Raw genomic sequence first — 52,166 nt, forward strand, 5'->3', positions numbered from 1 at the left:
CACGCAATGCACGCCCGCTTCTCGCCCCGCATCGCCGTCGTCAGGCGCTCCGGCTGCGGGCGGTGAAGCGCGCTCAGGTAACACCGGCTGTACGACGCCCGGTTCCATCCCGGCCGCAGCCAACCGAAGGGTTCCCGCCGCTTCGGCTCCGCCAACACCGTCAGGCCCGCACATTCCACGTCCAGCCCCTTCTGCGTGTGGTCGAGCGCTTCGCCCGTCAGGGCGCCGCCGGTGAGCACGCGCGGCAGGCCCTCGACGATCGCGCCCAGGAGGATCTTCTCGAGCGGGTATCCGACCGGAAGCGAGAGATGCACCGGCTGGCCGACCGCCGGGCCGCCCAGCGAAATGACTCGTTCCGTCACGGGGCACGATTCCGAAAGCGCGCGGTCCGCCGCCAGCACGCCTTCCGTCCGCACCGCCCAGACTGGGCCGTCCCCACCTGCCTTCAGGCCGAGCCCGCGGGCGACCAGGGCGAAGTGGTCCATCGGGTAGCGCCGCGGAATCGTCACGATCTGAAGCCACGCCAGGCCTCGAAGGTTCTCGTGAAGCGTCTCCGCCAATTCGGTTTCGACGTCCGGCACCACGAGGTACATGGGCTGGTACTCGAGGAGCGACTGGAGGTGTTCCAGACCCCGCGCGAAAGCGTCCAGTCGGCCGGCCAGTTGCGCGTCGCCGCGCGCGAGGAACGGCTCGAGCCGCACCGTCGAAACGATGACTGCGCGCGGCGCGACGAAGGGGTCCGGCAACCGGCCTGTGTGCGCGTCTTCGAAAAACGGCCAGGCGCCGAGACGCACCAGCGCGCGGCGCTTCGCGTCCCCGTCGCCGTGGACCGGATGCGTTTCCGCCGGTCCCCGCCGCGCGTTCTCAAGGACCAGGTGGCCCTTGACCGCCCCCAGCCGCACCGTCCCGGCGCGGGGCGCGAGCAGAGGCACGTCGAAGTTCGCAGGGTCCGTGGCGAGGACATGGCCCGTCTTGACCGCCTCCCCGTTTCCGACAGCCAACTGCGTGAAGGAGAACCGCCGGCTCCCGAGCGGCAGCCAGAGCGTGTCGGCCTCCGCCGGCGCGCGGATCTCGCCCGCGGGTCGCCCCGCCAGCGGGACGTTGTAGCCGCCTTTCCGCTTCAGCCGCATCCGGGTTCCCCGGAGGTCTGTTGCGTGTCCTAATCCGTCCGGGCAGAAATGGTTCCGGGGATTCTGTGCGAACGGACCCGGGAAATCAAGCGAAGATTCACCGACCAGGCATCTAGACGCGAGGGTCAGCCCGCAGTCAGGCGTTTGGCACAAGGAGGCCCTTGATGTACCCGTCGGTCCCCGTGACGGCCATCTCCATCCCCTTGGCCGCCTCCTCGAGCGTGAACCGGTGCGTCAGGATACGGTCCATCGCAAACAGGCCATGCCGGAGCATCTGGAGACCCCGCCGCATGTCCTCGTCGAAGTCCAGCGACCAGGCCGGATGGGCGAAGATTACCTGCGTCCCATTGAGGGCGAGCGGCCAGAGGTCGTAGGTGGCGGGCTTCATGTGGCTCGCGGGGACGAGCAATTTGGCGCGCGTGTAGCGGACCACGTTGGCCGCCAGGTCGAACCCCGCCGGGCTGCCGGAGAACTCGATGACGACCTCGGCCCCCTTGCCGCGCGTCTGGTTCATGATGGTCCGCCACGCGTCCGTCTCTTTGGCGTTGATCGTTCGCGTCGCGCCGAGTTCGCGCGCCAGGGCGAGCCGGTCCGCCCGGATGTCCACCGCCGTGATGCTCGCCGCCGCGCTCCGGGCCAGACACGTCAGCGTCATCAGGCCCATCGCGCCGCACCCGATGAGGACGACGTCGTCGCCCGGCTCCGGGTTGGCCGCCCGCGCGACGTTGACGACGCAGGCGATCGGCTCGCCGAGCGCGTGCTCCATCGGCACGTCGTCCGGCACGGGAATCAGCCGGTCGGTCGGCGCGGCCGCGTGGGTGGCGAAACAGTATTCGAATCCGCCCGTCACGCGCATCCCCGGCCGGATCCGCTCGTCCGGCGGGTTCGTCTCGACGACGATGCCCGATGCCTCGTGCCCCAGGACCACCGGCAACGTCCGGTCGGGGTCGTGACCCAGGTACACGTGGACGTCGGTCATGCAGTATCCGCAGGCGGCGATTTCGACGATCGCGTAGCCCGGCCCAATCTCCAGATTGCGCTCGGCGATTTTCATCCGCCTCGGCCCCGTCAGCCGCACTTCACGAATCCTCATGGCCGGTCCTCCGGCTCAAAATAGCGCATGGGCGACTTCTTGAACTCGGTCGTGGAGAAGAGGAGGGCATGATTGGCGGCGCCGATTTCCTGCGCCAGCCGGTCCGCGAGAGCGCGGACGGCTTCCTCGCTTTGGCCATGGATCATCGCGTAGAGCGTGTACGGGAAATCGGGAATCGGCGGGCGGCGGTAGCAGTGGGTGATCTCGGGCCGCTCCGCCAAGGCGCGGCCGGCCTCATCCACGCGGTCCGCCGGCAGGTTGAAAACCGCCATGCCGTTCGCTCGGTATCCGACGCGGCGATGGGCGACGACCGCTCCAAACCGGCGAATAACCCCTTCTTCCATCCACGCGCGGATTTGTGAAAGGACCTCTTCGACCGTTCGGCCGACGCGCTTCGCTACGGAGGCGAAAGGCTCCGCCTCAATCGCGATGCCATCCCCGAGCGTCCGCACAAGTTGCCTCTGCTTGTCGTCAAGTTCTGGGGAGGGTGATTCCTTTCGCGGCAGAACTCCGGACGTCGCCTCGTCTGCACCGAACACGGCGCGGATCTTGTACGCAGCCAGCGCGGGCAGGCTGTAAAACACGATGCCCGTCTCCCGGCGCAGGGCGTCCAGCGTCTCCGCGATTTCCCTTTCCGATTGCGCCGTCAGGGTGAACCAGAGGTTGTAGTCGCCCCGGCGCTCGTAGTTGTGCGTCACGCCGGGAAGCCGGCTGACGCGCTCCGCGACTTCCGCCAATCGTTCGGCCGGCACGCGCGATGCCGCCAGCGTCGAGGTGTAGCCCAGTCGCCGCGAGTCGAAGACCGGGCCGACGCGCCGGATGACGCCGGCCTCCGCCAGACGCCGGATGCGCGCAAGAAAGTCCTCCGGCTCCATACCGAGTCTCTCGGCCAGCACGTCGAACGGCCGTGCCGCGACCGGAAACTCCGTCTGAAGGAGCGAAAGAATCCGCTGGTCTTCGCTGTCCATCGCGGTCCTCGGGCGTCACTCCTTCGCGGAGGTGCGTTTCGGCCGGTAAAGGCAGAACGGTTCTTCCGACAGGTAATCGCCGGTCATAGCGTAAGCGCGGGCCCGGCATCCGCCGCATACGGGGCCGTACTCGCACTCGCCGCAACTTTCCCGATAGGATCCCACGTCGCGCACCTTCCGGAAGACCTCGGACGTCTCCCATATCTTGTGAAAGTCGAAGCCTTCACGCCTCAGGTCCCCGCACTCGACGTCCAGGAATCCGCAGATCTGGACCTTGCCGTTGTGTGCGACGAAGGCGAACGACTTGCCGCCCATGCACCCTTGTCCCTGCGGCTCGGGCTCGCCCGCCCGGCGCCGCTCGCGAAGGATCCGCTGGTACTGCGGGGCGCACGTCACGCGGATCTGCGTTGCCGACTTGCCGCGCTGCTCCGCGAGCCACCGAAGCGTTGCCTCGTACTCTTCGGCCGAGAGTTCCTCGTCGGCGATCTCGCGGCCCCGGCCGGTCGGCACCAGGAAGAACGGGTTGAACACGATCGCGCCCAGGCAAATGGCCAGGTCGCGGATGGCCGGCAGTTCCGCGACGTTGTACCGCGCGACGGTCGTGTTGACCTGGAACGACAGGCCTGCCCGCTTGGCCGCCTCGATGCCCCGCAGCGCGGCGTCGAACGCGCCCGGAACGCCGCGGATGGCGTCGTGCGATTTGGCCGTCGCGCCGTCCAGCGAGATGGAGATGTGGCGGATGCCGGCGTCCATGAGACGCTGCGCCGTTTCGTCGTCCAGGCCCATGCCGCATGTCGCCAGGACGACCGGCAGGCCGAGCGCCCGGCCGCGCTTCGCCAAGTCGAACACGTCGCCGCGAAGGAGCGGTTCCCCGCCCGTCAGGATCAGGATCGGCTGGCAGAACGACGCGATGTTCTCGAGCAGCCGGTAACCTTCGTCCGTCGTGAGGTCGTCGGCGTCGGCTACCGGGCGGGCGGCGGCGCGGCAATGGCGACAGGCCATCCGGCACGCGCGCGTCAGTTCCCACGCGATCAGACGAGGTGTGAACCTCGGGCGGCCGCTTGAAGGTCCGGTGCCATCCACGTGTTACTCCTCGCCGACCTCGCCTGTAAGGCCGATCTCGTCGTCCGTCAGATAACATGCCGGGTCAGGCGCCCAGGGGTCGCCGGTGACGGCCTCGGCCCGGGCCCGGAAGTTCCCGCCGCAGAGGTCGAGGAACCGGCACCGCGCGCATCGGCCCTTCAGATGCGCCCGGCGGTGGCGCAGGGCGGCCAGAAGCGGGTCCGTGCCGTCCGACCAGATTTCGCCGAACGTCCGTTCCGCAATGTTTCCCAGCGACTTGTGACGCCAGAACTGGTCGGGATAAACCTCGCCGTCCCATCCGATGGAGGCGATGCGCGATCCGCTCGCGTTGCCGCCGTTCTGCCGCAGCAGCCGGAGCGTCTCCTCGGCCCCGGGGTGCTTCTCGCGGGCCATCCTCAGGTATAGGTACGGTCCGTCGGCGTGGTTGTCCACCGTGAGAACCTCCGCGCGGTGGCCGACCGCGTAAAGACCGGCCGTCCGGTCGATGATGAGGTCCACGGCCCGGCGCGTCGCCTCGTGGTCGAGGTCCTCGCGCCTCAGGAGATTTCCCCGGCCGGCGTAGACGAGATGGTAGAAGCAGACGCGCGGCAGGCCCTCGTCGCGGACGAGGTCGAAGACGTCGCCGATCTCGGCGGCGTTGCGGCGCGTCATCGAGAACCGCAGGCCCACTTTGATCCCCGCTTCGCGGCAGTGACAGATGCCCGCCAGCGCCTGGTCGAACGCCCCCTCGACGGTGCGGAACGCGTCGTTCGTCTCGCGCAGGCCGTCGAGCGACACGCCGACGTACCGCGTGCCCGCCTCCCGCAACCGCTCGGCCACGCGGCGGTCGATGCGCGTGCCGTTCGTCGAGAGGACCGGCCGGATGCCGAGTTCCGCTGCGCGGCGAATGAGCGTAAAGAGGTCCTGTCGCATGAGCTGCTCGCCGCCCGAGAAGAGCACCACCGGGACGCCGAAGCGGGCCAGGTCCTCGAGCATTGCCAGCCCGGCGTCGGTCGAAAGTTCCTTCTTGCCCGCGGGGCCGGTGGAGGCCGTGTAGCAGTGCACGCACCGCAGGTTGCACGCGCGCGTGCAGTTCCAGACGACAATGGGCCGGGGCATGCGGCTGGTCGAGCGCGCGGCGCCCTCACCGTAGCGCAGGGCGTCCGAGCGTTCGCGGGCACCGCAATAGAGTCTTGAGATTCCGATCATCGGCGTTCCGCTTCTTCGGCGGCGACGATGGCAGCCACCAGGCCGTCGATCGTGTGCGGGTCGGCCTCGGCTGCCGGTTCGATGCCCACGGCGCGGAGGGCCGCGCTGGTGCTCGGCCCGATGCTGGCCGACCGGGCGCGCGACGCGCGGACCGCACCGACCCGGATCGCCGAGAAGAAGTTCTTCACGGTGGACGAACTGGTGAACGAGAGCCAGTCGACCTCGTCGCGGGCGAGCATTGCGGCGATCGTCTCCGCGCCCTCATTATTCGCCACCGTGCGGTAGGCCGTCAACTCTGTCACGTTCGCGCCGCAGGCCGCAAGGCGCTCCACGAGTTCCTTCGGGGCGATGTCCGCACGCGGGCAGAGGATGCGGGCGCCCTTGAGATTGGCCTGTGCCGCGAGCGATTCGACCAGCCCTTCGGTCGTGAACGTGGCCGGCACGAGGTTCGCGCGGACGCCGAACGCGGCGAGGCGCTCGGCCGTCGCCGAGCCCATGGCGGCGATGCGCTGGCGCGCGAGCGCGCGGGCGTCGAGCCCCGCGTCGGCCAGGGCGCCGAAGAACGCCTCGACGCCGTTCGCGCTCGTGAAGAGGATCCAGTCGAACGCATCGCGGTTTTCAATCGCGCGGCGCAAAGGGGCCGGGTCGGCGGGCGGCTCGATCCGGATGGCGGGCGATTCGACGACCATCGCGCCGAGCGCCTCCAAGCGCCCCGCGAGGGCCGATGCCTGGCTCCGGGCGCGCGTGACGACGATCCGCCGGCCGAAGAGCGGACGCTGCTCGAACCACGCGAGGCGGTCCCGCAAGAGAACGACTTCGCCGATGACGATGACGGCGGGCGGCGCGAGGTCGGCCTCGCGCGCCCGCTCCGCGAGCGTCTGGACCGTGCCGGCGACGACGCGCTGCCGGGGCGTCGTGCCCCAGCGGACGACGGCGGCGTGCGTGTTCGCCGCCAGGCCGTGCGCCATCAGGTTCTCGCAAATGGAAGCGAGATTCGCGACGCCCATGTAGAAGACGAGCGTCCCTTTCCAGAGGGCGAGCGAATTCCAGTCGAGGCCCGATTCGCCCTTGTCGTCCGTTTCGTGGCCCGTGACGAACGCGACGGCGCTCGCCAGGCCCCGGTGCGTGACGGGGATGCCGGCGTAGGCGGCTGCGGCGACGCCGGCCGTCACGCCCGGGACGACCTCGAATGGGATGCCGGCGTCGGCGAGGGCGAGGGCCTCTTCGCCGCCGCGCCCGAACACGAACGGGTCCCCCCCTTTGAGGCGGACGACGGAGCGTCCCGCGCGGGCCCGCTCGACGAGGAGGGTGTTGATCTCGTCCTGCGAAAGCGTGCGTTGGCCGGCCTGCTTGCCGACGTAGATGCGCTCCGCGCCGTCGGGCGCCTCGTCCAGGAGCCGCTCGGAGACGAGGTGGTCGTACACGACGGCGTCGGCTGCGCGGAGGCATTCGAGGCCGCGCAGGGTCACGAGGCCCGGGTCCCCGGGCCCGGCCCCCACCAGATAGACGCGTCCGGGGTTCACTCGTCTTGCTCCAGGGCGTCGAGGTCGAACATTCGGCGAATGATCTCGACGGTGGCCAGGGTTTCGCTCAAGGGCGCTTCTTCCGACAGGCCGCGCAGGAAGGTGAGCGGGTCGTGCAGGAGGCGCCCGCAGAGCGATTGCGTGAATTGTTCGAGTTGCGGCTGCTCGGCATCGCTGAACCGGCTGCCGTATTGCCGGACCAAGTCCTGCTGAATCTGCTCGAGGCGTTTCTGGAGGAGGCGGATGGTCGGAGCGACCTGAAGCGATCCGACCCATTTGTCGAAGGCGCGGACCTCTTCGGCGACGATCGTCTCGGCCCGCGGGATTTCGGCGCGCCGGCGATCCAGGTTTTCCTCGACCAGGCGCTCCAGGTCGTCCAGGTTGAAGAGCCGGACGTTCGGCAGGTGGCCGAGGCGCGGATCCGCGTCGCGCGGCAGGGCGATGTCGAGGATGACGAGCGGCCGGCCGGACGCCGCGATCGGTTCCGCCAACGTCTCGTAGTCCAGAACAATCCCGGGCGACGCGGTGGATGCCAGCACGAGATCCATGCTGCCGATGAGGCGCGGGATCTCTTCCAGTCCGACGGCCTCGGGTCGCAAGGGTTCCCCGGCGCCGCCGACGTCTTCTGAGGCGGCGGCTTCCGGAGTTGCTTGGCGCAGGAGCGCAGGGCAGGCGGCGTTGTCGGCTGTCTCGTCCGCGGGTATTTCCTTGCCCTTGGGCAGGCGCATCAGGCCCTCGGCCAACCGGCGGGCGCGCTCGACCGTGCGGTTGGCGACGACGAGCCGGCCGGCGCCCGCGCGGAGGAGAATGCGTGCGGCGAGTTCGGCGTTTCGGCCGGCGCCGACGAGGAGAATGGTTTTTCCCTCCAGGCGTCCGAGGTGCCGCCGCGCGAGTTCCACGGCGGCCTGGGCGATGCCGGCGGAGCCCCGGCCAAGGTCGGTCTCCGTCTGGACGCGCTTGCCGACGCGGAACGCCCAGTGCAGAAGTTTGTTGAGGAGGAACCGGACCGAGTGGGCCTCGACCGCCAGGCGGTAGGCCGCCTTGACTTGGCCGAGGATCTGGTGCTCGCCGACGATCTGCGAGTCGAGCGATGCAGCCACGCGGAACAGGTGCTCCACGGCCGCGAGGCCGTCATGGCGGTAGAAAAGCGCCGGGTCGGCGGAAGGGGCGGTTCCCTTGAGTCGGCCGATGTGGTCGACGAGGTAGGCGAGGGGGTTGCTCGCATCCGCGGTGACGAAATAGACCTCCGTCCGGTTGCAGGTGTCGAGGACGAGGACCTCTTCGAAGGCGTCTTCGCCGTGGATTCGCTTCAGGAGCCGCCGCGACAGGTCCGGTCCGAGGGCGAACGCTTCCCGCACCGCCACGGGGGCGGTCTGGTGGTTCAGCCCGATGACCGAAAGTTTCCGCGTTGGCATGTCGTGCCGTCCCGTTAGAAGGCAAGCCGCAATTATAACAAACCCGCGGGGCGGCGCGAAGGGCCGGAGAAAGGGCGTCTTTGCCCCGAAACCCGGCTGTTTCGGCGATCTTCCTGTGGCCAGGGCCGGCGCGTTCTGGTAGGATGAGCACCTCGCTCGGCAGCAAAGGGAACTGATGAGGCGGATGCGTGCGATCGGGCTATGGGTCACGCTGGCGGCCGTCGGCGCCCTCGCGGCGCTGTCGGTCGTCGGGACGTTTCGGGGGGCCGAAGGCGCCCGCGCGCTGTTCACATCGGAACCGCTCGCCGTCTTCTGGATCCTGCTGGCGGCGTTTCTGGTCGCCTGTTTCTTTTTCGGGACGGGCCTCCTCCGGTCGCCGGGCTTGGTGGCGATGCACGTCGGCAGCATCCTCATTCTCGTCGGGGCGATGTGGGGTTCTGACAAGGGCCACTCCGTGGCAGAGAAACTCCTCGGCCGGAAGAAAATTCCGCATGGTTACATGATGATCCCCGAGGGCACCGCGACCGACGAGGTGGCCGATGACGCGACGGGCGAGTTGGTCGGGCGACTCCCGTTCCGGGTCGGCCTGAAGGATTTCCGGATCGAGTACTACCCGGCCAAGGGGCCGTGGGAATTGTGGTTCGGGATGCCGGTGCCGCCGGGCCACGCGCCCCAGATGGGTTGGGTGCCGATTGCGTGGAAGGAAGGCGAGGAGGTTTCCGTCGGCCGGACGGCGCTTCGCGTCCGTGTGATCCGGTACTTGCCCGGCGCCCGGCCGGTCCGCGGCGAGGCAGGGGAGATTGCAGGCGCGGCGCCGGATTCGCGGAGTCGGACGCCCGCCATGGAGGTTGAGGTCGCCGTTCGCGACCGGGAGTTCCGCGGTTGGATTCTCGTGCCGGAAGGAGAGGATCGGGCGAGTCTGTCGCTCGCGCCGATTATGCCGGAAGATCTGTCGAAGGAGGCCGCGCCGAATCTCTGGCTCGTCCAGCCCCGGGGCATGCCGAAGGATTACTTCAGCGACCTGGCGGTTCTGGAGGGCGGGGCGGTGGTGGCCGAGAAGACGATTGAGGTGAACGATCCGCTCGGCTGGGGCGGGTACCATTTCTACCAGTACGATTACGATCACGAGCGGGGAGAATACACGGTCCTTTCGGTCCGCTCGGATTCGGGGCTCTACGCGGTCTATGCGGGATTCGTGCTGCTCGTCGCGGGGGCGTTCGTGCGGTTCTGGGTCGAGCGCGCCTGGACGGGCCTGAGGCGACGGAGGAGCGATGGAGTTCAGGCCGACGCCCGTTAACTGGATGGTCCTCGTGGCGATGGGCGCCTACGTGGCGTCCGCGCTCGTGCTCGTCGCGGGCGCGCTCGCCGGGCGGGGGCGCGCCGGAGGCAGAGCCCCGCGCGTGCTTTGGGCTCCGGGATGGGCGCTCTATGCGGCGGGGTTCGCCGTCTCGCTGGCCGCCTGGCTCGTCCGGTGGCAGGAAGTTCAGCACGCGCCGCTCCAGAACCTTTACGAAGTGTTCCTGACGATGGGCGCGCTGATGCTGCCGATCTCGCTCTTCTGCCGCCGGGCGCTTCGCGTCGGGGCGGAGTGGGCGGATGCCGTTCTCGCGGCCGTGGTGCTCTTTCCGGTGGCGATGGTGTTCAACCCCGATCCCCAGCACCTGCCGGCCGCGCTCCAGAGTCCCCTGTTCGTCCCGCACGTTGCGACGTACCTGGCGGCCTACGTTGTTCTCGGCAAGGCGGCGGTCCAGGCGTTCGGGCGCCTGGTTCGTGGCCCGGCGGAGCGTGTCGGGAAGACTTTGGTCGGCGGCTCGGCCTCCCTCGAGCGGGCGACGTACACGATGGTGTGCTTTGGTTTCCCGCTGCTGACGCTCGGCCTGGTGCTGGGTGCCTGGTGGGGCAAACTCGCCTGGGGCGACTACTGGAACTGGGACCCGAAAGAACTCTGGTCCTTCGTCTCGTGGCTCGTGTTTCTGGCGTACCTGCACTTCCGGGCGGTTCGCGGCCCCCGGTCGCCCGTGGCGGGGTCGCTCCTGGTCCTGGCGGGCACGGCGTGCATCCTCATCACGCTCTTGTGGGCGAATCTCTCGCGCCTCTTCGCCGGCCTCCATTCCTACGCCACATAACGCGCCGGCTGCTTAGGCGCCCCGACGCGAAGCACTACGGTTCGTCCGCTCCGCCGACGAGAGGGACGAATCGGCACGGACAAAACTCGATCCGGTCCACCTGCCCGCCGCGCTTCTCGAGCCGCGCGAGAATCTGCCCCCCGAACGCGCCCACCGGCGTCACCAGGACGCCCGGGTCGCCCAGTTGTTCGAGCCAGACTTGCGGGACTTCCTCCGCCGCCGCGGCACAGAGAATGCGGTCGAACGGCGCTTCCTCGGGCCAGCCCGCCCGGCCGTTGCCGGCGCGGTAACGGACGTTCCTGTGGCCGAGCCGCTCCAGCGTGCTGCGCGCCTGCGCGATCAGCATCGCGTGGACCTCGATGGTATAGACCTCGGCCGCCAGGAGCGCGAGGATCGCCGTCTGGTATCCCGAGCCCGTCCCGATCTCCAGGACCCGCTCCGTCCCGCGGAGGTCGAGGCTCTGGGTCATGATGGCGACCATGTAGGGCTGGCTGATGGTCTGGCCCGCGCCGATGGGCAGCGGCCGGTCCTCGTAGGCGTGAACTTTCTGGTCGGCCGGCACGAAGGCCGCCCGGTCCACTCGCCGCATCGCCTCCAGGACGCGCGGGTCGCGGATGTCGCGGCTCGCCAGTTGGGTCCGCACCATTGCGTCGAGCCATCCCGCAGCCGGGTCCATGCGGCTTTCCTCGCTCACTCCATTCCTATTATATAGCGCAGCGCAAGCCGCAGGAAACGCAGCGGTTCCGTCACGGGATTGATCTTCGACTTCGCTTCGCCGTAAATCGTCGCGACGCTTACTTCGCGGATCTTGAGGCCCCGCCGCTGCCGATGATGACGACATCCGCACCCGTCGGCTGGTCCATCGGACGCCCGCCTTCCTGGCAACTTTCCCGCGCAACCCCACTATAGTGCGTGCGGCCGGCCGGGGCAAGTGACGGAATCGGGACTGCCGAACCGCTTTTGACACGGCATGCCCCGCCGGTATATACTCGGCTTGCCGCGAGGCGGCGGGAGGCGGCCTTGTCCCAATCGAAGGCCCGATGAATCGGAGGCACGACATGAACCGGACACTGTTTGCAGCAGCGGCCGCCGTCCTGGGCGGCGCACTGGTGACGGCCGCGCGGTTGGCCGCGACGGCCGAGATAAAGGAGTCCGCCGCGCCGGCGCAAGCGAAGGAGGCCGCCGCCATGCCCAATCCCTTCTACGCCATGGACACCTACACCAAGGACCTGGACCTGGTGAAGGAACTCGGCTACGCGGGCCTGAGTTGGACGCTGGGCGACCCCAAGGCCTCTCAGGCGGCGGCCGGGCAGGCCAAGGAGCGGGGCCTCAAGATCTTCGCCATCTATTGCGGCGTGACGCTCGACAAGGACAAACTCCAGTTCGACCCGCGTCTCAAGGACACCCTGGCCGCCCTCAAGGGCCACGACACGCTCATCTGGCTGCACATCAGCAGCAAGGACTACCCGAAATCGTCGGCCGACGGCGACGCGACGGCCGTGGAGGGCCTCCGGGAGATCGCCGACCTGGCCGCCGCCCAGGGCCTCCGCGTGGCCATCTATCCGCACGTGGGCAACTGGACCGAGCGGGTGCAGGACGCCGTGCGCGTGGCCAGGAAGGTGGACCGCAAGAACTTCGGCGTCACCTTCAACCTGTGCCACTGCCTGGCCGTGGGCGACGAGGACAAGATTTCCACGCTCCTGGAAGAGGCCGCCCCGCACCTGTTCATGGTCAGCATCAACGGGGCCGACTCGAAGGCCCCCGGCGGCGGATGGGGCCGCCTGATTCAGACGCTGGACCAGGGCACGTTCGACATGGTGCCGCTGCTTAAGAAATTGCAGGCGGTCAATTACCGGGGGCCCATCGGCCTCCAAGGCTACGGCGTCAAGGGCGACGCCAAGGACAACCTGGCCCGCTCGATGGCCGCCTGGCGGCAACTCTCGGCCCGGGCGATGCAGTAGCCCGCGCATCGCAGGTCGGCTCGCCGCAAGGGCGGGCCTCGCTACCTGCGAATCAGGGGGGAATAAACGAAGAACGGAGGATCACATGAATCGCAGAACACTCTTAAAGACCGTGCCGGTCCTTACCGTGCTGGCCGCCGCAGGGTTCGCCAGGGCCGAGGAGGCCGGCACGGCGCCCGGTCCCGCGCAGGGCCTGCAACCGATTGCGCTGCCGAAGCCCCAGACCGACGGCGGCAAGTCCGTCCTGGCGGCCCTCCAGGAAAGAAGGACCAATCGCAGCATCAAGCCGGATGCGCTGCCCCCGCAGATGCTGTCGAATCTTCTCTGGTCGGCGTTCGGCGTGAACCGCGACAAGGGGGGCGGCCAGGTGGGTCGAACCGCTGCATCGGCCAGCAACTCCCAGGAAATCGACCTTTACGTCATCCTGCCCGAAGGCGTGTACCTCTACGAGGCGGTTCCTCACCGCCTGGCGCCGGTTGTCGCCGGGGACCTGCGCGCCAAGGTTGCCGACCACGGTCGCGGGGGCGGCGCGGCCAAGGCGCCGGTGAATCTCATCTTCGTCGCCGACATCGCCAAGTTCAGCAAGGCCAGATTCCAGGAGCCGGGCTTGAAAGACCCGGAGATCCAGAAATCCTATTACTGCGTCGCCACGGGCCTCATCGCCGGAAACGTGTACCTGTTTGCCGCCTCGCAAGGCCTGGCCGCCTGGTTCCACAACTGCAATAAGCCCGCCCTGGCTGCGGAGTTGAAACTGCGGCCCGACCAGCGCGTCCTCTACGCCCAGACCGTGGGTTACCCGGCGTAGCGCCGGCCGGCGCAGGGGCGCTCCAGAGCGCGCCGCGATGCGCACGGCCTCGCCGCGGACCCGCGGCTCGTGGACGACGGCACAGACGACTACCGCCTCCGCCCGGGCAGCCCCTGCATTGATGCCGGCGCCCCCGCCTCTTGCCCCTCTGAGAAGGTGCCCGTGTTTTTCGGTTCCCGGTTGCCGGTTCTCTGTTCCCGCCTTCTCCCCCTGTGGGAAGTGGTCTGACTGCTGTTGTCAACGGAGGCACGCAGGCACTCAGGCGCTTACCGGCGTGCCGCTTGACCTGGCCGGCGGGATGCTTGATAATTGGCCGACCGAAAGGAGACGCCCGTGTCCCGCATCATCACGCTGTTGACGGATTTCGGCATTGCGAGCACCTACCCCGCCCAGATGAAAGGGGTGATCCTGGAGCGGTGCCCCTCGGCCAGGCTGGTGGACCTCTCGCACGAGGTGCCCCGGCACGACGTGCGGACGGCCGCGTTCATGCTGGCCAGTGCCGTGCGGGCCTTTCCCGGAGGCACGATTCACGTGGCCGTTGTGGACCCTCAGGTTGGCTCCGCGCGCCGGGTACTGGCGGCCGAATCGGCGGGACAAACCTATCTGGCCCCGGACAATGGGCTTCTGACGGTCGTCCTCGGCGGGAAAATCGGGCGAGGCACGGGCGCCGCGGCCGCCCGCGTCGTCAGCGTCGAGGACCGCGCGCTCTTCCGCTCCGACGTGTCAAGCACATTCCACGGGCGGGACATTTTCGCTCCCGTCGGCGCGGCTTTGGCGTGCGGCGCGGCCCTTGAGAACCTCGGGCCGGAGATCGAATCTATCCAGCGGCTCGACGTTCCCGCGTCGCGCCGCGAGGCCGGGGCCGTCAAGGGCGAGGTGCTCTACGTGGATCCGTTCGGCAACCTGGTGACGAACGTCATCGCGGGCGAGTTGACCGAATCGGAACTGGCCCGGATCGTGGTTTACGTCGGCGGGGCGGTGATCCGCGGCCTCTCGCGGGCCTACAGCGACGTCGCCGCCGGCATGTTGCTCGCCTACGTCGGCAGCGCGGGCTTCCTCGAGGTGGCCGTCAACCGCCAGAGTGCTGCCTCGCGTCTTGCGGCCGACGTTGGCACCTCCGTCCGCATCGGGTTCGAGGCCCCATGAGCCTTCCGCGCGACCGCTCCGAGCGCCTGCGCCGGGCCGACAAGGCCTCCCTCTGGCACCCCTTCACCCAGATGGCCGAGTGGGTCGCGGGCGACCCCGTCGTCATCGAGCGAGGCGAGCGCGAGTTCATCATCGACACGGACGGCAACCGCTATATCGACGGCATCTCGAGCCTGTGGTGCAACCTGCACGGCCATCGGCGGCGGGAGATCGACGATGCCGTCCGACGCCAACTTGACCGGATCGCGCATTCGACGCTTCTGGGTCTCGCCTCGCCGCCCTCGATCGAACTGGCCGAACGCCTTGTCGCTTTTGCGCCGAAAGGCCTGTCGCGCGTCTTCTACTCCGACTCCGGGGCGACGGCCGTCGAAGTCGCCCTCAAGATGGCGTTCCAGTATTGGCGACAGTGCAAGCGCCCGCGGCCCGAGAAGACGACGTTCGTCAGCCTCATGCACGGCTACCACGGCGACACGCTCGGGGCCGTGAGCGTCGGGGGAATCGACCTGTTTCACGAGACCTACCGGCCGCTCCTCTTTCCGACGCTCCACGCGCCCTCGCCATATTGCTACCGCTGTCCGCTTGGCCTGGGGCCGGAAGGCTGCGGCATGGCGTGCGCGGAGCGGATGGAGGAGTTGCTCGAGGCGCGCGGCCGGGAAGTGGCCGCCGTCATCCTCGAACCGTGCGTCCAGGGCGCCGCGGGCATCATCGTCCATCCCGAGGGGTATCTGCGTCGCGTGGCCGACGCCTGCCGGCGGCACGACGTTCTCCTCATTTGTGATGAGGTGGCGACGGGGTTCGGGCGGACGGGTCGGCTCTTCGCATGTGAACACGAGGGCGTCGAGCCGGACCTGTTGTGTCTCGGCAAAGGCATCAGCGGGGGCTACCTGCCTCTCGCCGCCACTCTCGCGACTGAGAGAATTTACGAGGCGTTCCTCGGCGAGCCGGCCTCCGGCCGAACGTTCTATCATGGCCATACGTACACGGGCAACGCGCTCGGGTGCGCGGCCGGGCTGGCGAGCCTCGACGTCTTTGAGAAGGACCGCGTTCTGGATCGCATCGGCCAGTTAGCCCGGCAGTTGGCCGAGGGCCTGTCGCGGCTGGCGGAACGCGCGCACGTCGGCGAGGTTCGCCGCAAGGGACTCATGGCGGGCATCGAACTGGTGGCCGACCGCGCGACGCGCGAGCCCTTTCCGCCGGAGGAGCGCCGCGCTTGGCGGGCTTGCGTGGCGGCGCGTCGTCACGGCGTGTGGGTGCGTCCGCTCGGCGACGTCGTCGTCCTCATGCCGCCTTACTGCATTTCGGACGAGAGCCTGGGGCGGCTCGTCGCGGGCGTCTCGAAGGGCATCGCGGAGGTCACCGGCGAATGAATCGCGGATTCTTCATCACGGGCACCGACACGGGCGTCGGGAAGACCGTCGTCGCGGCGGCGCTGGCCATCGTTCTTCGCGAGAGCGGGCGGGATGTCGGCGTCTTCAAACCCGTGGCCTCGGGCTGCGTCCGCCGGCGCGAAGGCCTCGTCTCCGAGGATGCTGAGTTCCTCGCCAAGGCGGCCGAGGCCCCCGAGACGCTCGAGGAGATTTCGCCGATCCGGTTCGAGGCGCCCCTGGCGCCGACGGTGGCGGCGGCGCGGGCGGGCGTCGAAACGGATCTCGAGCCGATGTGGGAGGCGTGGCGGCGCCTCCGCGACGCCCACGAAATTCTCCTCGTCGAGGGCATCGGCGGGATCCTTTGCCCCGTGACGCCGGCGATGAGCGTGGCGGACCTCGCGAAGGAATTCCGCTTGCCGCTCCTGGTCGTCGCGAGGTCGACGCTGGGGACGATCAACCATACGGCCCTGGTGATCGAGGCGGCGCGGGCTCGGGGCCTCGCGGTGGCCGGCGTCGTCATCAACCGCTACAACCACGAGTCGCCGGACTTGGCGGAGATGACCAGCCCCGACGAGATTTGGCGCGTCACGGGCGTTCGGGTCCTCGGCCTTGTGCCGGAAGACCGGGCGACGGATTTCCGTGCGGGCGTCGTGGGGCCGGACGTACTCGCCGCGGTGCGCCAGTTGCCCCTCAACCGCCTGCTGGCGTGATTCGGCCGGGCGAAACCGTTTGGGCTTGACACCGGCGCGCCGAGGCGTATCATTGAATCGACTTTGTTGAAGTGTGGGCGATTAGCTCAGACGGCTAGAGCGCCTGCTCGACACGCAGGAGGTCACTGGTTCAAGTCCAGTATCGCCCACCATGCGTGGTGCAGGGCCTGCGGGGGGCTGAACCCGCGGGTTTTTCCATTGGGGCGAGGTCGAGTGATTCACGCTTCTTCGCTGGAGCAAAAGAGGAAAATTTCACTAAACTCCTTGCTTGACATGCTTGGCTTCCATGGTATATTTAAAGGTAGCATCACCACGTGGGACCCGGTGAGAAGAGAAGGGCGGTTCCCATCGTTGCCGTACCCTCGGATGTACCCTGAGGACAATCCGGGGAGGGGGTCGGCCTCTCGGGGCGAATGCTGCGGCGCGCGAGCGCCCGGTTTGGCATCCACTTGACGTATGGGCAGGGGGGACGGGAAAGGAAGCATCCATGGCGAAGAAGAACGTTGGGAAAGCGCAGTTGCAGGAGTGGGCGCGCGGGTTCAGTCTTCTTTCGGACCCCACTCGCTTGGGCGTCTTGAAAATGCTGTCCCAGAGCCCCAAGAATGTCACCGCGCTGTGCAAAGGGCTCGGCCTTAAGCAGCCCACCGTCAGCCATCACCTCGGCCTGCTGCGCATGGGGCGGATCGTGATCGGCACCCGCAAGGGCAAGTCCGTCATCTATTCGGCGGACAAGGCGGCGCTGAAGATGCTCGGCGTGGCCTGTGGCAAGTTGACGCCCAGGAAGTAAGGGGGCGCCATCCGCCGCCCGTGGTTTTGAGGGCGGCAGGTCCCTCTTTGCCTGGCCGGGTTCCGGCGCGCCGGAATTTCCGCGGGCATGTCTCGGCGCGCGTGAGGTGCCGAGCGCGGAGACTGCGGCGCGCATGCGGCTGATCAAGGGAACGGGTAGTTGCCCGTTCCCTTCTTCTTTCTTGCACTGGCCGGACTCCTTGTGCTATGAGAAGGCGCCGCGTGATCCTGCCGCCGGCCGGCGGCCGAGAGCGAGAGGAGGCTTGCGATGAAAGCCCGAGTCGATGCCGAACTCTGTGTCGGGTGCGGGGCTTGTGTCGATATCTGTCCCGACGTGTTCGACATGCCGGGCGACACGGCCGTTGTCAAGGCCGACCCGGTCCCGGCCGAGCATGAGGACGCGGTCTGCGAGGCGGCGGAGGCCTGCCCCACCGAGGCGATTGCCGTCGAAAAATAGCGGCCGAGATGCTCACGCCGGCGCGGCGTCCGGACCGGCGATTTACGAAGGGAGGCTCGGAGCATGTTCCGGCTTCGTGAGCACGGGACCACCGTGGGGGCCGAAATCCGCGGCGGCCTGGTCACGTTCCTGACGCTCTCTTACATCCTCTTCGTCCAACCGGCGGTCCTTTCCGCCGTCGGCATGCCCCGCAACGACGTCTTCGTCGCCACGTGCGTCTGCTCTGCGCTGGCCTGTTTCCTGATGGGTATCCTGACGAACTATCCGTTCGCGCTGGCCCCTGCCATGGGTCACAACTTCTTCTTCGCCTTCATGGTCTGTAGCGCCCTGGGCTTCGGGTTTCTCTGGCCGGAGGCGCTCCTGGCGAACCTCATCGCCGGCGCGATTTTTCTTTGCTTGAGTTTCGTCGGCCTGCGCGAGGCGATCATGCAGGCCGTCCCCGAGAGCCTCAAGTACGCCATCGCCGTCGGCATCGGTCTCTTGATCGCCTTCGTCGGACTTCAATACGGCGACATCGTCCAGAACAGTCCGGCCGTGCTCGTCCGCCTGGGCGATCTGGCAAACCCCGTTGTCCTCGTCGTGCTCGCGGGGATCGCCGTCACCGCCGTCCTGACGACCCTCCAGTTCCGCGGCGCCATCCTCGGCGGCATCCTCGCGACGGCGATCCTCGCGGTGGTCCTGGGGCGGGTCGCCTACCATCAGCCCGACGGCCTGGAGTGCATCACCGAGGGGCAGTTCCTCGAGCGGGCCGGCATCACGCGCGGCGCCGTCGATGCCACCGTGCCGGTGCCTCCCGGCGCGGTCCGTGTCGTCCTCGCCGAGCCGCGCCCGAGCGAGTCGCTTCTCGGGCGCGTCGTCGCGCTGCCTCATTGGCCTCACGAAACCCTCGGCGCCGTCTTCCGAAAGCCCCTCGACCTTTTCAGGAACCATTCGCTGGCCGACGTCCTCCTCGTCATCTTCATCTTTTTCTTCCTGGATATGTTCGACACGGTCGGGACGCTCATCGGCGTTTCGGAGCGCGCGGGGTTCCTGGACGAAAAGGGCCAACTCCCGCGCGCCCGCTGGGCCCTTTTCTCGGATGCCGCTGGAACGGTCATGGGCGCGATCGTCGGCACGAGCACCATTACGACCTACGTTGAAAGTGCCGCAGGGGTGAAAGAGGGCGCGCGGACGGGTCTGGCGGCCATTGTCACCGGCGTGCTGCTGCTTCTGGCCCTCGTCTTCGCACCCCTCGTGGAGATGGTCGGCATGGGCGTGCACTTCATTCACGCCGAGACCGGAGAAACGCTCCGCCAGGTTGTCGCCGGCACGCCGGTCGAGATCAAGTTCTATCCGGTCATCGCGCCGGTGCTTGTCGTGATCGGCGTCATGATGATGGGCAGCGTCCGAAAGATCCGCTGGGAGGACTACGACGAGGCGATTCCGGCCTTTCTGACGATCGTCGTGATGCAGTTCAGTTTCTCGATCACGGACGGCATCGCGTGGGGGTTCATCAGTTACGTCCTTCTGAAACTCGTCACGCGCCGGGCGCGCGAGATCCACGGCCTCGTGGCGCTCTTCGCGGCGCTCTTCGTCGGCATGTACGTCGCCCGGGCATTCTTGACGGGATCCTGAGCGCCCGTGCGGTACAGCCTGGAAGGTCCACAAGGATGATGCGGATAGTGGTTTTGGTCTGGATCGTCGGCTTGCTGGTCGTCCTGCCGACGGCGGCGACGGCCGCCGAGGACGGCGGCTTCATCATGGTCGACGCCAAGCGCAAGACCGCCGACGCCAAGTGGACCCCCCAGAAAACCGTCACCCTGGAGCACCTCGCCGGCTTCGTGCCGCCGAAGACGGTCCGCCTGAACCCGTTCGGCGGCAGGGCCGACAGGAAAGTCCCCGCAGCCGGTTTCTTTCGCGCCCGCCAGGTGGACGGCCGGTGGTGGCTCGTGGATCCCGCAGGAAGCCTTTTCTACAGCGTCGGCTGCTGCTCGGTGAGTCGGAACGGGATGGACAACGGCAAGGCGGCTCTGTGCGCGCGGTTCGGAACCGACAAACAATGGGCCCAAGCCACCGCCGCCCTCCTCGCCCAGAATGGGTTCAACACGCTCGGCTGCTGGTCCGATTGGCAGGCGTTCCAGAGCGAGCCCCTGATGTTCCCTTATACCACCCAACTGAACTTCATGAGCAGTTACGCCAAAGAGCGCGGAAGGGCGCAACAGGCCACCGGCCACGTCGGCTTCACGAACGACTGCATCCTCGTCTTCGAGCCCGAGTTCGAGACCTTCTGCAACGAACGGGCCCGCAAGATGATCGCCCCCCTGAAAGACGACCCCTATCTCCTCGGCCACTTCTCGGACAACGAATTGCCGTTTCCGTCGGATGCCATCGAGCGATTCCTCAGGCTGGACGCCGCGGACCCGAACCGGCGGGCGGCCCAGGCGTGGCTCGACGCCCGCGCCGGAGCCAAGGACCCCAACGCCTTTCTCGAATACCTCGTTGAAACCTACTATCGCATCGTCAGCCGCGCCATCCGCCAGGCCGACCCCAACCACCTTTTTCTCGGCTCGCGGCTGCACGGCAGCGATCTCGGGCGCGAACCGGTGTTCCGCGCGGCCGGCAAATTTGCCGACGTCCTCTCCGTCAATTACTACGGCGCCTGGACGCCCGACAACCGACGCATGGCCGACTGGGTCCGCTGGTCCGGCAAACCGTTCCTCATTACCGAGTGGTATGCCAAGGGGATGGACAGCGGATTGCCGAACAATTCCGGCGCCGGCTGGACCGTCCGTACTCAGGCGGACCGCGGCCAATTCTACCAGAACTTCACTCTCGGCCTGCTCGCCCAAAGCGGATGCGTCGGCTGGCACTGGTTCAAGTACATGGACAACGACCCGACCAACACGCACGCCGACCCCTCGAACCGCGATTCCAACAAGGGCATCGTCTCCAGTACCTACGAGCCCTATCCGGACCTTCTGAAAATGATGCGCGAACTGAATCAGCAGGCCTACCCGCTCATGGACTTCTTCGACGCCCGCGCGCCCGCTCAAGGCAAATGAACAAGGGGCCTAAGCGCCCTGCCGGCGGCCCTCACCGCCCCAGCACGTCGGCCATGGAGTAGAGGCCCGGTCCCCGGTCGGCCACCCAGCGGGCGGCCCGAAGCGCGCCCCGCGCGAAGGTGTCGCGCGTGTGGGCGACGTGGTTCAGTTCCAGCCGCTCTCCCAGGCTCGTGTAATAGACGATGTGTTCGCCGACGATGTCGCCGCCGCGGATGGCGTGGATGCCGATCTCGCCGGCCTGCCGCGGGGGATGGCCGGGGCCCCGGCCGTGGACGGCCGACTCCGCCAGGTCCCGCCCCGTCGCCCTCGCGATCTCCTCCGCCAGTTTCAGGGCCGTCCCCGACGGCGCATCTTTCTTGAACCGGTGATGGGCCTCGACGATCTCAATGTCGTACTCTGGTCCGAGCGTCCGCGCCAGGTCCGCTGCCGCGTGAAAAAGGACGTTCACCCCGACGCTCATGTTCGGCGATAGGACCACCGCACACCGCTTCGACGCCGCGGCAATCCGCTTCCGCTGTTTATCCGAAAACCCCGTCGTCCCGATCACTGCTGCCGTGCCGCGCTCCGCACACGCCGCGATGCGCTCGACCGCGCCTTCGGGGAGCGAAAAGTCCACCAGGACATCGAGCGCGCGCGGAAGGTCTGCGGCAACGCGGATGCCGCTTTCGCCCGCACCGGCCAGCACGCCCGCGTCGGACCCGAGGCACGGATGGCCTGGCGCTTCGAGGGCGCCGACGAGTTCCAGGTCGTCCGCCTCCCGGATGAGCCGCACGAGCGCCCGCCCCATCCGCCCCGCGGCGCCGGAAACCACCACGTGAATCATGTCCTGCCTCCCGAGCAAGTGGCCGTCTGCGAATCTGAGATCGGGAATTTCAAATCTCAGATCTCAAATTGCAAATCCGGGCTCAGGCCTGAATGGCCTCGATGATTTTTTTGAGGTCGTCCGGCACGACGATCGGCCGGTTCGCGTGCTTCGCCGCCCGGACGCCGTAGTCGCCGTACCTCTCGCGCAGCGCTTCGTCGGCCAGACTGTGATACGCCACCGTGAGGTTCGGGTCCTTCAGAGCGTGGCCCGTCAGGACGCAGGCGACGCGGTCGCCCGCGCCGATGACGCCGGCCGCCCGGAGTTTCCGTGCGCCGGCGACGCTGGCGGCCGAGGCTGGCTCGCATCCGAATCCGCCCGCGCCCACCTGGGCCTTGGAGTCTAGGATTTCCTGGTCCGTCACGGTCTCCACGATGCCGTCCGTCCACTCGATCGCCCGCAGGCACTTGGCGAGATTCACCGGCCGATTGATCTCGATCGCCGAGGCGAGGGTCTTCGCCCGGCGGTTCTCGGCCTCCATCCGCTCGTAGAAGGCCGCGATGCGAGCCTCGTCCACGCGGCCGTCGTTCCAGCAAACCTTCTCCTCGTTCACGATACGGTAGAGCGTGTCGGCGCCCGCCGCGTTAATGACCGCTATCCGCGGCGGCCGCTTGATGAGGCCGAGTTCCTGGAGTTCCTTGAACGCCTTGCCGAAGGCCGACGAGTTCCCGAGGTTTCCACCCGGGACGACGATCCAGTCGGGCGCCTCCCATCCGAGGCCCTCGAGGATGCGATACATGATCGTCTTCTGCCCCTCGAGGCGGAACGGGTTCAGGGAATTCATGAGGTAAATCTGAAGTTCCCTTGCGACCTCTTTGACGCGCTGCATGCACACGTCGAAATCGCCTTCGACCTGGAGCACCCGCACGCCGTAGTCGAGCGCCTGGGCGAGTTTGCCGTAGGCGATCTTCCCGCTCCCGACCAGGACGACGGCCGGGATCCGTCCGTCCACGGCGCTATAGAGCGCGACCGACGCGCTCGTGTTGCCGGTCGAGGCGCAGATCGCGCGCTTCGCCCCGACGCGGTGCGCGTGGCTGTACGCCGCGGTCATCCCGTTGTCTTTGAAACTGCCGGACGGGTTCAGGCCTTCGTACTGGAGGAAGAGACGGCCGGCCCCGAGGCCCACGTATGGCGCGACGCGGTCCGCCCGCTGAAGGATCGTCCGCCCTTCGCCGACCGTGATGATGTGCTCGCGCGCGGCAAAGGGAATGAGTTCGTGGAACCGCCAGACGCCCGAGAACGCGAGCGGGTCGGCCTGATCGGCCCACTTCGCCTCGAAATCTTTCAGCCGCCGGGGCAGGGCGGCCTTCGACCAGTTGTACCGCACGTCCAGCAGGTTCCCGCACTTCGGGCACTCGAAGAGCGGCTCCTCGACGCCGAACGTCGCCCCGCACGCCGGCTTGATGCACGCCTGATGCGCAATGTCGGTCCGGACTTTGATGGTTGTAACCCTTTCCTGAACATGCAGACGCCGCCCGCACGGCGCGACGGCATTCTACCGGCTTGAGGACCCGGCCTCAATCAAAATGGTTCCGGGGGAAGGATATGGGCGAGCCGGTCCGGCGTCCTACCCCCGCCGGCCGCAGCACTTCTTGTACTTCTTCCCGCTGCCGCACGGGCAGGGGTCGTTTCGGCCGACCTTCGGCGCCTCGCGCACGATTTGTTTGACGGCCTCGCCTTCCTCGGCCATGCGGCCCTGCTGGTGCGCCTCGAGGGCGGCACGCTGCTGGGCCTCGTAGGCGCTGGCGGCGACGGCGTGTTCGCTCGATTGGCCCGCCCAAATCCGCGCGAGCGCCTCCTGCCGCACCCACCGCGCACGGAAGATGAGGTCCGTAAACTTGTCCCGGGTCGAATCGAGCATCTGCTCGAACATTTCCAGCCCTTCGCGTTTGAACACCAGGATCGGCTGCTGTTCCGCGTAGGCGTGAAGCCCCACGCCGGACCTCAGCATGTCCATCTGATACAGGTGGTCCTTCCACGACGTGTCGTGGGCCTGAAGCAGGAGGTACCGTTCGAGTTCGGTCATTCGGGCGCGGCGATCGCTCCGGGCCCGCCTCAGCACGAGGGCGATCATGACCTCCTCGCGCGCGAGAGGCTCGCCGGCCTCGGGCGTCCCGCCGCTGGCCGTCGACGCGTCCAGCCACGCCTCGACGAACTCGCCCGGCGTCATCTCGAGGCCGAGCCGCTGGTTCGCCCACTGGGCGAGCGCCTGCCAGTGCTCCTCCGCGTCCAGGTCCGGCGCCGGCAGGTGGCGGCGAACGCCTTCCTCGACGGTGCGGCGAAGGCGCTCGCTCGATTCAAATTCCCGCGCGACCGCGAGCAGATGCTCCCGCACTTTTCTCGGGTCCCGGTCGCGGATGTCCTCCGCCTTCACCTCCGCCAGGTAATACCGCGACGCCCACCTCGCCAGGCCCTCGAAGTCCTGGTTCCCCTGGCCGATCTGCGGCGTCAGGTATTCCTCGATGGCGAACTCGATCGGGTAGGTCCGCTCCTTCGCCTCGTAGAGCGTCCCCAGGCGCTCGAGCAGCGTCTCGACGGCGGCCCCGGGGTCCTTTCCGGCGAAGTCGGACGCTTTCAGGTTCATGTCGAACTTCTTGTTGCCCCACTCCGCCAAGGCCGCCTCGCGGAAATCGTTCCGCAGAAATTCCTGGACCCGCAAAAGGTCCGTCGCCTCGAGCCGTTCGTCCGCCGCACGCTCCAGGCGCTCCTCGATTTCCTTCTTGCTCGCGTTCTTGAGGTCCGATTCCCGCAGTCTCACGTCCAGGTGTGCCTGGGCCCACGCGACGAGCGACGCGTAATCGGGCTTCGGTGGGGGCTCGCCGTCGTCGAACGTTTCCTCGGCGTCGGGAATGAACTCGCCGAGCGTCTCTTCAATCGTCTCGCGTGCCCACTGGCGCGCTTCGCCCCGCAGGTAGTCCGCCAGTTCCTCCGCGTCCTTGCCCCGCAGCGCCTCCAGGTCCGCCTGGACGCCCAGGTTCCGCCGGGCCCACTCCGCGATCGTCTCGTAACTATACGTCTCCGACAGGTACTGGTCGCAGGCCGCCTGGGCGCTCTGGGCCAGGAGGTCCCAGACGAACTCCCGCAGGTCGTCCGACTCGAGGACGTTCTGACGGCGGCCGTAGAAGATCTTCCGTTGGCGGTCCATCACCTCGTCGTATTCGAGGAGGTGCTTGCGGATGCCGAAGTTCCGCTCCTCGACCTTCTTCTGGGCGTTCTCGATGCCGCGCGTCAGCCAGCGGTGCTCGAGGGCCATCCCCTCTTCCATCCCGAGTTTTCCGAGCGCCGCCGAAACCCAATCGCGCGCGAAGATGCGCATCAGGTCGTCCTCGAGCGAGAGAAAGAATCGGCTCGAGCCCGGGTCGCCTTGGCGTCCCGAGCGCCCGCGCAACTGGTTGTCGATTCGCCGCGCCTCGTGCCGCTCCGTCCCGATGACGTGCAGGCCGCACGGCGGGTTCTCGACGCACTCCGTGCGCCCGCGCTGGGGGAACGAGGAATCCACCGCCGGCTTGAAGCAGTGGGCACAGTTGGTGCGCGGGTCGTACTCGGGGCATCCGACGCAGCACTTGAACCCGAAGTCCGACGGGATGCTTTGCTTCGCCGTATCCCAAGGCCCGTAGCACGCCGGAAAGACGACGCCGGGCCCTAGTTTGATGTCGGTCCCGCGTCCCGCCATGTTCGTCGCGATTGTGACGTTGCCCTTGGGTTTCCCGTCGCGGCCGGCGTGCTGTTGGCCGGCGACGGCGACGATTTCGGCTTCCTTCTCGTGGTGTTTCGCGTTCAGCACCTCGTGCGGAATGCCGTGCGTCCGCTCGAGCATCCGGCTCAGGAATTCGTTCTTCTCGATGCTCGTCGTGCCGACGAGCACCGGCAGCCCGCGATCATAGTAATCCTTGATTTCCTCGAGGAGGGCCTGTCCCTTTTCTGCCAGGATGTGGTTCCCCTTCGCGTCCAAGATGGGGTGCCCCTTGTCGTCCACCTTCCAAAGGCCGGTGCGGAAGACGAGGTCCGGGTGGCCGACGCGCGAGAGGGGGCGGTTCGTCGGCACCTGCACCACGTCCAGGTCGTAAATCTTGTGGAACTCCTCGGCCTCGGTCATCGCCGTCCCCGTCATGCCGGCGAGTTTGTCGTACATCCGGAAAAAGTTCTGGAGCGTGATCGTCGCCAGCGTCTGCGTCTCTTCCTTGATGCGGATCCCTTCCTTCGCCTCCACCGCCTGGTGCAGCCCTTCCGACCATTGACGCCCGGGCATCAGCCGGCCCGTGAACTCGTCCACGATGATCACGTCCTCCCCGTGCACGACGTATTCCTTGTCGAGCCGATAGAGGTAATGCGCCCGCAGCGCCTGGTCAATCAGGTGCGGCCAATCCATGTTGCCCGCGACGTAGAAACTCCCGACGCCCGCCAGTTGCTCCGCCCGACGACGTCCCTGTTCCGTCAGGGGGCACTGGTGCTCCTTCTCCTTGATCTCGAAGTCGCCGCTCTCCGGGCTGTCGGCCGTCCCCAGTTTCCCCGGCCGAAGGTGCCGCGCGATCTCGTCCGCCTTCGCGTACTTGTCCGTCGATTCGAACGCCGGGCCGGAAATAATGAGCGGCGTCCGCGCCTCGTCAACCAGCACCGAGTCGCACTCGTCCACGATGGCGTACGCCAATTCGCCCTGGACCTGTTCGGCCCGGCTGGTCTTCATGTTGTCGCGCAGGTAATCGAAGCCGAACTCGTTGTTCGTCCCGTACGTGATGTCGCACGCGTACTGGGGTTTGCGCTCGTGGCTGTCCATGCCGGCCTGGATCGCGCCGACCGAGAGGCCGAGGCGGCGGAAGATCGGCTCGTTCCACTCCCGCCCCACGCGCACCAGGTAATCGTTTGTCGAGACGATGTGCACCGGCCGGCCGGCCAGCGCGTTCAGGTACACCGCCAGCGACGCCACCAGCGTCTTCCCCTCGCCGGTGGCCATCTCCGCGATCTTGCCCTCGTGCAACACCATCGCCCCGATGAGTTGCACGTCGTACGGCCGCATGCCGTAGAGGCCGAACGTCTCGATGGGCTTGCCGGTCGAAGAGTCCAGGAGGCTCGCCTCGCCGCGCATCGCCAGGCGGATCTGCCCCTGGATCTCGGGATGATAATCCGGCGGCGCCTCCGCGTGTCCGAGCCAGACCGTCCGCTTCGCCACCTCCCGCGCGGCGGCAAACGCCTCCGGCAAAAGGGGGTCCAGGTACCCGTTGATGAGGCCGCGCAATTCCGTTCGCAGCCGCTTCTGTTCCTGCTGGTCGGTCGCCGCGGCGATCCGCTGGTTGTACGAGCGGCAGATGCGGGCGATTTCGTCGCACGGCAGGCGCGACCGCAATTCGTCCGTCTTCGCCCGAAGTGCCTCGTCCGTCAGCCGCTGGAACTCCGGCTCCAGCGCGTTGACCCGATCCACCGTCTCCCGGTAGGCGCGCAGCAACCGCTCGTTGCGCGACCCGAAGATCGCGCGCGCCACTCGCCCGAAGATTTCACCGACGATTTCCAGTGCCATTCCGTGGTCCGTCCTGCGCCGCTATGACCGCCTGAAGCGGCGATTATACACAGGCTTGAGCGAAAGCGTCAATGCGGCGCCGCGATTGGCCTCGGCCGCGCACGGCCTCCGCCCAGGCCGCTTGACCCCACCGCTTCCAGGCGTTACTGTATGCATGGATAGTTATCCCTGTCCGTTTCGCCACAGGCGGGAGGCGACGCGATGCGAAAAGCATGCGGTGCGGTCCTCGTGGCGTGGATGGCGGTTCTCCTGGCGGGCGTGGCGTCGGCCGCCGCGCCACCCGGGAAGCCGTCGGCCCTGGAACCGCCCAAGACCGCCAAGGAACTGGAGCAGGTTCTCCTCGAAAAGGCCGGCGCGGGGACCCTGACCGACGAGGTCCTTGTGCTCTTTAGGCAGTATGCCGACGCCCGCGCCCGCGAGCGGTTCGTCCCCGCCACCGTTCCGGAAGATTTTTGGACCTGGGTCGCCTCCGACAAACTCGTCCACGACGCCCTGCTCGTCGAACTTCATCCGAAGTACGAGCCCGGCATCCCCGCCGCGCTCAAGGCCCTGCGCGACAGGTTCGGAAAGGACCTCGACAGCCACAAGCATCTCGCCCTCGTCTTCGCGGTTGTCCACGGCCGCGCGCCCAAGAAAAAGGGAGGCGATGCCGCGCCCTCCTGCGAGGAATCCTTCGACTGGTACCTCAAGCACGAGCCGCAGATGAAGGTCTCCCTGAAGACGACGCCCTGGCTCCTGCTGGCGTACGTCGCGGACAACAAGGTCTCCATCGCCGAACGCCAGTGGGCGCTCGAGAACTACGGCGCCGCCCGCGCGCTCGAGAAAATCTATTACGACGTCCCCTACGATATGAGCAAGGTGGGCGGCCCGGGCAGGATTGCCGGCCATCCCTACACCCTTCCCAACATCCGGGCGTACGGCGGCGTATGTTCCGACCGGGCCTATTTCGCCGCGCACGTCCTGAAGTCCATGGGCGTGCCGAGCATGTCCGACGTCGGCGAGGGGCAGCGCGGCGGCCACGCCTGGCTCGCCTGGGTCGGACGCCAGGGACAGGGCGTCGACCTCCTCTTCTCTGGACGCTTCGACTACGACAAGTATTACCGCGGACTCGTCCAGTGCCCCGTCGAACGCAAGAGGATCCTCGACCGCGAGGTGCAACTCTTGACCGCGGCCATCGGCAGGTCCTACGACGGCCTGCTCGACGCCCGCTTCGCCTGCCACCTCTATGACATGTGCCCCGCCGACTCGCGCAAAAGCGCCGTCGGCCTCCTCGACGGCGCCATCCGCCGCAATCCCTACTGCCCGGGCATCTGGCGACGGCTCGCCGACGCCGTCGTCGCCGGCGTCCTCACCCAGGACGAGGGAGAAAAATACTTCGACCTCATGTTCAAGGCCTACGCCCAGTACCCCGATCTGACATTTGAGGTCCTCGAAAAGGTCCTCCAGCCTCGCTTTGCCGCCGGGCCCCAGACGCCCCAGAAAGAAATCACCCGCAACCTTAACCTCCTCGAAAGCGCGTTCCAGATTTACGAGAAGTGCCAGCGCCCCGACCTCTCTGTCAAACTCCGCGGGCTCCAGGGGGCCTACCTCGAGGCCGTCGGACAGAAGGACAAGGCCCTCAAACTCTACGTCCTCGCCTCCGAGCGATACGTCGCCGACCACTACGGCTTCGTGGACCTCTTCGACCGCGCCCTTGCCCTCATGGACGATGTGCCGATGCGCCTCAAGTATCTCCAGATGGTTGCCGAGAAGGTCCCCGAATACCAGAGCGACTTCAACCGTCAGGCTGGGCAGCAGAACCCCGTTTTCGTCCACGTTGTCAAGGCCTATGCCAAAGCGCTCCGCGCGGCAGGCAACGAAGCCGAAGCCGCTCGATGGGAGGGACGCATTGCCTCCGACAAGGCCAAGTAGCGCCGCCTACCGGCCTGGCGCGAAGGCGACCGTGGCTTCCTGGGTCCCGAGCGGCAGCAGAAAGTCACCGTCGCCCACCGCCTTGAGCGTCTTGCCGGCAACCTTCACCTCGGCCTTGAGCGACTTGGGCAGACGCAGGACGAACCCCTGGGCCGGCGCCGCCTTGCCCGTCAGGACGAGCGTCGCGCCGCCGTCGGTCGGTTTCCACGCGAACGAGCACGGCCCGAAGTACGTCGGCAGTCCCGCGACGGCGATGGGCTCCTTGCCCGTGAGCCACTCCTGCGGCAAGCCGCCCAGGAGGACCAGCCGGTCACCGTCCTCAAACAGGAGGGCGTCGCGCAGGAGGAGCCACATCTCGGCAATCGCCCAGCCGTGCGGCATGGCGACGGAGGGGTTCCACGTGGTGCGTGCGAAGCCCCAGCCGCCGGAGCCGCTCTTGCCGCCCTCATCAAACGCGTACCAGCCGCGCATCTGCTCGTGGTCGAGGTGCGAGGCGATGGTTGCGGCGGCGGCGTCGCGGCTCCCCGCCAGCAGGCCCTGGTGGGCCGTCGCCAGCGGGAAGTACCGCCAGCCGCCCGGCTTCTGGCCGCCCACCTTCTTGAATCGCTCGTAGGCCGGGCCCTCGGCCACCGGGTACAGCCTGCACGGCCAGAGGACGCAGTAACTGCCGTACCCTTTGCCCAGGTCGGCGGCGAACCGCGCATCGTAGGCCGCCAGGAGCGAGTCCGCCAAGGCCGAGAAGTCGCCCGCATCCTTCTCCTCGCCCATCGCCTGGGCCAGGGCCGCCGCACGCCAGAGGCCCGCGATGTCGAACGCCTCGGTGTACTCCGGGTGCGTGCCGTCGCAGCGGCCGGGCTCCAGTTTCTGCCGTTCCTCCTTGGGCAGGGCGTCGCCGAACTTGAGGCTCGTGGGGCTGACCCAGTGCGGCCCGGGCGTGGTGCGGTAATACTTGATCATGGCCGCCAGTTTCCGGACGCCCGGGTACACGCGGCGCAGCCACTCTTTGTCGCGCGCCAGCATCCAGTGCTCGCCCAGAAGCCAGAGAATCTGGCCGGGGTTGTCGGCCTCCGGGTACACGCGGCCGTTGAAGGGGTGGGCGAGGAAGTAGTCGATGGCCTTGGCCGCAAGGTCAAACTGGCCGGACTTCTGGAGGATGTTGGCCGTGTACACGCCGTCGCGGTTGAAGACGTTGTAGTTGACGACCGCCACGTCCGGCGCGCCGTCGTTCATGGCGATGGCGGCGTGGGCGACGATGGCCCGCAGCGCCTCTCCCCACCGCGGGTCGGGAACGGCGACGCTGGTCAGCCCCAGAAGGCCCTTCCAGTACGAATCGGCGTCCTCGACTAGTTGCCGCACCTGCAGTCGGCGATAGAAGTCCAACCCCGGGTCCGGCTGGAGGCTACCGCCGTCCGGCGGGTTCGGCTTTGCAAGGTCCAACTGGGCCCACTGGCTCTTGCCGTCCCACTCGTGCGCGACCGCCCGGCGCCCGGGCAGCACGGGGCAGATGAAACCTATCGACGGCGCGGCCGTGACGGTCTGGAGGTCAAAGCACAACGCACCGGAGCAGTCGCCGGTTTCCGACTTCGCCACCTTGTCCGTGGGCATCTTGCACTCCATGGCCAGGTTGCCGATGGTATCGGTCGGGAGGACGCCCGCAGCCATGGGTTTCGTCAGGGCCACGAGCGCCGGGTGGCCGTCCACCAGCAGCGCGTCGCCCTCGTCGCTGACGGCCAGTTGGCGGACCGGTCCGCCCGCAGGGCCGAGCGGGCGCAGCGCGGCGTACAGGCGGCCTCTCCCCGTGCTGACCGAGACGAACGCGGCAACGACGTGCACCTCCCCGGCAGGCGAGGCGCACCGGGAGTGCAGCAAGGCCGTCCGCCCTTCGACGTTCCCCATGCGCCACGTGATTTCAGGCAGGGGATACCCGTCGGGGCCAAGGCTGTGCCCGCACTGCGCGCCGTCCATTGTCGGGGCGCGGAGTTTCTTCGTCTCCGGGTCGTAGACCCAGAAGTAGATGCCGTACGTGGCGAAGCCGGGCGAGAAGTTGCCCTCGGCCTCGACGAACGTTTTGAGCGAGTCCAGCGTGTTCGGGATGCCGATGGGGATGTGGATTGTGCCGCGCGGGTCCAGCGGTCCGCGCGCGGCGACCGGCTCGGCCGCGAAGGCGCACAGGGGCGCGAGGCAGACGAGCACGGCGGTAATCCAGTGGCTCACGACGGCCCCTTTCCTACGTTTGAAGCCTCTAACAGAATGAACGCGGAGAACGCAGAGGAGGCAGAGATCGCAGAGAAAAGGAACAGGCACCAGTTGTTCAACAAGAAAAACCTCTCTGTGCTCTCTCCGTGATCTCCGCGTCCTCTGCGTTAAGGTCTTTCTGTTCGAGTGTCTTACTCGCTCGCGACCGTGACCGCGGCGACGTAAGCGGCCTCCCACGACCAGCCGGTCGGCTGGTTGACGATCTCGACGGTGACGGTCTTGCCGGCCAGGGGCGAGAGGTCCACGTCCTCCGTCATCCACTTGCCGCTCGCGTCGGCCGAGTTCACGGCCACGGTCTTTTTGAGGAGTTCCTTGCCGTCGGCCCGCACGATAAGGTCGAAGTCGCCGCGCGGGTCGTTCGCCACCACCAGGTGCAGGACAGTCTTCTTGCCCGCGGGCACCTCGACCTTCTTTGAGAGCACGCAGCCGGTCTCGCGGTTCAAGGGGTGCGTCATGAGGACATTCTTCCGGCCGCACCATCGCCCGACGCACTTCCTCAAATAAGAAGCGCCGGTTTCCTTACGGTTGACCGGCGCCCCGACTCGACGGCGCTCCCCGGAGGGAGCGGTGCGCATTTCTACTTTTTCTCTTGTCCTTGCCCGGCCTTGATCTTCTCCATCTCCTCCGGCGTGAACTTCGAGCCGGCGGCGGCCCCCGGCTCCCAGCACCGTTCCAGTGCCCCCGGCTTCGGCGCCTGGACTGGAATGACGAAGACCTCTTTGCCTCCGGCCTCCTTCTCGACCCGTCCGCCGGCCCGAATCACCGCCTGCCTCGCGAGTTTCTCGCACGTCGCCACGAGGCCGGGGAACGTGTAAGGCGTGTGGCTGAATTTGCCCTCGGGATTCAGCGCCGACTTGTACGCGTCGGGCAGTTTCTCGAACCCGATGGTCGTAAAAAGGATCCCCCCGGTGTTGGAAGGGTTGCAATCGGAGTCCTGCCCCGAGCGGCAGGCGATCCGGATTGACTGGTCCGGGTCGCCCTTGCCGTACAGGAGGCCCAGGATGATGTAGGCCCCGTTGAGTTTGGCGTCGATGCTAAAGGTCCCCGGGCCGCCCGGCTTGCTGCAGAGCCCGTGCGTGTACTTCGGGTCCTTGTGGTACTTGTCCTCCACGAGTTGCCACGTTTTGGTCCAGTCGTCCGGGTTCTCTTCGTGCCACTTCAGGACGTCGCGGACCATCTCGGCGTACTGGCTCTCGGCGGGAATGCACCGGAGGCCGGCCCGGACGACCTCCGCGAGGTCGGTCTCGAAGAAGGCCTCCGTGTACATGCCGCCGACGAACTGGCCGCCGTACAGGCCGTCGCCGTAGTTCATCAGGCGTCCGAACTTCTCGCCCAATTCGATCGCGACGTTCGGAAGCCCCGGCGCGATGAGGCCGCTGTAGTCCGCCTCGATCTGGTAATCGATGTCGTCGGCGTGCTTGTTGAACTGGGGATGGCCCGAATCCGGCGGCGCGATGCCGCCCCGAAGGTTGGTTCGCCCGGCGTTGTTCGCGTGCCACAGCGGATACCCCGACTTCGCAAAGTCGATGCCCGCCTGGCGCACCGAAACGTCCAGCCCGTGCTGTTCCAGCGTCCCCAGGAACGTCATCTCGACGTAGATATCATCCTGGTTGAACTGGTTGATCATGCCGGGGTTCCATTTCGGCATCCGCTCCTCGGGCATGATGGCACCCTTGAACTTGAACTCGGTCGGGCCGCCCTGGCCGACGCCGGCCATCTGCCCGATCCATCCCGCCTTCATTCGGTTCACGTACTCTTGGACGGCGAGGCGCCGCTCCGTGGGCGGCGCCGCCGCGGCTGTCCCGGCCATGACGAGGACTGCGAGGAACGATGTGACTCTGCGCATGGTAACTCCTTTCGTTTGAAATGCCTTCGGTCTGTTCTCCTGTCGCCCCATGGAACCCGCGGGCCGATCCGAAGTTCCGGCGATTCCCGCCGCCTGCCGATTCCTTTGACTTTGCCGCGCCCGTGGCCGATTCTACAGACGCCGCGAGGGGAATGCAAGGAATTGCCATGACCACCGCACTGGTGTGGGGCCTGAAGGCCGTCGGAATCGTCCTCGCGACCGGATTCTGCTTCCGGGTCGCCGCAGGGATGGTCCACGTCGAGGGCGCGACCTTCGGCCGGGCGATGCTGAGCGCCCTTTTCTCGGCGATCGTCGCCGCCGCCGTCGCCGCCATCGTCTTCATCCTGACGGTGGAGGTGGTTCCCGGCCGGCCGGACCTGGCGCCCTGGATATACTGGCTCGGCCTGGTGCTGGTGATCACCGTCTCGGTCGCCGTGCTCCGAAATGGGTTCAGCATAACGTTCGGGAAGGCGGCGGCGGTGTGGTGTGCGGCGATGGGCCTGGCCGCCCTGCTCGCGGTGCTTCTCGTGCCGGCATGGCCCTCCTTGGCCGAGTGGCTCGAGCGCCTCGTCCCGACGGCCGTCTAGCGCCGCTTTCGCGCGAGCCTCCATCCCGCCTTCCAGACCTCATAAGCCGCTACCGGCACGAGCGACAGGGCGAGCACCGTCGCCCACTGGCCCCCGTCCAGCGTGCACGTCCCAAAGAGCGCCTGGAGCGGGCCCATGACGACCGCCGCCAGGACGATCGCGGCCGAGAGGATACACGCCCCCGCCAGGTAGAGGTTCGTGCGCGGGTCGAGGCGCCAGATGTTTTGGGTTTCGGATCGGGCGCTCCAGGCCCGCGCCAGTTCTGCCAGCGCCAGGGTCACGAACGCCATGGTCCGCCCCGCGGCCGCGTCGCCCGAGCGCATCCCCAGCCAGAACGCGAGGATGACCGCCAGGGCGATGAAGAGGGCGTTAAAGCCGATCATCGCACACAAATGCCGCGTCAGGATGCCTTCCTTCGGCGGACGTGGCCGACGGCGCATGATGTCCGGCCCCGGCGCGTCCATTCCCAGGGCCATGGCCGGCAGTCCGTCCGTCACGAGGTTGATGAGGAGTATCTGCACAGGAACCAGCGGCACGCCCAGGCCGACGGCCACGGGAACCAGAATCGCGAGCAGTTCTCCCAGATTGCAGGCGAGCAGGTAGGTGACGAACTTGCGGATGTTGTCGAAGATGACGCGTCCCTCGCGGATCGCCTCGACGATGGTGGCGAAGTTGTCGTCCATCAGCACCAGGTCGGCGGCCCCCTTGGCGACGTCGGTCCCCGTAACGCCCATGGCGACGCCGATGTCGGCTCTTTGAAGGGCGGGGGCGTCGTTCACGCCGTCGCCCGTCATCGCCACGATCTCGCCGCTGGACTGCAGCGCTTCGACGATCCGGAGTTTCTGCTCGGGCCAGACGCGGGCGAAGACGCGAGTCCGCCCGATGTGCTCGCGCAGTTGGTCGGGGCTCCAGGCCTCGAGGTCGCGTCCGGTGATGCATTCGTCGCCGGGTTCAAGGAGTCCGAGTTCGGCGGCGATGGCCTTGGCCGTCGGCAGGGCGTCGCCCGTGATCATGATCGTTCGGATGCCGGCGCCGGTCGCTTGGTCGAGCGCCTCGCGCACCTCCGGTCGCGGCGGGTCGCGCATCGCCACGAGCCCTGCCAGCACAAGGTCTATCTCGTCCTCGGCTGAGGCCGTCTCGGCGCCGGCGGCGTCTTTCCAGGCGAAGGCGAGGACGCGCAGCGCCCGGCCCGCCATGTCGTCCAGGCGCCGGCGGATGCGGTTCTTGTCGGCGTCGCCGAGCGGTTGGGGTCGGCCGCCGGAGTCGAAGAAGGCGCATCGCTCCAAGAGGACGTCGGGCGCGCCCTTGACGAGCAAGCGGCGCCCCTCGTCAAGGTCGTGGAGCGTGGCCATGCGCTTGCGGTCCGAGTCGAACGGCGCCTCGGCCAGGCGGCGATGGGCGCGCCGCAGGTCCGACGCACAGACGCCCGATCCTCGCGCGAAGTCCAGGAGCGCCAGTTCCGTCGGGTCGCCGACACGGCCGGTTTCGTCGGCGCCCGCCTCGGCGTCGTTGCAGAGGACGGCGATCTGGAGTATCCGCCGGCGGACGGCGGCGTCCGGGGCGCCCTCGGGCCCGACGAGTTCCGGCGCCAGGACGACGTCGGCCACGCTCATCCGGCTCTCGGTTAGCGTGCCGGTCTTGTCCGTGCAGATGGTCGTTGTGCAGCCGAGCGTCTCGACGGCGTGGAGTCTCCGGACGATGGCGTGGTGGCGGCTCATGCGGTGGACGCCGACGGCGAGCGCGACCGTGATGATGGCCGGCAAACCTTCTGGGATGGCGGCGACGGCGAGGCTCACAGCCGTCATGAAAATCCCCAGCGGCGGCTCGCCGCGGGCCAGGCCCAGGCCGAAGATGGCTGCGCAGATGGCCAGTGTCGCCAGGCCCAGTCCTTTGCCGAACCCGGCGAGTTTCTGCTGGAGCGGCGTGCTCGTTCTCTTCTCGGTCTCCAGCAATTGGGCGATCCGGCCGATCTCGCGCTCGGCGCCCGTGGCCACGGCCAAGCCTGCCCCGCGGCCGTAAACGGCGACCGTGCCGGCGTACGCCATGTTCCGGCGCTCGGCGAGCGGCACGTCGTGGTCCATCGGCTCGGCGGTCTTTTCGACCGGCGCGGATTCGCCTGTCAGGCTGGCCTCGTCCGTCCGCAGGTGATGGGTTTCCACGAGCCGCAGGTCCGCCGGCACATGGCTCCCTTCGCGCAGGACCACCAGGTCGCCGGGGACGACCGCCTGGCTGCTGATGCGGAGGCTGTGCCCGTCGCGCACGACCTCGCACTCGGGCACCGAGAGTTGCTTCAGGGCTTCCAGGGCGCGGCTCGCCTTGTACTCCTGGGCGACGCCCAGGGCGGCGTTCATCACCAGGATCGCCAGAATGACGTATGCGTCGGTCATCTCGCCGAGGGCGAAGGAAACGGCCGCCGCCGCGATCAAAATCCAAATGAGAAAGTCCCGGAACTGATCGAGGAACATGTGGAGGACGGTCCGGCGGCGACCCTCGGGGAGGACGTTCCGGCCGTGGCGCGCGAGCCTCGCCTCGGCCTCGGCGTGCGAAAGGCCGGCGGCGAGGTCCGTGCCGAGGGCCTCGGCCATCTCGCCGGCGCTCGTCGCATGCCAGGATCGCGGCGTGTCTGCCAAGAAGCGCTCCCTTCTCTGGGGCCGGTTCCTTTTACGCTTCGGGACAGCGGGATGCAACAAGAACCGGAGGCCGAGGTGGTTAAGGCCGGCTGGCTTGCGGGTTTCAGGCCGGCGGCGCGTCGGGGGCGGGGTCGCTCCCAACGGCCTCTCCGATTGCCTCGGACGGTGCCGCGGCTCGGGCGCGCGGCGTGCGATAGTCCTCCGGCCGAGGCTCCGGCACGGTCTGGACGAGGCGGTCAACGATCTTCTCGGGGGTGATGCCTTCGGCGTCGGCGTTGAAGTTCGTGAACAGCCGGTGCCGAAGCACAGGGTGCGCCACCTTCCGCACGTCGTCGCAAGTCACGTTCACCCGGCCGGAGAAGATCGCCCGCGCCTTCGCACCCAGAATCATGTACTGCGCCGCCCGCGGCCCGGCGCCCCACGTCAGCCATTCGTTGATGAACGACGGCGCGTCCGCCGTCCGCGGCCGCGTGGCGCGGGCAAGGCTCACCGCGTAGTCCACGACGTGGTCCGACACGGGCACGCGCCGGACGATCCGCTGAACGTTCAGAATGTCTTTTCCCCCCAGGACGAGCCTCAGGTCGTAACTCTCCTCCGCCGTCGTTGCCTTCACGATCGTCTGCTCGTCCTCGCGCGTCGGGTAGTCGACGTTCACCATGAACATGAACCGGTCCAGTTGCGCCTCGGGCAGCGGATAGGTCCCTTCCTGCTCGATCGGGTTCTGCGTCGCCAGGACGAAGAACGGAAGGTCCAGCGGGTAGGTGTTCCCCCCGGTCGTCACGTGATACTCCTGCATCGCCTGCAACAGGGCCGACTGGGTTTTCGGCGGCGTCCGGTTGATCTCGTCGGCCAGCACCATGTTCGCGAACACCGGGCCCTTGATGAACCGGAACTCCCGCCCCCCCGTCGTACGATTCTCCTCGATGACGTCCGTCCCCGTGATGTCCGACGGCATGAGGTCCGGCGTGAATTGGATCCGGCTGAACTTCAGTTTCAGCACCTTCGCGATCGTCGACACCAGGAGCGTCTTGGCGAGCCCCGGCACGCCGACCATCAGGCAGTGGCCGCGCGAAAACATCGCCAGCAGCAACTGCTCGATCACCTCGTCCTGGCCCACGATCACCTTGTGGATTTCGCCGAGCAGCAGGCTCCGCGCCTCGCCCAGTTGGCGGACCAGTTTCACTTCCTCCGCGCTGCGGCCGGGTTGTTCAGCCAAGAAAGCCCTCCTTTCGCATTCCCGTTCGGCGGCGGACCCCCGTCGTCCCGCGGTCAGTGCGTCATCGCGTACACCAGGATGTTGATCCCCAGGCGCAGGGCGTCGTCGGTCCGGTATTCCCGCGCGTACGGATTCGGCGCCCCCGACCACCCGTTCACGAACCCGTACGGGCTGTAGACCACCCGCAACTGGTTTTCCAGGCTGATGCCTTCGAGCGTCGGCTCCCGCAGGCCCGGATGCTCGTGCAGCACCAGCGGCGTATAGATCACCTCCTGGATCGGATAGACCGCGCGGTAGACCGGGTGATCGAGGGGGAGTCGCTCGAGGGGGTGGTCCGGCAGGACGCGCCGGATCTCGCGCCGGAACGCGTCGTCGAAGCCTTTGCGGCCGCAACACGCGTTGGCCACCAGCACGCCCCCCGCCGCCAGGTACCGCTGCAGGTTCTGCACTTCCTCGTCCGCGAGTTTGAAGTCCTTGTGGCCCGTCATGTAGAGGATCGGGTGCGCGAAGGCATCGATGCTCCTCAGGTCCACGTTCTCACGCTTGAACTGCACTTCCACCGTCGTATTTTGCGCCAGGTGCTTCAAGAGCGCCGCCAGCGCCGACGGCTGCGTGTCCCAGTCGCCGTCGTGAATGACCTGGGCGATGACGAGTTGGTCCCGCGTCGGCTCGCCCGTCTGGTGATACACCCGCTCCGTCGAGAGGAACCGCCCCAGTTCGTACGTCGCCAGGGCGTAAGTGAGGATGTTCGCGCCCAGCATGCGCGCGTCCTTCGGCAACACGCGCTGGCCGTGCTCGTGGATGTGCCCGTCCCACCCGCACGAGCAGTCGTACCCGCCCGTGTAGATGACGGCCGCCCGGCATCCGATGTGGACGGCCTCCAGCGGCGGCGCGGCATTCCATTCCTTCCCCTCCCGCGAGTACCGCACCGACCCGATGTTGTAGAACGAGGAATACAGCGGATGGTCCGCCGGCAGCGGCTCCAGGGGGCGCTGGTTCCCGAACAGTTTCGCCACGAACGCGCGGAACGCCTTGTCGAACTCCGGCGCCCCGCAGCACGCGTCGCCGAGGATCATCCCGCCGTCGACGCAGAATTGCCTCAGCCTCGGCAGGAGTTCGTCCGGCACCGTGAACGCGTCGTGGCCCGTGAAGTACAAGATCGGCAGTTCCGTCGGATTGCACGAGAACTCCGGCAGGTCCGTGTCCACCGCACGGTACTGGATGTTCAACTGCCGGTTCGTCCACTCCAGAAGGTTCCCGATGTCGTTCGGGTCGGTCATCCAGTCGCGGAAACTCGTCCGCTGGCCGTTCTCCGTCACCCACTTGACGTCCCCCAGGATCGCCTTCCCCACCAGGGCCGGCGGGCTCGGCTGGCGTTTCTTCTCGGTCCGGCGAAGCGGCGTCGCGGGCAGCGGCAGCGGCGGAAAACTCTCCGCCGCCGTCCGACGCTGCGGGGCCGCCGGCGGCGGCGGACCGCACGTCCGAGGCTGCGCCGACGCCTCCGCCGCCAGCGCCGCCGCCAGACCCGCCACCAGCATCGCCAGCAGACCTCGCGCGACCCGATTCGTTTCGACCTTCGAGCGTGACATGGCTTTCCCTCGTTCCGGCGCCGTCAAGGCAACGGGCTAGCACCCGCGCCACAGCGGGGTTAGAAAACGGCCTTTGCCGTCTCTTTAATCGGCAACACTATAGCAGGGTGCCGACCCAAATCCGCGCCGGCCCGCCGGGCTCCTCTAAATTATACTCCCGGCCCGGTGCGGAAATTGCAAGAAAACGCCGCTTCTCCCCTTCCCACCCCTTCCCGCCTCGGAATTGACAGACCCGCCTCGCGGAGTAAAATGGCGGGCACGCGCCCGTAGCTCAATTGGATAGAGCATCGGACTTCGGATCCGAGGGTTGGGGGTTCGACTCCCTCCGGGCGCGCCAACCCCGACCTCGAACCGCAGCCCAGAGGGCCCCTTTCATACATGGGGAGACCGCCGAGAACGCCCGCCTTCCCGGGAACGGGTCCATCCTGGCCAAATAATCCTTTGGACGTTGAACGTTGAGCGTTGGCTGTTGAACGTTCGTCGTTTTGCCCCTTTCCGGTTTCCGGGTTTGCCGCGGCATAGTCCCGATTCATCGGGACGACGGCGGGTCCGGGTTCCGCGTTGCCTCTCCCGGCGGTTTCCGCTTGACCCCCCGGCCGGGGCGGATTAACCTATGGCCTTCCTGCTGCCCGTCCGCCGGCCTAGCGAAAACGAGGGATTGAGGGCAGATGGCCTATAACATCGTGGTTCTCATCAAGCAGGTGCCGGACACCAAACGCATCACCGGCGAGGCGATGCGCGACGACGGGACCGTCAACCGCAGCGCCCTGCCGGCCATTTTCAACCCGGAAGACCTCCATGCCCTCGAAGCCGCCCTGGAACTCAAAGAAAGGTACGGCGGCCGGGTGACGGTCGTCACGATGGGTCCGCCCCAGGCCTGCGAGGTCCTGCGGGAAAGCCTGGAGCGGGGCGCCGACGACGTGGTGCTGATTACCGACCGCCGCGCGGCCGCCAGCGACACCCTGGCCACCAGTTATATCCTTTCCTGTGCCGTGCGCAAACTGAATGAGCCCCGGCGCGCCGGGGTGAACCTGGTGGTCTGCGGTCGTCAGGCGATCGATGGCGACACGGCCCAGGTGCCGCCCCAGACGGCGGAGAAACTCGGCTGGCCCCAGGTGACCTACGTCGAATGCGTGGAGGAAGTGGCCGGAGGCCGCCTTCGCGCCCGCCGCAATACGGGCGAGGGCACGGAGCGCATCGAATGTCCGCTGCCATGTCTCCTCACGGTAACCGACCAGGCGCCCGCGGCGCGTCCGCCGTCGGCCAAGCGCGTGATGGCGGTCAAGAAAGCCCGGTCGCGCGCGGAGATCGAGCGCGAGACGCCCGACCCCGCCCAGGCCCAGGCGCGGGCCGAGGCGCTCCAGGCCCGCGGTCTCCTGATTACCCAGTGGGACCTCCAGGACATCGGGGCCGATCTGGCATGGTGCGGGCGCGACGGCAGCCCCACGAAGGTTAAACGCATTCAGTCGGTCGTCCTGAAGGGCAGCGGCTTCAAGAAGGTCGAGCCGACCGAAGAGGCAATAGCGACAATGGTCCACGAACTGATTGAAGACCATACGATCGGGTGAAGCCATTGCGGATTTCGGCCCGAAGGGCTCCAACGAAGGAACAGGGAGATTGCGGATTGCGGATTGGGGTGCGAGCGGAGACGTTTAGCCGCGACCCGACCTGTCCGCCGGAGCCCGCAGGGCGAAGGCGGAAGGGGAGCGCCGTACCAGTGCCTTGGGGAGTGCGCAACGCATGATTGACGTAAACCGCGAGGGTGACGTGTGGGTCGTCGCGGAACAGAACGACGGCCAACTGCACGACGTCGGCCTGGAACTTCTGTCGAAGGGCCGGGAGTTGGCCGAGACGCTGGGCGTTCGCCTGACGGCGGTCGTGATGGGGGCCGACGTGGCCCGCCACGCCGAACGCCTCATCCATCACGGCGCCGACCGCGTCGTGGCGGCCGAGGACGCTCTCCTGGCGCACTACCAGACCAATCCGTACGCGAAGGTTCTCTGCCGCCTCATCGAGGAGCACAAGCCGCAGATCGTCATCTACGGCGCAACGCCCCTTGGCCGCGACCTCGCGCCGCGCGTGGCCAGCGCCCTTCGTGCCGGCCTGACGGCCGACTGCACGGACCTGGACATCGGCGACCACGTCGAGCCGGGCACCAAGGAGAAGTACGACCGGTTGCTCTTGCAGATCCGTCCCGCGTTCGGGGGCAACATCATTGCGACGATCGTGAACCCCGAGCGCTGGCCGCAGATGGCCACGGTCCGCGAAGGCGTGATGCGCCTGCCCGACGCCGACCCGTCGCGCCGCGGTGAGATCATCCGCTTTAGGCCGGGCCTTTCGGCCGAGGACCTGCCCTTGAAGATCCTCGATCATACGAAAGCCGAACGAAAGGTGAACCTGAAAGCGGCCCGGGTCATCGTCGCGGGCGGGGCGGGGGTAGGCAGCAAGGAGAACTTCCGGCTGATCTGGGACCTGGCGAATTCGCTCGGCGCCGCCGCCGGCGCCAGCCGCGCCGCCGTCGACAACGGCTGGATCGACAAGGACCACCAAGTGGGCCAGACGGGGACGACGGTCCGGCCGGCCTTGTACATAGCGGTCGGCATCAGCGGTGCGGTCCAGCACCGGGCGGGGATGAGCGAGGCCCAGAAGATCGTGGCCATCAACGCCGACCCGCACGCTCCGATATTCCAAGTGGCCCACTACGGCATCGTGGGCGACCTGAATCGCGTGATTCCGATGATGATCTACGCCATTAAGAAGCGGGTGTGATCGTGGCGAACTTTTTTTCGGACAATTCCGACATTCAGTTTCACTTGGGCCGGCTGAAACTCGAGCCGCTCGTTCGCATGCGCGAGCGCGATTTTGCGGAGGCCGCCGAGTGCGACTACGCGCCCGAAACGGTCGAGGACGCCGTAGACAATTATCGGCGGGTGCTGGCGCTGGTGGGCGAGATCGCGGGCGACGTGGTGGCGCCCGAGTCGCCGGAGATCGACCGCGCGGGGTCGCACCTCTGCTCGGAAGAGGCGTGCGTGCGGTATGCGCCCGGCATCGAGAAGGCGCTGAAGGCGTTGGCGCAGGCGGACCTGATGGGGTTCACGCTGCCGAGGCGGTTCGGTGGCCTCAACTGTCCGGGCATCATCTATACGATCGGCACCGAGATGATCAGCCGCGCCGACGCCAGCCTCATGAATATCTTCGGCCTCCAGGGCATCGCGGAGACGATCAACGCCTTCGCGTCCGAAGACCAGAAGCAGCGGACGCTCCCGCGCTTCAGCGCCGGCACGGTGACCGGCGCGATGGTCCTGACGGAACCGGACGCGGGCAGCGACCTTCAGAACGTCCAGTTGCAGGCCTACGAGGACGGGACGGGCCAGTGGCGCTTGAAGGGCGTCAAGCGGTTCATCACGAACGGCTGCGGGGAGATCCTGCTGGTGCTTGCGCGGAGCGAGCCGGACGAGGCGGGCGGCATGGGCCTGAGTCTGTTCCTCTGCGAACGGAACCCGGCAATCCGCATCCGGCGGACCGAAGACAAAATGGGCATCCACGGGTCGCCGACGTGCGAGATGCAGTTTAACGACGCCCCCGCGGAACTGGTGGGCGAGCGGCGTCGCGGCCTGGTGACGTACGTCATGGCCCTGATGAACGGGGCGCGGATCGGGATCGCGGCCCAGAGCCTGGGCATCGCGGAGGCGGCGTTCCGGGTGGCCCGGAACTACGCGGCGACGCGCGTCCAGTTCGGCCGGCCCATCGAGCGGATGCCGGCCGTCGCCGACCTCCTGGCCGAAATGAAACTCGCCATCGAATCCGGCCGCGCGCTGCTATACGAGGCGACGCTGGCGGCCGACTATGAGTATGGCCTCGAAGAGGCCATGGCGCGGTGCGAGGACCCCCAGCGGCGCCAGGAGATGAACAAGGAACAGAAGAAGTACAAGCGTCTGGCGGCGCTCCTGACGCCGATGGCGAAGTATTGGCTCAGCGAAATGTGCAACCGCGTGGCGTACGAGGCCATCAGCGTGCTCGGCGGATCGGGCTACATGCGCGACTACCCGCTGGAGCAACTGTATCGCGACGCGCGGATCACGTCGATCTACGAAGGGACGAGCCAGTTGCAGGTTCTGGCGACGGTGCGTGGCGTGACGAGCGGGACGGCGGAGAAGCGCTTCGCTGAGATGGACGCGTCCCCGCCGCCGAGGGGCTTCAAGGGCCTCGCCGACCGCCTTCGCCGAATGCGCGTGAATCTCGATAAGGCCGTTACGCAACTGAAGAGCGAGCGGGGGGCGGACTACCTCGACCTCTGGGCCCGGCCGCTTGTCGATGTGGCGACGGACCTGTATCTGGCGTACCTGTGGCTCGGCATGGCGCGCGACTCCAAGACGAAGGCTGTCAGCGCCAGGCGGTTCATCAGCCGCGCCGTCGTCCGGTGCGAGCAGATGCTCCGCCTGATTAGCAGCGGCGATCGCTCGACGCTCGACCATTTCGACGTCCTGGTCGGGCCGACCTTCGCCGAAGAGTGAGCCGGCGAGGCGAAGGGGTTTGCCCGCCGTGGCCGCCGTTAAACTAGGAGAATGCAATGGCGCGGTGGCATCGTGACCCGAAGGTCTGGCGTCGCGTGATGTTTCTGATCGCGATGGTCGATGTTCTGGCCATCGCGGGCAACTTTTTTTTCATCTTCAGACACTATTTCTGGTGGACGTGTCTGAAGATCGTCACCTCGTTGTACGAAACCGCCGTACCGTTGGTCGCGCCCTATGTTCTGACGGGCCTGATTTTCGTGGTTTTCATCTATCAGGCATGGGCGTATTCCGGTGGTCGGGTGTGGGCCCGCCGGGCCTTCGTCCTCGAGAACATCTTTCTGATTGTGGCAGGCCTGCTCTGGTTCCTGGTGAATCTGGGGAACCCGGCTCAAACGCTGACTGTCCCGCTCGTCCACGGGCTGCTGGTTCCCATGATCACGTTGTTCCCGCTGCTGTGGCCCCTTTGGGCCCTTCGGCCCATGAAGCCGCCGGAGGCCGGGTGATCGGAGGAGGGCTGGGAACACCGGTGGTTTATTAATGAAAGCCTTCGGGCGGGCCGGTAGAATGAGGCCATCCTTATCGTGTGCCGACAAAGGGCCGGCTGACTGAGGTTGCGCATGAGTGGGCGTGAAACGATCACAAGTCGGCGCATCGTGCGGCGAGTCATATCGTTTCTTGCGGCCTTGTGTCTGGTCGGTGTGGTTCCGGCGGCGGTGCGAGCGGCGGGCGAAGCGGAGCCGGCCGGCCAGCGGATCGTTCGCGTCGTCGTGCAAGGCAACGAGCGCGTTAACACCCATCGCATCCTCGGCCAGATGCGCCTGCGCGAGGGCAGCACCTACACCCCGGAAGCCGCGGACCAGGATCTGAAGCGGATCATCGACCTGAGGGAGTTCGACAACGTCGTTCTCCGGCCCCAGCAGGAGGCGGACGGCCTGGTGCTCGTCGTGGAGGTGACCGAGAGGCCGGTTCTTGCGCGGCTGGAGTTTGTCGGCAACGAGCATTTCTCCGACAAGAATCTGGCCGAAACGATTGGCCTGAAGGAAGGCGAGCCGATCGATCAGCACCGGATCTTCACCGGCGCTCGGGCCATCGAGCAGAAGTACCGGGAGGCCGGTTACTATTTTGTCGGCGTGACGCTGGACGAGGATCTCCTGGCGGATCGTCAGGTGGCGCGCTTCACCGTGGCCGAGGGGCCGCGCGTCCGCGTCCGCAAGATCACGTTCGTCGGCAACCCGTCCATTCCGGCGGACGAACTCGGGAAGCGGATGGAGACGCGCACGTGGTTCCCGATCCTTGTGGCAGGCGTTTACGACGAGGACCAGGTCGCGCGCGACGTGATCGCCGTCCGGAACTACTACATCGAGCAGGGCTTTCTCGACGTTCGCGTTCAGCGGGAACTCCAGTTCAACGCCTCGCGCACGAACCTCACGATCCGCATCGTCATTGAGGAAGGGCCGCGGTACCGAATCCGTTCGTTGGCGATGGCGGGCGTCGAGCGGTTCAGCCGGTCGCTCCTTCAGAAACAGATGGAACAGGAAGCGGACCTGGCGCCCGGCGAAGCGTACACGGCCGACAAGGTTCGCGAGTCGGTCCGGATCATCCGTGAGACGTACGGCGAGGTGGGGTACATCGAGGCGGTCGTCCGGCCGGTGGTCGATTTTGCCGAGGAGCCCGGCCTTGTGGACATGACCTTCAAGGTGGAGGAGAAGCAGGCGGTGCGGATCGGCGAGATCCGGATTGAGGGTAATCGCTTCACGCAAGACAAGGCGATCCGTCGGAACCTGCGGTTTTATCCCGAGGAGCCGGTCAATACGAAGTTGATTGAGAAGGCGCGCAAGCGGCTCGAGGGGAGCGGCCTGTTCGCCCCCGGTTCGGTCCAGATCGGCACGCTTCCGACCGAAGATCCGAACGTGCGGGACATTCTGGTGCGCGTCGATGAGACCGAGACGGGGAACCTGATCTTCGGAGCCGGCATCAGCAGCAACAGCGGCGTCGTGGGCAACATCTCGTTCGTTCAGCGCAACTTCGACATCACCGACTGGCCCGAGTCCAACGAGGAGTTCTGGCGCGGCGAGGCGTTCCGCGGCGCGGGCCAACTGTTCCAGATCGTGCTCGAGCCCGGCACGGAACTCCAGCGCTATCGCGTCGATTTCCGCGAGCCGCACCTGGCGGACTCCGATTACAGCCTCTCGCTGAGCGGTTTCTTCTTCGAGCGCAAGCGCGACTCCTACGACGAGCGCCGCATCGGCGGCAACATCGGCTTCGGAAAGGAGATCCGCGAGGACCTTCAGGCCTTCCTGAACCTTCGCGTCGAGGGCATCGACATCCGCAACGTGGATGCCGATGCGCCGAAGGACCTCCTGGACGTCGAAGGCGCCAGTTCCCTCACCAGCGCCGAGGTGGGGCTCCTGAAGGACACGACCGACAGCATCTTCTTCCCGACGGAGGGGTATCGGCTCCGGGGGTCGGTCGAGCAGGCGGGCGCTCTCGGAGGCGACTACACGTTCACGAAGTTCGACGTGGACGCCCGGCGCTACTGGACGGTCACGCGCGACGTCCTGGACCGGCGGAGCGTGCTGTCGGTGCGCGGCCACCTGGGCTTTATCGGGGGCGACGCGCCGATCTTCGAGCGGTTCTACGCGGGCGGCCAGGGGAGCATCCGCGGCTTCGAGTTCCGCGGCGCGGGCCCGCGCGAGCGCGACACGGCGATCGGCGGCGACTTCCTGGCCCTCGCGTCCACGGAGTATTCGTTCCCGCTGTTTGAAAAGAACCTGACAGGCGTCTTCTTTCTCGACACCGGCACCGTCGAGAAGAAGATCGAGTTGAAGACGTTGCGCGCCTCGGTCGGGTTCGGCATCCGTTTCACCGTCCCATTCTTCGGGCCGGTTCCGTTCGCGTTTGACTTCGCCCTTCCGATCGCCAAGGACACCGACGATGAGACGCAGTTCTTCTCGTTCACGATCGGGACGGCTTTCTAGAGCGGCCGGGTGAACCGGCCCAGGTGGGAGTAGGCGGCCCGGCTCTCCGGGCGAGGACACGGGAAAAACAGGCAGCCAAAAGGAAAGGAGCATTTTATGAATCGGGTCTGGAGGATTGGAAGCGTGGGGCTGGGGGTCGTGCTCGTGGCGTTGCTCGCGGCGCCCGCACGGGCCGAGATCAAGGTCGGCCAGGTGGACATCGTGACGCTGGTGGACAACTACGAGCGCACCAAGGATGCTGAAGCCGACGCCAAGGTGGAAGAGGCCAACATGAAGGCTGCCGCCGAGCCGAAAATCAAAAAGGTTGAGGAAATCCGTCTCCAGCGCGACGGGTTCAATAAGGACAGCGAGGAATGGCGTCGGCTGGACGACAAGGCGTTTGAGGCCGAGGTTGAACTGCGAACCTGGCTGGCCGTCGAACAGGCCAAGATGGTCCGCAAGCGGCGCGACATGCTGCTGGACATCTACCGCGACATTCAAAAGGTCGTCAGCCGCATCGCCAAGGGAAAGGGGCTGGACTTGGTGTTCGCAAAGGCGTTTCTGACCCCCGGCCAGATTGACGTGGAACAGGTCCGGAACCTCGCGGACCTGAAACAGCACATTGTAGCGACGGCCTTGCTGTTCCCCGGCAACGTGACCGACGTGACGGACGAGGTTCTCAAGATCCTGAACGACGCCTACAGGGTGTCCAAGAAGCCGGCGGAAGGCGCACCGCCCAAGACTCCGGCCGAGGGTGCTCCCAAGGGCTGAATCGGCGTGGGCGAATCGGGGTGAATGGTCCCGGCCCGGCGGCCGCTGGTCGGCTTTGCCGGGCCGGTTGGTTCCTGTCGCATGGGTGGATTCGACCGGCCGGGCCGTGGAAGCGGAGGATGGCGTGGAGAGGTGCCGGCGTCGGCTTGGCGCGATGTGTCTCGGCGCCCTGGCGGTGGCGGGCTTGGCCGCCGCCGCGGACGCCGACGTGGCCCCCTGGCTGGGGCCGGGATGGAAAGTCCGCCGCGTCGTCGACGCCAAGGTCGAACCGTCCTCCTATCCGGGAGCGGAGGTGGCCGTTTGCATCTTCTACAGCGGCGGCATGATGAAGGCGGACGGCAGCGACCTTCGCGTCGCCGCCGAGGGCCGCCGACTCGTTCCCCATCGTGTGCTCGCGGTCGGCCCGGGCGACCTGGTGCGCATCGCGTTTGCCGCCACGCCGGGCACCGAGCGTTACTACATCTACTACGGCAACCCGGAGGCGGGACCGCCGACCGAAACGTGGGAGCCCGAGCGCGGCGTCCTGCTGGAGGCTCGCCAGTGGCCCGGCGGGCCCATGGACCGTCTCGGCGCGGTGCAGAAGATTTGGGAAAAGGCAAAACTGGCCGGCGCCGCTTTCGTGAGCCACATCAATTTCGGCTTTAACCCCTTTGGCGAGAGTGAAGCCCCAAGGATCTACCGTTACACGGGGTGGATAGTGGCGCCAGAGGCCGGGACGTACGACGTGGCCACGTCCAGCGACGAGGCCTCCTGGCTTCTGATAGACGGCAAAGAAGTCGTCTCCTGGCCGGGCGAGCACGGACCCCTCTGGGACGCCCGCCATGCCGCCAAATGTACCCTTACCCAAGGGGTTCACCGGCTGGATTACTGGCATGTGAACGGCGGCGGGGCGATGATGGCGGTGGCGGCGTGGCGCGTGCCCGAGACGGACCGTTTTGTGCCCATTCCGCCCAATGCGTTCCTTCCCGTCGCCCATGCGACTCTCGTGGAGACGGACATTCAGAACGAGCGGATCGTGGCCGACTTCTTCGTCGAGCACGCCGGCGAATCCTGGTGGCCGGACCACTATGCCGTCCGTATCCAGTTCAAGAACCTTTCCAGGGGGATCAGCCTGCGTCAGGGCGGTCGGTTCGATTGGGATTTCGGCGACGGCCAGACGAGCCAGGCGGCGGAGCCCGTTCACATCTACCTTGCCCCCGGAGACTACACGGTCACGCTGAAGGCGAGCCGAAGCGCCTTGGCCCACACGTTCCGGACGAAGGTCCGCGTGGAACGGAACTGGTGGAAACAAGCGGAGCGCGCGCTCGACCCCGTCAAGGGGTATGGCGAGGCCGTCGCGCGATACGATTTTCAGACGCTCGATCCGGCGAACCTGTTCCTGGCGGTGCAACTTTTCGATTACCAGAAGAGGAGCGATGCGCTCGTCGCCGCGGCGAGGGCCTTCGCCGTCGAGCGCGAGGGCGCCTCGGAGGCGGATGGGTACTCCGTCAGCCTCCTGCTCGGGAAATATCTTCGCGAATCCGGGGGCGCCAAAGAGGCCGTCGGGATCTATCGCCGGATGGAAGGGCGCACGAAGACGCCCGCTCAGAAAGCGAGGCTCGCGCTCGAGACCGCCGAGACGCTCCTCAGAAACCTCTACGAGTACGACCAGGCCGAAGGCCAGTACCAGCGGGTGCTGAAGACCTACGCGGCCGTCGCGGGCGACGAGGTCCTTCGGCGGGCCCACATCGGCATGGGCGACGTCTGGCGCCACCGGGGCAAGACCGATGAGGCCCGCCGGGCCTACGAGGCCGCCGTCGATATTCAAATCAAGGTTTACACGCCCGCCCAGGTGGCCGTCCGCGTCGGCACGCTCGCCCGCTACGTCGAGGAGTACACGCGCGAGCGCGAGTGGGAATGGGCCTTCCAGTTCCTCGACGAGTGGGCCTGGGAATTTCCGCTCGGGAAACTGGAGGGCCATTGGTCGTTGCTGAGGGTCCGCGCGCTGGTGGCAAAGGGCGACCGCGACGAGGCGCTCCGCGAAGCCCTCGACCTCCTGGCCGCCAACCCCACCAGCCCGTATGCCGTGCGGCTGCTGATGGAGGCGGCCGAATGCCAGGTCGCCCTTGGGTCTCGGGATCAGGCTCGGCGGCTGCTCGAGACGGCCGTCGAGGATTATCCGGAGGACCCCAGCCGCGAGGAGGCCCGCAACCGCTTGAAGGTGCTCGGAGGTGGCACGGAGGAGGGCGAGGGGGCCTCCAAGTGAGCCCTGCCGGTTGGGGCCGTCCAAAATTCTGTTGACCTGGGGGTGGCCAGTGCGGTAAATAGCCCTACCGGCGGATGAATGGGAACGGTTTGGGCAAACCTCCGCGAACGCCGGGGTTTGCCCCATGTTTTTTCACGCGGACTTGCAGCGGCTTCTCGCAAGGAGACGGGGATGAGTTTTGCCGATGCCGTCAGGTACAAGGCCATCGAACTGAGCCGCCATGTGATCCGAATGACTGCCGAGGCGGGTTCCGGCCATCCGAGTTCGGCCCTCAGCCTGGCCCACATCACCGTGGTCCTGATGTATCACCAGATGCGCCACGACGTCGCGAACCCCTGGAATCCCCTGAACGACCGCCTCGTCCTTTCCGAGGGGCATGCCGTCCCGATCGTTTACGCGGCCTATGCGGACCTGGGTGGCGTTGTCGGGACCGACCCGAAGAAGGGGCGCAAACTCGCCATCGACGATCTCTGGACGCTTCGGGAGCAGAGCAGCATTCTGGACGGGCACCCGAACCCGGCCGTCGGTTTTCCCTTCTTCGACGCTGCCACCGGATCGCTGGGGCAGGGCGTCAGCGTGGCCGCCGGCCTTGCCTTGGCCGCTCGACTCGACAAGATCGACAAAACCATTTACGTCCTCTGCGGCGACGGCGAGGTCCGCGAAGGACAAATCTGGGAAGCCCTCGACTTCATCGCCGACTATCGCCTCACGAACGTCCGCGTCGTCATCAACTCGAACGGCATGGGCCAGAGCGATTACGTCAGCCCACAGCAGAGCGCCCGCACGCTGGCCAAGAAAGTGGCGGCCTACGGCCTGCATCCGATTACGATCAACGGCCACGATCCGGTGGCCATCCGCAAGGCGCTCTCGGCCAAGGGGCCAAAGGGCAAGTCCGTCGTCGTCATCGCCAAGACGACCAAGGGCTGGGGCGTCCGCGAACTCCAGCAGGTGGGTTACCACGGCAAGCCGCTCTCCGTTGAGGACGTCGCGAAGGCCCTCGAGGAACTCCGCCTGCCGAAGAAGAAGCCCGCCTTCGAGTTGTGCCCGCCGATGCCCAAGGGCGAGATCCCGCGGCAGGACCGCAAGCCCATCCCGATGGCCGACCCCGATTTCGTCGCCCTGACCGAGGGCATGAAACTCCAGGCCAACGTGAAGAAAGGCAAACTGGCCACCCGGCACGCCTACGGCCTGGTGCTGCGCGAACTCGGACGCGCTTCGCCACGCATCGTCGCGCTGGACGGCGACGTCTCCAACTCGACGTTTTCGGAGTTCCTCGGTAAAGAGTTCCCCAACCGCTTCTTTGAGTGCCGCATCGCCGAGCAGAACATGGCTAGCGTGTCGGTGGGTTTGGCGGCCGGGGGCAAGATCCCCTTTGCCTCGAGTTTCGCCAAGTTCCTCGTCCGCGCCTATGACCAGATCGAAATGGCCGCAAACACCTGCGCGAACGTGAAACTCGTGGGCAGCCACTCGGGCGTCAGCCTCGGCGCCGACGGTCCCAGCCAGATGGGCCTCGTGGACGTTGCTTTCTTCGGCGCCCTCGCGAGCGTTAAGACGCCCAAGGGCAAGCCCGGCTGCGTCGTCCTCAATCCGTCCGACGCCGTCAGCGCCTACAAACTGACCGTCCTCATGGCCAATTACGAGGGGCTCGCCTACCTGCGGACCCTTCGCCCCGACACGCCGTTCCTCTACAAGCCCGAGGAGAAGTTCGACCTGGTCGGCCAGAAAGTCCTCGCCAAAGGCAAGGACCTGACGATCGTGGCGTGGGGCTACATGGTCCACGAGGCGCTGCGGGCGGCGAAGACCCTCCAAGGCGGGGGAATCGCGTGCGGCGTGGTGGACGCCTACAGCCTGCCGCTCGCCGACGGCTTCCTCAACGCGATCGGGGCGGGCGACGGCTCGACGCTGCTGGTCGTCGAAGACAATTATGCGGGTGGGCTCGGCGCCGCGGTGGCGGCAGCAGCCGGTCAGGTCCGCGGCCTGCGCACCGTGACCATGACCGCCGAGCGCATGCCGAAGTCAGCGAAGACGGCGGACGACGTTCTGCGGCACATCGGCCTCGATTGCGACGCCATCTGCCGCAAGGCTCGGGCGATCCTCGGCAGACAGGGGAACGGAAAACAGCAATGTATTTAGAACCTCTAACAAAATGGGTGGCACTGGCGGCTTTTCCGCCAGTGCACGGGCGGGCAAGCCGCCCGTGCCACCCGGCCATGATCATTTTGTTAGGCGCTCTTAACCGGACAGTTTTTTCTCTGCGGTCTCTGCGCTCTCTGCGTTGAAATGACGTTTAGAAAAGGGGGTGGGACGCCATGGCTTTCAAGGACCGGATTTGCGGTGACGGCATCACGTTCGACGATTGCCTGCTCGTGCCCGCTCTCAGCGACGTCGTGCCTCGCGACGTCGACACCTCTACGCAACTGACGCGCGAAATCCGCATCAACATTCCCATCGTCTCCGCCGCCATGGACACC

At 67.1% G+C, this 52,166-nt stretch carries 38 protein-coding genes, 2 tRNA genes and 5 pseudogenes; 26 read left to right on the forward strand and 19 right to left on the reverse strand.

Going from position 1 to position 52,166, the window contains the following annotated elements:
- The 7 genes from NTX40_09900 to hemA form a co-directional block, all read right to left on the reverse strand.
- Positions 1 to 1,130, reverse strand: a 1,130-nt coding sequence (locus NTX40_09900; GenBank protein ID MCX5649390.1) for a hypothetical protein, incomplete at its 3' end; no start/stop codon positions are given.
- Between the two features lie 136 nt (positions 1,131 to 1,266).
- Positions 1,267 to 2,223 (reverse strand): zinc-binding dehydrogenase, encoded by a 957-nt coding sequence (locus NTX40_09905; GenBank protein ID MCX5649391.1) that lies wholly within the window; start codon positions 2,221 to 2,223, stop codon positions 1,267 to 1,269.
- On the reverse strand, positions 2,220 to 3,191 hold the full coding sequence (locus tag NTX40_09910; protein MCX5649392.1) for an AsnC family transcriptional regulator: 972 nt from the start codon (positions 3,189 to 3,191) through the stop codon (positions 2,220 to 2,222). The genes NTX40_09905 and NTX40_09910 overlap by 4 nt, the downstream gene beginning before the upstream one ends.
- Before the next feature lie 15 nt (positions 3,192 to 3,206).
- Positions 3,207 to 4,274 carry a radical SAM protein gene (locus tag NTX40_09915; GenBank protein ID MCX5649393.1) on the reverse strand — a complete coding sequence of 356 codons (1,068 nt, stop codon included), beginning with the start codon at positions 4,272 to 4,274 and terminating at the stop codon, positions 3,207 to 3,209.
- 3 nt (positions 4,275 to 4,277) lie between these two features.
- On the reverse strand, positions 4,278 to 5,462 hold the full coding sequence (locus NTX40_09920; GenBank protein ID MCX5649394.1) for a radical SAM protein: 1,185 nt from the start codon (positions 5,460 to 5,462) through the stop codon (positions 4,278 to 4,280).
- Positions 5,459 to 6,985 (reverse strand): uroporphyrinogen-III C-methyltransferase, encoded by a 1,527-nt coding sequence (gene cobA, locus NTX40_09925; GenBank protein ID MCX5649395.1) that lies wholly within the window; start codon positions 6,983 to 6,985, stop codon positions 5,459 to 5,461. Before cobA ends, NTX40_09920 begins: the two co-directional genes overlap by 4 nt.
- The gene (hemA, locus tag NTX40_09930; protein MCX5649396.1) at positions 6,982 to 8,400 is read right to left on the reverse strand and encodes a glutamyl-tRNA reductase; all 1,419 of its coding nucleotides are present in this window, start codon (positions 8,398 to 8,400) and stop codon (positions 6,982 to 6,984) included. Before hemA ends, cobA begins: the two co-directional genes overlap by 4 nt.
- Before the next feature lie 175 nt (positions 8,401 to 8,575).
- Here hemA and NTX40_09935 point away from each other — a divergent pair, with 175 nt between their 5' ends.
- Entirely contained in the window at positions 8,576 to 9,697 is a 1,122-nt protein-coding gene (locus tag NTX40_09935; GenBank protein MCX5649397.1) for a cytochrome c biogenesis protein ResB, read from the forward strand.
- On the forward strand, positions 9,672 to 10,526 hold the full coding sequence (gene ccsA / locus NTX40_09940) for a cytochrome c biogenesis protein CcsA (protein MCX5649398.1): 855 nt from the start codon (positions 9,672 to 9,674) through the stop codon (positions 10,524 to 10,526). The genes NTX40_09935 and ccsA overlap by 26 nt, the downstream gene beginning before the upstream one ends.
- Positions 10,527 to 10,560: 34 nt before the next feature.
- Here ccsA and NTX40_09945 read toward each other — a convergent pair whose 3' ends face one another.
- A complete protein-coding gene (locus NTX40_09945; GenBank protein ID MCX5649399.1) occupies positions 10,561 to 11,202 on the reverse strand; it encodes a protein-L-isoaspartate(D-aspartate) O-methyltransferase in 642 nt (213 codons plus the stop codon).
- A gap of 382 nt (positions 11,203 to 11,584) precedes the next feature.
- Here NTX40_09945 and NTX40_09950 point away from each other — a divergent pair, with 382 nt between their 5' ends.
- From NTX40_09950 to NTX40_09995, 10 genes are all read left to right on the forward strand, one after another.
- Positions 11,585 to 12,487 (forward strand): sugar phosphate isomerase/epimerase, encoded by a 903-nt coding sequence (locus NTX40_09950; protein ID MCX5649400.1) that lies wholly within the window; start codon positions 11,585 to 11,587, stop codon positions 12,485 to 12,487.
- Positions 12,488 to 12,572: 85 nt separating this feature from the next.
- A complete protein-coding gene (locus NTX40_09955) occupies positions 12,573 to 13,292 on the forward strand; it encodes a nitroreductase family protein (GenBank protein ID MCX5649401.1) in 720 nt (239 codons plus the stop codon).
- 333 nt (positions 13,293 to 13,625) lie between these two features.
- Complete coding sequence (locus NTX40_09960) at positions 13,626 to 14,438, forward strand: SAM-dependent chlorinase/fluorinase (GenBank protein ID MCX5649402.1); 813 nt, start codon at positions 13,626 to 13,628, stop codon at positions 14,436 to 14,438.
- On the forward strand, positions 14,435 to 15,805 hold the full coding sequence (bioA, locus tag NTX40_09965; protein MCX5649403.1) for an adenosylmethionine--8-amino-7-oxononanoate transaminase: 1,371 nt from the start codon (positions 14,435 to 14,437) through the stop codon (positions 15,803 to 15,805). The genes NTX40_09960 and bioA overlap by 4 nt, the downstream gene beginning before the upstream one ends.
- Positions 15,802 to 16,515 (forward strand): dethiobiotin synthase, encoded by a 714-nt coding sequence (bioD, locus tag NTX40_09970; GenBank protein MCX5649404.1) that lies wholly within the window; start codon positions 15,802 to 15,804, stop codon positions 16,513 to 16,515. The genes bioA and bioD overlap by 4 nt, the downstream gene beginning before the upstream one ends.
- Positions 16,516 to 16,590: 75 nt before the next feature.
- Positions 16,591 to 16,667, forward strand: a tRNA-Val gene (locus NTX40_09975).
- A 335-nt stretch (positions 16,668 to 17,002) separates the two neighbouring features.
- Complete coding sequence (locus tag NTX40_09980) at positions 17,003 to 17,302, forward strand: metalloregulator ArsR/SmtB family transcription factor (protein ID MCX5649405.1); 300 nt, start codon at positions 17,003 to 17,005, stop codon at positions 17,300 to 17,302.
- A 267-nt stretch (positions 17,303 to 17,569) separates the two neighbouring features.
- Positions 17,570 to 17,758 carry a ferredoxin gene (locus NTX40_09985; protein MCX5649406.1) on the forward strand — a complete coding sequence of 63 codons (189 nt, stop codon included), beginning with the start codon at positions 17,570 to 17,572 and terminating at the stop codon, positions 17,756 to 17,758.
- Positions 17,759 to 17,821: 63 nt separating this feature from the next.
- A complete protein-coding gene (locus NTX40_09990; protein ID MCX5649407.1) occupies positions 17,822 to 19,372 on the forward strand; it encodes an NCS2 family permease in 1,551 nt (516 codons plus the stop codon).
- A gap of 35 nt (positions 19,373 to 19,407) precedes the next feature.
- Positions 19,408 to 20,799: a hypothetical protein gene (locus tag NTX40_09995; protein MCX5649408.1), complete on the forward strand. Its 1,392-nt coding sequence runs from the start codon at positions 19,408 to 19,410 to the stop codon at positions 20,797 to 20,799.
- A 31-nt stretch (positions 20,800 to 20,830) separates the two neighbouring features.
- Here NTX40_09995 and dapB read toward each other — a convergent pair whose 3' ends face one another.
- The 5 genes and pseudogenes from dapB to secA all read right to left on the reverse strand — a co-directional run bounded on the left by dapB (position 20,831) and on the right by secA (position 27,173).
- The gene (gene dapB, locus NTX40_10000) at positions 20,831 to 21,622 is read right to left on the reverse strand and encodes a 4-hydroxy-tetrahydrodipicolinate reductase (GenBank protein MCX5649409.1); all 792 of its coding nucleotides are present in this window, start codon (positions 21,620 to 21,622) and stop codon (positions 20,831 to 20,833) included.
- A gap of 82 nt (positions 21,623 to 21,704) precedes the next feature.
- Complete coding sequence (thrC, locus tag NTX40_10005; GenBank protein ID MCX5649410.1) at positions 21,705 to 23,102, reverse strand: threonine synthase; 1,398 nt, start codon at positions 23,100 to 23,102, stop codon at positions 21,705 to 21,707.
- 126 nt (positions 23,103 to 23,228) lie between these two features.
- Positions 23,229 to 23,342: pseudogene (locus NTX40_10010) on the reverse strand (SEC-C metal-binding domain-containing protein).
- A gap of 144 nt (positions 23,343 to 23,486) precedes the next feature.
- Positions 23,487 to 24,245: pseudogene (locus tag NTX40_10015) on the reverse strand (hypothetical protein).
- A gap of 249 nt (positions 24,246 to 24,494) precedes the next feature.
- Positions 24,495 to 27,173 (reverse strand): annotated as a pseudogene (gene secA, locus NTX40_10020) (preprotein translocase subunit SecA).
- 201 nt (positions 27,174 to 27,374) lie between these two features.
- Between secA and NTX40_10025 the strand changes: the two are divergent.
- Entirely contained in the window at positions 27,375 to 29,084 is a 1,710-nt protein-coding gene (locus NTX40_10025) for a hypothetical protein (protein MCX5649411.1), read from the forward strand.
- A 6-nt stretch (positions 29,085 to 29,090) separates the two neighbouring features.
- Here NTX40_10025 and NTX40_10030 read toward each other — a convergent pair whose 3' ends face one another.
- From NTX40_10030 to NTX40_10040, 3 genes are all read right to left on the reverse strand, one after another.
- Positions 29,091 to 31,298, reverse strand: coding sequence for a hypothetical protein (locus NTX40_10030; GenBank protein MCX5649412.1), 2,208 nt, complete (start codon positions 31,296 to 31,298; stop codon positions 29,091 to 29,093).
- Between the two features lie 173 nt (positions 31,299 to 31,471).
- The gene (locus tag NTX40_10035; GenBank protein MCX5649413.1) at positions 31,472 to 31,795 is read right to left on the reverse strand and encodes a hypothetical protein; all 324 of its coding nucleotides are present in this window, start codon (positions 31,793 to 31,795) and stop codon (positions 31,472 to 31,474) included.
- 122 nt (positions 31,796 to 31,917) lie between these two features.
- Complete coding sequence (locus tag NTX40_10040; GenBank protein MCX5649414.1) at positions 31,918 to 33,186, reverse strand: ADP-ribosylglycohydrolase family protein; 1,269 nt, start codon at positions 33,184 to 33,186, stop codon at positions 31,918 to 31,920.
- A gap of 167 nt (positions 33,187 to 33,353) precedes the next feature.
- Here NTX40_10040 and NTX40_10045 point away from each other — a divergent pair, with 167 nt between their 5' ends.
- Positions 33,354 to 33,773, forward strand: a complete 420-nt coding sequence (locus tag NTX40_10045) for a hypothetical protein (GenBank protein ID MCX5649415.1) — start codon at positions 33,354 to 33,356, stop codon at positions 33,771 to 33,773.
- Here NTX40_10045 and NTX40_10050 read toward each other — a convergent pair.
- The 3 genes from NTX40_10050 to NTX40_10060 form a co-directional block, all read right to left on the reverse strand.
- Entirely contained in the window at positions 33,770 to 36,403 is a 2,634-nt protein-coding gene (locus NTX40_10050; protein MCX5649416.1) for a cation-translocating P-type ATPase, read from the reverse strand. The two genes, NTX40_10045 and NTX40_10050, sit on opposite strands and share 4 nt — an antisense overlap.
- A 103-nt stretch (positions 36,404 to 36,506) precedes the next feature.
- Positions 36,507 to 37,619, reverse strand: a complete 1,113-nt coding sequence (locus NTX40_10055) for a MoxR family ATPase (GenBank protein ID MCX5649417.1) — start codon at positions 37,617 to 37,619, stop codon at positions 36,507 to 36,509.
- Between the two features lie 53 nt (positions 37,620 to 37,672).
- Entirely contained in the window at positions 37,673 to 39,208 is a 1,536-nt protein-coding gene (locus tag NTX40_10060; GenBank protein MCX5649418.1) for a DUF4159 domain-containing protein, read from the reverse strand.
- A 260-nt stretch (positions 39,209 to 39,468) separates the two neighbouring features.
- Between NTX40_10060 and NTX40_10065 the strand changes: the two genes are divergently transcribed.
- The 12 genes and pseudogenes from NTX40_10065 to NTX40_10120 form a co-directional block, all read left to right on the forward strand.
- Positions 39,469 to 39,545 (forward strand) — tRNA-Arg (locus NTX40_10065).
- Positions 39,546 to 39,876: 331 nt separating this feature from the next.
- Positions 39,877 to 40,776, forward strand: a complete 900-nt coding sequence (locus NTX40_10070; GenBank protein ID MCX5649419.1) for an electron transfer flavoprotein subunit beta/FixA family protein — start codon at positions 39,877 to 39,879, stop codon at positions 40,774 to 40,776.
- A 172-nt stretch (positions 40,777 to 40,948) separates the two neighbouring features.
- The gene (locus NTX40_10075; protein MCX5649420.1) at positions 40,949 to 41,977 is read left to right on the forward strand and encodes an electron transfer flavoprotein subunit alpha/FixB family protein; all 1,029 of its coding nucleotides are present in this window, start codon (positions 40,949 to 40,951) and stop codon (positions 41,975 to 41,977) included.
- A gap of 77 nt (positions 41,978 to 42,054) precedes the next feature.
- A pseudogene (locus NTX40_10080) lies at positions 42,055 to 42,774 on the forward strand (acyl-CoA dehydrogenase family protein).
- Between the two features lie 63 nt (positions 42,775 to 42,837).
- Positions 42,838 to 43,326, forward strand: a pseudogene (locus tag NTX40_10085) (acyl-CoA dehydrogenase family protein).
- A gap of 15 nt (positions 43,327 to 43,341) precedes the next feature.
- Positions 43,342 to 43,722: a hypothetical protein gene (locus NTX40_10090; GenBank protein MCX5649421.1), complete on the forward strand. Its 381-nt coding sequence runs from the start codon at positions 43,342 to 43,344 to the stop codon at positions 43,720 to 43,722.
- A gap of 56 nt (positions 43,723 to 43,778) precedes the next feature.
- Positions 43,779 to 44,225 carry a hypothetical protein gene (locus NTX40_10095; GenBank protein MCX5649422.1) on the forward strand — a complete coding sequence of 149 codons (447 nt, stop codon included), beginning with the start codon at positions 43,779 to 43,781 and terminating at the stop codon, positions 44,223 to 44,225.
- 114 nt (positions 44,226 to 44,339) lie between these two features.
- Positions 44,340 to 46,700: an outer membrane protein assembly factor BamA gene (bamA, locus tag NTX40_10100; protein MCX5649423.1), complete on the forward strand. Its 2,361-nt coding sequence runs from the start codon at positions 44,340 to 44,342 to the stop codon at positions 46,698 to 46,700.
- A 96-nt stretch (positions 46,701 to 46,796) separates the two neighbouring features.
- Complete coding sequence (locus NTX40_10105; protein ID MCX5649424.1) at positions 46,797 to 47,450, forward strand: OmpH family outer membrane protein; 654 nt, start codon at positions 46,797 to 46,799, stop codon at positions 47,448 to 47,450.
- A 124-nt stretch (positions 47,451 to 47,574) separates the two neighbouring features.
- Positions 47,575 to 49,695, forward strand: coding sequence for a PKD domain-containing protein (locus NTX40_10110; protein MCX5649425.1), 2,121 nt, complete (start codon positions 47,575 to 47,577; stop codon positions 49,693 to 49,695).
- 171 nt (positions 49,696 to 49,866) lie between these two features.
- On the forward strand, positions 49,867 to 51,828 hold the full coding sequence (locus tag NTX40_10115) for a transketolase (protein MCX5649426.1): 1,962 nt from the start codon (positions 49,867 to 49,869) through the stop codon (positions 51,826 to 51,828).
- A gap of 176 nt (positions 51,829 to 52,004) precedes the next feature.
- Positions 52,005 to 52,166: IMP dehydrogenase (locus NTX40_10120; protein ID MCX5649427.1), on the forward strand; the 162-nt coding region annotated here is incomplete at its 3' end.

It is taken from the genome of Planctomycetota bacterium (assembly GCA_026387035.1).
In the GTDB taxonomy this organism is placed as follows: Bacteria; Planctomycetota; Phycisphaerae; order FEN-1346; family FEN-1346; genus JAPLMM01.

Coding starts and splice junctions, on each gene's coding strand:
- NTX40_10035 (MCX5649413.1), bottom strand. CDS start 31,795: ATGACGCACCCCTTGAACCGCGAGACCGGCTGCGTGCTCTCAAAGAAG.
- NTX40_09990 (MCX5649407.1), top strand. CDS start 17,822: ATGTTCCGGCTTCGTGAGCACGGGACCACCGTGGGGGCCGAAATCCGC.
- NTX40_10115 (MCX5649426.1), top strand. CDS start 49,867: ATGAGTTTTGCCGATGCCGTCAGGTACAAGGCCATCGAACTGAGCCGC.
- NTX40_09980 (MCX5649405.1), top strand. CDS start 17,003: ATGGCGAAGAAGAACGTTGGGAAAGCGCAGTTGCAGGAGTGGGCGCGC.
- NTX40_10075 (MCX5649420.1), top strand. CDS start 40,949: ATGATTGACGTAAACCGCGAGGGTGACGTGTGGGTCGTCGCGGAACAG.
- bioD (MCX5649404.1), top strand. CDS start 15,802: ATGAATCGCGGATTCTTCATCACGGGCACCGACACGGGCGTCGGGAAG.
- NTX40_10095 (MCX5649422.1), top strand. CDS start 43,779: ATGGCGCGGTGGCATCGTGACCCGAAGGTCTGGCGTCGCGTGATGTTT.
- NTX40_09945 (MCX5649399.1), bottom strand. CDS start 11,202: ATGGACCCGGCTGCGGGATGGCTCGACGCAATGGTGCGGACCCAACTG.
- NTX40_10105 (MCX5649424.1), top strand. CDS start 46,797: ATGAATCGGGTCTGGAGGATTGGAAGCGTGGGGCTGGGGGTCGTGCTC.
- NTX40_10045 (MCX5649415.1), top strand. CDS start 33,354: ATGACCACCGCACTGGTGTGGGGCCTGAAGGCCGTCGGAATCGTCCTC.
- bioA (MCX5649403.1), top strand. CDS start 14,435: ATGAGCCTTCCGCGCGACCGCTCCGAGCGCCTGCGCCGGGCCGACAAG.
- NTX40_10060 (MCX5649418.1), bottom strand. CDS start 39,208: ATGTCACGCTCGAAGGTCGAAACGAATCGGGTCGCGCGAGGTCTGCTG.
- NTX40_09935 (MCX5649397.1), top strand. CDS start 8,576: ATGAGGCGGATGCGTGCGATCGGGCTATGGGTCACGCTGGCGGCCGTC.
- NTX40_09995 (MCX5649408.1), top strand. CDS start 19,408: ATGATGCGGATAGTGGTTTTGGTCTGGATCGTCGGCTTGCTGGTCGTC.
- hemA (MCX5649396.1), bottom strand. CDS start 8,400: ATGCCAACGCGGAAACTTTCGGTCATCGGGCTGAACCACCAGACCGCC.
- bamA (MCX5649423.1), top strand. CDS start 44,340: ATGAGTGGGCGTGAAACGATCACAAGTCGGCGCATCGTGCGGCGAGTC.
- ccsA (MCX5649398.1), top strand. CDS start 9,672: ATGGAGTTCAGGCCGACGCCCGTTAACTGGATGGTCCTCGTGGCGATG.
- NTX40_09985 (MCX5649406.1), top strand. CDS start 17,570: ATGAAAGCCCGAGTCGATGCCGAACTCTGTGTCGGGTGCGGGGCTTGT.
- NTX40_09910 (MCX5649392.1), bottom strand. CDS start 3,191: ATGGACAGCGAAGACCAGCGGATTCTTTCGCTCCTTCAGACGGAGTTT.
- NTX40_10025 (MCX5649411.1), top strand. CDS start 27,375: ATGCGAAAAGCATGCGGTGCGGTCCTCGTGGCGTGGATGGCGGTTCTC.
- NTX40_09950 (MCX5649400.1), top strand. CDS start 11,585: ATGAACCGGACACTGTTTGCAGCAGCGGCCGCCGTCCTGGGCGGCGCA.
- NTX40_10070 (MCX5649419.1), top strand. CDS start 39,877: ATGGCCTATAACATCGTGGTTCTCATCAAGCAGGTGCCGGACACCAAA.
- NTX40_09955 (MCX5649401.1), top strand. CDS start 12,573: ATGAATCGCAGAACACTCTTAAAGACCGTGCCGGTCCTTACCGTGCTG.
- NTX40_10040 (MCX5649414.1), bottom strand. CDS start 33,186: ATGCGCAGAGTCACATCGTTCCTCGCAGTCCTCGTCATGGCCGGGACA.
- NTX40_09920 (MCX5649394.1), bottom strand. CDS start 5,462: ATGATCGGAATCTCAAGACTCTATTGCGGTGCCCGCGAACGCTCGGAC.
- dapB (MCX5649409.1), bottom strand. CDS start 21,622: ATGATTCACGTGGTGGTTTCCGGCGCCGCGGGGCGGATGGGGCGGGCG.
- NTX40_09905 (MCX5649391.1), bottom strand. CDS start 2,223: ATGAGGATTCGTGAAGTGCGGCTGACGGGGCCGAGGCGGATGAAAATC.